The sequence below is a fragment of the Bacillus sp. UNC125MFCrub1.1 genome (assembly GCF_000701305.1).
Taxonomy (GTDB): domain Bacteria; phylum Bacillota; class Bacilli; order Bacillales; family Bacillaceae; genus Bacillus; species Bacillus altitudinis.
Genome location: NZ_JNIG01000014.1, coordinates 1 through 55,556 on the forward strand (window position 1 = coordinate 1; position 55,556 = coordinate 55,556).

General features: G+C 41.6%; 58 protein-coding genes, 2 tRNA genes, 2 rRNA genes and 1 pseudogene. 1 reads left to right on the forward strand and 62 read right to left on the reverse strand.

Annotated features, from left to right (window positions below; translation table 11 throughout):
• The 48 genes and pseudogenes from N521_RS12110 to metG form a co-directional block, all read right to left on the reverse strand.
• Nucleotides 1-194 (reverse strand): 16S ribosomal RNA (locus tag N521_RS12110); the annotation flags it as partial.
• A 344-nt stretch (nucleotides 195-538) separates the two neighbouring features.
• On the reverse strand, nucleotides 539-2,038 hold the full coding sequence (gene lysS / locus N521_RS12115; protein WP_025206611.1) for a lysine--tRNA ligase: 1,500 nt from the start codon (nucleotides 2,036-2,038) through the stop codon (nucleotides 539-541).
• 90 nt (nucleotides 2,039-2,128) lie between these two features.
• Entirely contained in the window at nucleotides 2,129-3,130 is a 1,002-nt protein-coding gene (gene dusB / locus N521_RS12120) for a tRNA dihydrouridine synthase DusB (RefSeq protein ID WP_035391540.1), read from the reverse strand.
• The gene (locus N521_RS12125; RefSeq protein ID WP_008341798.1) at nucleotides 3,123-3,356 is read right to left on the reverse strand and encodes a helix-turn-helix domain-containing protein; all 234 of its coding nucleotides are present in this window, start codon (nucleotides 3,354-3,356) and stop codon (nucleotides 3,123-3,125) included. The genes dusB and N521_RS12125 overlap by 8 nt, the downstream gene beginning before the upstream one ends.
• The gene (folK, locus tag N521_RS12130; RefSeq protein WP_007496156.1) at nucleotides 3,308-3,811 is read right to left on the reverse strand and encodes a 2-amino-4-hydroxy-6-hydroxymethyldihydropteridine diphosphokinase; all 504 of its coding nucleotides are present in this window, start codon (nucleotides 3,809-3,811) and stop codon (nucleotides 3,308-3,310) included. Before folK ends, N521_RS12125 begins: the two co-directional genes overlap by 49 nt.
• The gene (folB, locus tag N521_RS12135; RefSeq protein ID WP_024719372.1) at nucleotides 3,808-4,170 is read right to left on the reverse strand and encodes a dihydroneopterin aldolase; all 363 of its coding nucleotides are present in this window, start codon (nucleotides 4,168-4,170) and stop codon (nucleotides 3,808-3,810) included. The genes folK and folB overlap by 4 nt, the downstream gene beginning before the upstream one ends.
• A complete protein-coding gene (gene folP, locus N521_RS12140; RefSeq protein ID WP_035391541.1) occupies nucleotides 4,163-5,020 on the reverse strand; it encodes a dihydropteroate synthase in 858 nt (285 codons plus the stop codon). The genes folB and folP overlap by 8 nt, the downstream gene beginning before the upstream one ends.
• Nucleotides 5,021-5,029: 9 nt before the next feature.
• Nucleotides 5,030-5,878, reverse strand: coding sequence for an aminodeoxychorismate lyase (pabC, locus tag N521_RS12145; protein WP_017359308.1), 849 nt, complete (start codon nucleotides 5,876-5,878; stop codon nucleotides 5,030-5,032).
• Complete coding sequence (pabA, locus tag N521_RS12150) at nucleotides 5,875-6,468, reverse strand: aminodeoxychorismate/anthranilate synthase component II (protein ID WP_008341810.1); 594 nt, start codon at nucleotides 6,466-6,468, stop codon at nucleotides 5,875-5,877. Before pabA ends, pabC begins: the two co-directional genes overlap by 4 nt.
• Before the next feature lie 13 nt (nucleotides 6,469-6,481).
• Complete coding sequence (locus N521_RS12155; protein ID WP_035391544.1) at nucleotides 6,482-7,900, reverse strand: anthranilate synthase component I family protein; 1,419 nt, start codon at nucleotides 7,898-7,900, stop codon at nucleotides 6,482-6,484.
• Between the two features lie 124 nt (nucleotides 7,901-8,024).
• A complete protein-coding gene (gene cysK / locus N521_RS12160) occupies nucleotides 8,025-8,948 on the reverse strand; it encodes a cysteine synthase A (RefSeq protein WP_008341814.1) in 924 nt (307 codons plus the stop codon).
• A 77-nt stretch (nucleotides 8,949-9,025) separates the two neighbouring features.
• Nucleotides 9,026-9,934 (reverse strand): peptidyl-prolyl cis-trans isomerase, encoded by a 909-nt coding sequence (locus N521_RS12165; protein WP_035391546.1) that lies wholly within the window; start codon nucleotides 9,932-9,934, stop codon nucleotides 9,026-9,028.
• Nucleotides 9,935-9,980: 46 nt separating this feature from the next.
• The gene (gene hslO / locus N521_RS12170) at nucleotides 9,981-10,856 is read right to left on the reverse strand and encodes an Hsp33 family molecular chaperone HslO (RefSeq protein ID WP_035391548.1); all 876 of its coding nucleotides are present in this window, start codon (nucleotides 10,854-10,856) and stop codon (nucleotides 9,981-9,983) included.
• A gap of 15 nt (nucleotides 10,857-10,871) precedes the next feature.
• Nucleotides 10,872-11,648, reverse strand: coding sequence for a type III pantothenate kinase (locus tag N521_RS12175; protein ID WP_008341820.1), 777 nt, complete (start codon nucleotides 11,646-11,648; stop codon nucleotides 10,872-10,874).
• 163 nt (nucleotides 11,649-11,811) lie between these two features.
• On the reverse strand, nucleotides 11,812-13,716 hold the full coding sequence (gene ftsH, locus N521_RS12180) for an ATP-dependent zinc metalloprotease FtsH (RefSeq protein ID WP_007496173.1): 1,905 nt from the start codon (nucleotides 13,714-13,716) through the stop codon (nucleotides 11,812-11,814).
• Nucleotides 13,717-13,811: 95 nt separating this feature from the next.
• Nucleotides 13,812-14,351 (reverse strand): hypoxanthine phosphoribosyltransferase, encoded by a 540-nt coding sequence (gene hpt / locus N521_RS12185; RefSeq protein WP_007496175.1) that lies wholly within the window; start codon nucleotides 14,349-14,351, stop codon nucleotides 13,812-13,814.
• A pseudogene (gene tilS / locus N521_RS12190) lies at nucleotides 14,348-15,770 on the reverse strand (tRNA lysidine(34) synthetase TilS). The gene hpt and the pseudogene tilS overlap by 4 nt, the downstream one beginning before the upstream one ends.
• 96 nt (nucleotides 15,771-15,866) lie before the next feature.
• A complete protein-coding gene (locus tag N521_RS12195; RefSeq protein WP_017359313.1) occupies nucleotides 15,867-16,877 on the reverse strand; it encodes a protein kinase domain-containing protein in 1,011 nt (336 codons plus the stop codon).
• The gene (locus N521_RS12200) at nucleotides 16,861-17,595 is read right to left on the reverse strand and encodes a vWA domain-containing protein (RefSeq protein ID WP_008341829.1); all 735 of its coding nucleotides are present in this window, start codon (nucleotides 17,593-17,595) and stop codon (nucleotides 16,861-16,863) included. The genes N521_RS12195 and N521_RS12200 overlap by 17 nt, the downstream gene beginning before the upstream one ends.
• A gap of 76 nt (nucleotides 17,596-17,671) precedes the next feature.
• A complete protein-coding gene (spoIIE, locus tag N521_RS12205) occupies nucleotides 17,672-20,155 on the reverse strand; it encodes a stage II sporulation protein E (RefSeq protein WP_035391551.1) in 2,484 nt (827 codons plus the stop codon).
• A 203-nt stretch (nucleotides 20,156-20,358) separates the two neighbouring features.
• Nucleotides 20,359-20,430 (reverse strand) — tRNA-Glu (locus N521_RS12210).
• A 25-nt stretch (nucleotides 20,431-20,455) separates the two neighbouring features.
• Nucleotides 20,456-20,529 (reverse strand) — tRNA-Met (locus tag N521_RS12215).
• A gap of 178 nt (nucleotides 20,530-20,707) precedes the next feature.
• Nucleotides 20,708-21,106, reverse strand: coding sequence for a S1 domain-containing RNA-binding protein (locus N521_RS12220; protein WP_003217901.1), 399 nt, complete (start codon nucleotides 21,104-21,106; stop codon nucleotides 20,708-20,710).
• Nucleotides 21,107-21,188: 82 nt separating this feature from the next.
• Nucleotides 21,189-21,563, reverse strand: coding sequence for an FtsB family cell division protein (locus N521_RS12225; RefSeq protein ID WP_007496186.1), 375 nt, complete (start codon nucleotides 21,561-21,563; stop codon nucleotides 21,189-21,191).
• Nucleotides 21,564-21,581: 18 nt separating this feature from the next.
• Complete coding sequence (gene yabQ / locus N521_RS12230; protein WP_007496188.1) at nucleotides 21,582-22,220, reverse strand: spore cortex biosynthesis protein YabQ; 639 nt, start codon at nucleotides 22,218-22,220, stop codon at nucleotides 21,582-21,584.
• On the reverse strand, nucleotides 22,217-22,525 hold the full coding sequence (gene yabP, locus N521_RS12235) for a sporulation protein YabP (RefSeq protein WP_007496190.1): 309 nt from the start codon (nucleotides 22,523-22,525) through the stop codon (nucleotides 22,217-22,219). The genes yabQ and yabP overlap by 4 nt, the downstream gene beginning before the upstream one ends.
• A 74-nt stretch (nucleotides 22,526-22,599) precedes the next feature.
• On the reverse strand, nucleotides 22,600-22,860 hold the full coding sequence (locus N521_RS12240) for an RNA-binding S4 domain-containing protein (protein ID WP_008341839.1): 261 nt from the start codon (nucleotides 22,858-22,860) through the stop codon (nucleotides 22,600-22,602).
• The gene (gene mazG, locus N521_RS12245) at nucleotides 22,857-24,341 is read right to left on the reverse strand and encodes a bifunctional methyltransferase/pyrophosphohydrolase YabN (RefSeq protein ID WP_035391554.1); all 1,485 of its coding nucleotides are present in this window, start codon (nucleotides 24,339-24,341) and stop codon (nucleotides 22,857-22,859) included. Before mazG ends, N521_RS12240 begins: the two co-directional genes overlap by 4 nt.
• On the reverse strand, nucleotides 24,331-25,935 hold the full coding sequence (locus N521_RS12250) for a putative polysaccharide biosynthesis protein (RefSeq protein WP_035391557.1): 1,605 nt from the start codon (nucleotides 25,933-25,935) through the stop codon (nucleotides 24,331-24,333). The genes mazG and N521_RS12250 overlap by 11 nt, the downstream gene beginning before the upstream one ends.
• Before the next feature lie 204 nt (nucleotides 25,936-26,139).
• A complete protein-coding gene (spoVT, locus tag N521_RS12255) occupies nucleotides 26,140-26,676 on the reverse strand; it encodes a stage V sporulation protein T (protein ID WP_007496196.1) in 537 nt (178 codons plus the stop codon).
• A gap of 139 nt (nucleotides 26,677-26,815) precedes the next feature.
• Nucleotides 26,816-30,349 carry a transcription-repair coupling factor gene (gene mfd / locus N521_RS12260; protein ID WP_008341846.1) on the reverse strand — a complete coding sequence of 1,178 codons (3,534 nt, stop codon included), beginning with the start codon at nucleotides 30,347-30,349 and terminating at the stop codon, nucleotides 26,816-26,818.
• A 68-nt stretch (nucleotides 30,350-30,417) separates the two neighbouring features.
• Complete coding sequence (locus tag N521_RS12265; RefSeq protein WP_003217967.1) at nucleotides 30,418-30,648, reverse strand: anti-sigma-F factor Fin; 231 nt, start codon at nucleotides 30,646-30,648, stop codon at nucleotides 30,418-30,420.
• A 55-nt stretch (nucleotides 30,649-30,703) separates the two neighbouring features.
• On the reverse strand, nucleotides 30,704-31,270 hold the full coding sequence (pth, locus tag N521_RS12270) for an aminoacyl-tRNA hydrolase (protein ID WP_007496201.1): 567 nt from the start codon (nucleotides 31,268-31,270) through the stop codon (nucleotides 30,704-30,706).
• Between the two features lie 140 nt (nucleotides 31,271-31,410).
• Nucleotides 31,411-32,037 (reverse strand): 50S ribosomal protein L25/general stress protein Ctc, encoded by a 627-nt coding sequence (locus N521_RS12275; RefSeq protein WP_008341853.1) that lies wholly within the window; start codon nucleotides 32,035-32,037, stop codon nucleotides 31,411-31,413.
• A 138-nt stretch (nucleotides 32,038-32,175) separates the two neighbouring features.
• On the reverse strand, nucleotides 32,176-33,129 hold the full coding sequence (locus tag N521_RS12280) for a ribose-phosphate diphosphokinase (protein WP_003217907.1): 954 nt from the start codon (nucleotides 33,127-33,129) through the stop codon (nucleotides 32,176-32,178).
• A gap of 22 nt (nucleotides 33,130-33,151) precedes the next feature.
• On the reverse strand, nucleotides 33,152-34,522 hold the full coding sequence (gene glmU, locus N521_RS12285) for a bifunctional UDP-N-acetylglucosamine diphosphorylase/glucosamine-1-phosphate N-acetyltransferase GlmU (protein ID WP_025206600.1): 1,371 nt from the start codon (nucleotides 34,520-34,522) through the stop codon (nucleotides 33,152-33,154).
• Nucleotides 34,523-34,720: 198 nt separating this feature from the next.
• Entirely contained in the window at nucleotides 34,721-35,017 is a 297-nt protein-coding gene (gene spoVG / locus N521_RS12290; protein WP_008357439.1) for a septation regulator SpoVG, read from the reverse strand.
• Between the two features lie 223 nt (nucleotides 35,018-35,240).
• A complete protein-coding gene (gene ridA, locus N521_RS12295) occupies nucleotides 35,241-35,618 on the reverse strand; it encodes a 2-iminobutanoate/2-iminopropanoate deaminase (RefSeq protein ID WP_008341860.1) in 378 nt (125 codons plus the stop codon).
• Between the two features lie 38 nt (nucleotides 35,619-35,656).
• Nucleotides 35,657-36,490 carry a pur operon repressor gene (gene purR, locus N521_RS12300; RefSeq protein ID WP_007496210.1) on the reverse strand — a complete coding sequence of 278 codons (834 nt, stop codon included), beginning with the start codon at nucleotides 36,488-36,490 and terminating at the stop codon, nucleotides 35,657-35,659.
• 55 nt (nucleotides 36,491-36,545) lie between these two features.
• Nucleotides 36,546-37,415, reverse strand: coding sequence for a 4-(cytidine 5'-diphospho)-2-C-methyl-D-erythritol kinase (gene ispE / locus N521_RS12305; protein ID WP_017359321.1), 870 nt, complete (start codon nucleotides 37,413-37,415; stop codon nucleotides 36,546-36,548).
• Nucleotides 37,416-37,562: 147 nt separating this feature from the next.
• Nucleotides 37,563-37,748: a small, acid-soluble spore protein, alpha/beta type gene (locus N521_RS12310; protein WP_017366434.1), complete on the reverse strand. Its 186-nt coding sequence runs from the start codon at nucleotides 37,746-37,748 to the stop codon at nucleotides 37,563-37,565.
• Between the two features lie 162 nt (nucleotides 37,749-37,910).
• Nucleotides 37,911-38,168, reverse strand: a complete 258-nt coding sequence (gene veg, locus N521_RS12315; RefSeq protein ID WP_003217979.1) for a biofilm formation stimulator Veg — start codon at nucleotides 38,166-38,168, stop codon at nucleotides 37,911-37,913.
• 213 nt (nucleotides 38,169-38,381) lie between these two features.
• On the reverse strand, nucleotides 38,382-39,266 hold the full coding sequence (gene yabG, locus N521_RS12320) for a sporulation peptidase YabG (protein WP_007496216.1): 885 nt from the start codon (nucleotides 39,264-39,266) through the stop codon (nucleotides 38,382-38,384).
• A 134-nt stretch (nucleotides 39,267-39,400) separates the two neighbouring features.
• Entirely contained in the window at nucleotides 39,401-40,279 is an 879-nt protein-coding gene (rsmA, locus tag N521_RS12325) for a 16S rRNA (adenine(1518)-N(6)/adenine(1519)-N(6))-dimethyltransferase RsmA (RefSeq protein WP_008341873.1), read from the reverse strand.
• On the reverse strand, nucleotides 40,272-40,832 hold the full coding sequence (rnmV, locus tag N521_RS12330; RefSeq protein ID WP_008341876.1) for a ribonuclease M5: 561 nt from the start codon (nucleotides 40,830-40,832) through the stop codon (nucleotides 40,272-40,274). The genes rsmA and rnmV overlap by 8 nt, the downstream gene beginning before the upstream one ends.
• A 160-nt stretch (nucleotides 40,833-40,992) precedes the next feature.
• Entirely contained in the window at nucleotides 40,993-42,195 is a 1,203-nt protein-coding gene (locus N521_RS12335) for a G5 and 3D domain-containing protein (protein WP_017359324.1), read from the reverse strand.
• A 244-nt stretch (nucleotides 42,196-42,439) separates the two neighbouring features.
• Nucleotides 42,440-43,207 (reverse strand): TatD family hydrolase, encoded by a 768-nt coding sequence (locus N521_RS12340; RefSeq protein WP_017359325.1) that lies wholly within the window; start codon nucleotides 43,205-43,207, stop codon nucleotides 42,440-42,442.
• An 81-nt stretch (nucleotides 43,208-43,288) separates the two neighbouring features.
• Entirely contained in the window at nucleotides 43,289-45,289 is a 2,001-nt protein-coding gene (gene metG / locus N521_RS12345) for a methionine--tRNA ligase (RefSeq protein WP_008341884.1), read from the reverse strand.
• A gap of 519 nt (nucleotides 45,290-45,808) precedes the next feature.
• Here metG and N521_RS12350 point away from each other — a divergent pair.
• Nucleotides 45,809-46,099 (forward strand): AbrB/MazE/SpoVT family DNA-binding domain-containing protein, encoded by a 291-nt coding sequence (locus N521_RS12350; protein ID WP_087975202.1) that lies wholly within the window; start codon nucleotides 45,809-45,811, stop codon nucleotides 46,097-46,099.
• 44 nt (nucleotides 46,100-46,143) lie between these two features.
• On the opposite strand, the gene rsmI is transcribed toward N521_RS12350, so the two are convergent.
• The 14 genes from rsmI to rrf all read right to left on the reverse strand — a co-directional run.
• Nucleotides 46,144-47,025, reverse strand: coding sequence for a 16S rRNA (cytidine(1402)-2'-O)-methyltransferase (gene rsmI / locus N521_RS12355; RefSeq protein ID WP_008341890.1), 882 nt, complete (start codon nucleotides 47,023-47,025; stop codon nucleotides 46,144-46,146).
• Nucleotides 47,000-47,299 (reverse strand): GIY-YIG nuclease family protein, encoded by a 300-nt coding sequence (locus N521_RS12360; RefSeq protein ID WP_035391562.1) that lies wholly within the window; start codon nucleotides 47,297-47,299, stop codon nucleotides 47,000-47,002. The genes rsmI and N521_RS12360 overlap by 26 nt, the downstream gene beginning before the upstream one ends.
• Entirely contained in the window at nucleotides 47,286-48,029 is a 744-nt protein-coding gene (locus N521_RS12365; RefSeq protein WP_017359328.1) for a tRNA1(Val) (adenine(37)-N6)-methyltransferase, read from the reverse strand. Before N521_RS12365 ends, N521_RS12360 begins: the two co-directional genes overlap by 14 nt.
• Before the next feature lie 55 nt (nucleotides 48,030-48,084).
• Nucleotides 48,085-48,438 carry a DNA replication initiation control protein YabA gene (gene yabA, locus N521_RS12370; protein ID WP_007496228.1) on the reverse strand — a complete coding sequence of 118 codons (354 nt, stop codon included), beginning with the start codon at nucleotides 48,436-48,438 and terminating at the stop codon, nucleotides 48,085-48,087.
• 14 nt (nucleotides 48,439-48,452) lie between these two features.
• Nucleotides 48,453-49,280: a competence/sporulation regulator complex protein RicT gene (locus tag N521_RS12375; RefSeq protein ID WP_007496230.1), complete on the reverse strand. Its 828-nt coding sequence runs from the start codon at nucleotides 49,278-49,280 to the stop codon at nucleotides 48,453-48,455.
• A gap of 2 nt (nucleotides 49,281-49,282) precedes the next feature.
• Entirely contained in the window at nucleotides 49,283-50,272 is a 990-nt protein-coding gene (gene holB / locus N521_RS12380; protein WP_007496231.1) for a DNA polymerase III subunit delta', read from the reverse strand.
• Nucleotides 50,273-50,283: 11 nt separating this feature from the next.
• On the reverse strand, nucleotides 50,284-50,724 hold the full coding sequence (locus N521_RS12385) for a YaaR family protein (RefSeq protein WP_035391564.1): 441 nt from the start codon (nucleotides 50,722-50,724) through the stop codon (nucleotides 50,284-50,286).
• A 12-nt stretch (nucleotides 50,725-50,736) separates the two neighbouring features.
• Nucleotides 50,737-51,066: a cyclic-di-AMP receptor gene (locus N521_RS12390; RefSeq protein WP_012008640.1), complete on the reverse strand. Its 330-nt coding sequence runs from the start codon at nucleotides 51,064-51,066 to the stop codon at nucleotides 50,737-50,739.
• A gap of 79 nt (nucleotides 51,067-51,145) precedes the next feature.
• Nucleotides 51,146-51,784: a dTMP kinase gene (tmk, locus tag N521_RS12395; RefSeq protein WP_007496237.1), complete on the reverse strand. Its 639-nt coding sequence runs from the start codon at nucleotides 51,782-51,784 to the stop codon at nucleotides 51,146-51,148.
• Nucleotides 51,781-53,187, reverse strand: coding sequence for an aminotransferase class I/II-fold pyridoxal phosphate-dependent enzyme (locus N521_RS12400; RefSeq protein WP_035391566.1), 1,407 nt, complete (start codon nucleotides 53,185-53,187; stop codon nucleotides 51,781-51,783). Before N521_RS12400 ends, tmk begins: the two co-directional genes overlap by 4 nt.
• A 77-nt stretch (nucleotides 53,188-53,264) precedes the next feature.
• The gene (locus N521_RS12405) at nucleotides 53,265-54,326 is read right to left on the reverse strand and encodes a toxic anion resistance protein (protein ID WP_035391569.1); all 1,062 of its coding nucleotides are present in this window, start codon (nucleotides 54,324-54,326) and stop codon (nucleotides 53,265-53,267) included.
• Between the two features lie 21 nt (nucleotides 54,327-54,347).
• Nucleotides 54,348-54,962: a 5-bromo-4-chloroindolyl phosphate hydrolysis family protein gene (locus N521_RS12410; protein ID WP_017359333.1), complete on the reverse strand. Its 615-nt coding sequence runs from the start codon at nucleotides 54,960-54,962 to the stop codon at nucleotides 54,348-54,350.
• A 129-nt stretch (nucleotides 54,963-55,091) separates the two neighbouring features.
• Nucleotides 55,092-55,283 carry a sigma factor G inhibitor Gin gene (locus tag N521_RS12415; RefSeq protein WP_017359334.1) on the reverse strand — a complete coding sequence of 64 codons (192 nt, stop codon included), beginning with the start codon at nucleotides 55,281-55,283 and terminating at the stop codon, nucleotides 55,092-55,094.
• A gap of 170 nt (nucleotides 55,284-55,453) precedes the next feature.
• Nucleotides 55,454-55,556 (reverse strand): 5S ribosomal RNA (gene rrf, locus N521_RS12420); the annotation flags it as partial.

A 55,556-nucleotide genomic window follows, 5' to 3' on the forward strand; every position in this document is an offset into this window, starting at 1 on the left:
ATGCGGTTCAAGGAACTATCCGGTATTAGCTCCGGTTTCCCGGAGTTATCCCAGTCTTACAGGCAGGTTACCCACGTGTTACTCACCCGTCCGCCGCTAACATCCGGGAGCAAGCTCCCTTCTGTCCGCTCGACTTGCATGTATTAGGCACGCCGCCAGCGTTCGTCCTGAGCCAGGATCAAACTCTCCGAAAAAGTACAAAACCGAAGTTTTGTTTTTCGTCAGCGTTTGACTGACTACCTATGATGTATCATAGGATTTTTTTATAAAAACTCGAATTAACAGGTACGTTTTGTCTTGTTTAGTTTTCAAAGATCATTTTCTTTATCGCTCGTAAGCGACTTTAATATCTTAACATTTCGCTTCGGTTGAAGTCAAGAACTTTTTTCATTTTCTTTTTTCAACCTCGTTGCTGTTTTGCGGCAACGAATAATAATATACCATCTGGATTCTTTCCTTGCAATAGTTTTTTTAAAAAAAGTTTCATTTTATGAAAAATAGAAAGCGCCATAAATAAAATGGCGCTTTGGTTGATGTATTAGCGGTTTCTCATTTGTGGGAAAAGCAGTACATCTCTGATTGATGGAGAATTTGTTAAAAGCATGATTAATCGGTCGATTCCGATTCCTAGACCACCTGTTGGAGGCATACCGTATTCTAACGCTTCAACAAAATCGTCATCCATTAGATGTGCTTCGTCGTTTCCTTCTTCACGTTCTTTTAATTGAGCTTCAAAGCGTTCTCTTTGATCGATCGGATCGTTTAGCTCTGTGAATGCATTTGCATGCTCGCGGCGTACGATAAACAGCTCAAAGCGATCAGTAAAGCGCGGGTCTTCAGGATTTTTCTTAGCTAATGGAGAAATCTCCACTGGGTGTCCGTAAATGAATGTAGGCTGAACCAATGTTTCTTCTACTTTTTGCTCGAAGAACTCATTGATAATATGACCTACTGTCATATTTTTCGTGATTTCAACACCATGATCAGCCGCATGCTGTTTTGCTTCTTCAACAGACATCTCTTGCCAGAAGTCTACACCTGTCGCTTCTTTGACTGCTTCAACCATATGGAGTCTCTTCCATTCAGGTTTTAGATCAATTTCATCTTCTCCATATTGAATCGTTGTTGTTCCTAGTACCTCTTGGGCAATATGAGCAATCAAGTTTTCCGTTAGGTTCATGATGTCTTTATAGTCTGCATATGCTTCATACAGCTCAATCATAGTAAATTCCGGGTTATGACGAGTTGAGACTCCTTCATTACGGAATACGCGACCAATCTCGTATACTTTCTCTAGACCACCGACAATTAGACGTTTTAAATGCAGCTCGATCGCAATACGCATATAAAGCGGCATATCAAGTGCATTGTGATGAGTAATGAAAGGACGAGCTGATGCACCACCAGGGATGCTATGCATTGTTGGTGTTTCAACTTCTAGGTATCCTTTTGAATCTAAGTATCTTCTCATTGATTGAATGATTTTGCTTCGCATGATGAACGTCTGCTTACTTTCTGGATTGACAATCAAATCAAGGTAACGCTGACGATAGCGTTGTTCTACATCTTTTAGTCCGTGATATTTATCAGGGAGCGGGCGAAGTGCTTTTGTCAGAACCTCAAAGCTAGTCGCTTTAATTGAAAGTTCTCCTACATTCGTTTTAAATACGGTTCCCGTCACACCGATAATATCGCCTAGGTCCGAGCTTTTGAATAATTCGTAAGCTTCTTCTCCTACACTATCTTTACGTACATAGATTTGAATTTGTCCTTCTAAGTCTTGAATGTGTGCAAAGCCAGCTTTCCCTTTTCCGCGTTTTGTCATCATACGGCCAGCAATTGTTACTTGAGCTGCTTTTTCTTCTAAGTCTTCTTTTGAAAACTCGTCATATTCAGCAATAATTTGTGCAGATTGATGAGAACGGTCATATCGTTCACCGAATGGATCGATACCCTCTTCTCTCATTTTATTCATTTTGTCACGTCTTACTTGGAATTGATCATTTAATTCTTCGTTATTAAGCCCTTCATTACTCATTTATATCACTCCAATAATGTATTTTGCAGAGAAAAGCAGAAAAACTGCCAGTACGTGCACTAGCAGTGAGCTACAAAAAGAAAGATAGTCTTATCCTACTTTTATTCTTTGAAGCTCTTTTGCCTCGGCTTCGATCGTAAAGTCATCTAGAACTTTTACAAGCTCCGCTCTCGTTTCACTTTGATTGATTTGGTTTCTTACATCTGCATTGCCTCGGACACCTTTTAAGTACCATGCTGCATGTTTTCTCATTTCTCTGACAGCCACATGCTCGCCTTTCAGGTCTATGAGTCTGTCTAAGTGAAGTTTGCACACAGACATTTTCTCGCGCACATTAGGCTCTTCTTTTAGTTCACCCGTTTCTAAATAATGAACCGTCCGGTAAATCATCCACGGGTTTCCTAGTGCGGCTCTTCCGATCATGACAGCATCTGCACCCGTTTCATCAAGCATACGTTTTGCATCCTGAGGGGTTTTGACATCTCCATTGCCGATGACTGGAATGGAAACAGATTGTTTGACCTCTTTTATAATATCCCAATTCGCTGTTCCTTCGTACATCTGCACACGTGTCCGTCCGTGAAGCGCAACCGCTTGTCCACCTGCTCGTTCAACAGCACGGGCATTGTCGATAGCGAAGATATGGTCTTCGTCCCAGCCCATTCTCATTTTCACCGTAACAGGTTTATCTACAGCATCTACAACAGCAGAGACCATTTCATAAATTTTGTTTGGATCAAGTAGCCATTTCGCTCCTGCATCACATTTCGTAATCTTCGGCACAGGACAGCCCATGTTGATATCAATAATGTCCGCCGTTGTATTCTGGTCTACAAACTTGGCCGCTTCCACGAGCGTGTCCTTTTCTCCTCCAAATATCTGAAGGCTCAACGGTTTTTCACGTTCATCAATGTACAGCATGCCCATTGTTCTGGCATTATTAATCAAGATCGCTTTGTCACTGACCATTTCAGCGCAGACTAAGCCCGCTCCAAACTCTTTCACAGTGAGTCTGAAAGCAGAGTTACACACACCAGCCATTGGTGCGAGCACTACTTTGTTTTTAATTTCGATATCTCCGATTTTAAACATCATGTCCCCTCCTTTCTTCTTCAAGAATTGGTGAAAGTTCTTCCACCGTTATATTTAAAGCATCTGCTATTTGACCAACCATTTGGTTTGTTGGTAATCGATTGCCTCGCTCAATTTCCCCTAAGACAGAGACAGAGATGCCCAGTCTTTTGGCGAACCCTTCCTGAGTATACCCTTTTAGCTTTCGGTATGCACGAATTCTTCTACCCCACATGTCTTTTTCCATATGCTTACACCTTCTTGGTCTGTTACGGCGTTTATCTGGGCTTCGCCGATTTCTGGGCAAATCTCACTCATCGGAACAAGAACGAATAAACGTTCGTACATTCTAGGATGCGGCACTACAAGTTGTTCTGTTTCAATATTTTCACGATTATAAAGTAAAATGTCAAGGTCAGCTGTCCGTGGACCCCACCTGACTTCTCTTGTTCTGCCTAACTCCTGCTCAATGTTCTGAGTCAGTGATAGAAGTTCTTCAGGACGAAGCGAGGTGGAAATCTTCACAGCCATGTTCAAGAAGTCATCCTGATTCTCGTAGCCTACAGGTGTTGTCTCATATATAGATGAAATGGATTCAACTTGAACACCTGGATGTTCGTGAAGTTTTTTGACAGCTTCTTTTAAGTAGGTTTCCTTTTTTCCTATGTTTGAGCCTAAAGCGATATATGCTGTATTGTTCATGCGCGTGATCTCGTCATTTCAATGGCAACGGACTGATAGTGTCCTGGAATTGGCGGATCTGGTTTGATTACTTTTACTGTACATTCTTGAACTGTCGGAAAGTCCTTTAACACTTGGTTTGCAATTCTTTCTGTCAGCGTTTCAACGAGGTTCACCGGATCCCCTTCTACAATATTTTTGCAGATGTTGTAGAGCTCAGCATAGTTGATGGTCTCATTTAGGTCATCCGTTTGTCCTGCCTTACTTAAATCAAGTGAAGCTGTTAAGTCCACACGAAAGCGCTGGCCTAGTTTATTCTCTTCTGCAAATACACCGTGATAGCCGTAAAATTCCATTCCGTTTACATATACTTTATCGATGATAAGCGCCTCCTTTATTCAGCATGGCATCCATCATTTTTGCCATTCTTGCGATTTCTTTTACATCATGCACTCGGACCATTGCGCTGCCCTTTTGAATCCCAAGACAGACCGTCGCACCCGTTCCTTCAGTACGTTCTTCAGGCGGCAGGTCTAAAACTGCACCGATGAATCGTTTGCGGGATGTTGCTAGCAGCAGCGGATACCCTAGGTGGCAAAAATGTTCAAGTTCATTCATGACCATGAGGTTGTCAGTTTTATTTTTCGCAAATCCTACACCAGGGTCTAAGATGATCATGTCATCACGGACACCCGCTTGTTTCACAATTTGAACACTTTCTTTCAGATCTGCAATCATATCTGAAATCAGATGGGTGTAATTCCGCTCTGGTCGATTGTGCATTAAGATGATTGGCACGTTGTGCTTCGCTGCCACATGCGCCATTTGAGGATCAGCTTTCGCGCCCCATACATCATTAATGATTGAGGCTCCTGCTTTCACTGCCTCATCTGCGACATGGGCTTTATACGTATCAATAGAAATAGGTATGTCTAATTCTTTTGTGATCTTCTCAATGACAGGAATGACCCTTGAAAGCTCCTCTTGCTCTGAGACAAGTGCCGCTCCCGGCCGAGTCGATTCACCGCCAATATCAATAATATGCGCCCCATCTTCTATGAGCTGCGCTGCATGAGCCAGCGCTTTATCCATTTGATTGAATTTTCCTCCATCTGAAAAAGAGTCCGGTGTGACATTTAAAATGCCCATGACCAATGTCTTTTCTTCATAACTAAGGGTATGGTGCTTGGCTTGTATGATTTTAGGCTGTTTTATCAATTGTTGTGTCATTGTGTCCACCTACTCTTTATGTTCTAGACGTGCTTTTGTATATTCTGTTCTCAGCTTGGTCGAAATCGTTCGGTTGTGGTTTTGCAGGACGTTGTCTCCGATATTTTTAAAAGGCACAATTCCCTGAACCGAATTGGTCATCCACGCCTCATCAGCTGAGAGCAAGTGTGAGAGTGGATATCTTCCTTCTATTAGTGGGATCCCCGAAGCTTGCAGCGTTTCGATACAATATCGACGGGTAACCCCGTTTAAAATGCCGGTATCAAGTGAAGGTGTATAGATCACATCTTTTTTTCGCCAAAATAGATTTGACGTAATTCCTTCTGCCACATCGTCTTCTTTTGTTAAAAAGATCCCTTCTACAGTCGGATCGTTCCCTACTTCTCTTTTCGCCAGCAGGTTGTTCATGTAATGATGCGACTTGAGCCGTCTTGGACCTTCCGGTGTGTTTCTTCTTGTATCAAGAATGATTCCCTGTTTTTCATCTACTATTGATTCGGGCCGGAATGGGGAGATCATCACAAAAACAACAGGCTCCTCATAAGGGTCTGCAGAAAATCCATTGCCTCTGCCCGCAGAAACATTGAAGCGGATCCTCGCATGACCGCCCGTTATTTGGTTTTGATTGAATAATGTATGAATGATGTCGAGTACAAATGGTTTCTCTATTGTGGATTCGATGCAAAGGTCACGCAATGATTGATTGAGCCTTTCAAGATGCCAGTCTAACAAGAAGACTTGTCCTGCTAGAGAGGTAAATGTTTCGAATACACCGATGCCATATAGAAAACCATGATCAAAAGGAGAAAGAGTCGCGTCTTTCTCCTCTATATACTGACCGTTCAGGTAAATGATCATGCGTTTACTTCATTCCCCTTTTTACGATAGGTTTCAATGAAATTTCTGAGCATTTCTTTACCAAAGGACGTCATAATCGATTCTGGATGGAATTGAACACTTTCAATCGGAAGTTCTTTATGGCGAATGGCCATGAGTTCGCCTTCCTTTGTGCTCGCTGTTCTGACAAAGCACTCCGGCAGCGTCTCGTCTTTAACAATTAATGAATGATATCTCGTTGCGACGAGCGGATTTTGTAGTCCCGTGAAGACACCTTTGCCGTCATGTTCAATCTCTGATGTTTTCCCATGCATTAACCGCTCCGCACGAATGACATCTCCACCAAATACTTGTGCAATGGATTGATGACCTAAACAGACACCGAAGATCGGAATCTTCCCAGCAAAATGTTTGATCGCTTCCATACTAATTCCTGCTTCATCCGGACTGCAAGGTCCTGGAGAAATCATCAGAAAGTCTGGCTTGAGCTCTTCGATTTCTTGAATAGTGACTTGATCGTTTCGTTTTACAATCAGTTCTTCCCCAAGCTCACCTAAATACTGGACCAAGTTGTACGTAAATGAATCGTAATTATCAATCATTAATATCATACTCTGCTCACCTCTAACTCAAAATAGTCTCTTCTTTGCTCAACTGTAATGCTTTTTTCACTGCATAGGCTTTTTTAATCGATTCTTTGTATTCGTGCTTTGGTACAGAATCGATGACAATGCCTGCACCTGACTGCATGAAGGCTCTGCCCCCTGTACAATAAGCCGTACGAATGACGATATTAAAGTGCATATCTTGATTGAATCCAAACCAGCCTATAGATCCAGTATAAAGCCCACGCCTTGTCGGCTCAAGTTCTTCTATGATTTCCATTGTTCTCACTTTTGGCGCACCTGTAATCGTTCCACCTGGGAATACAGCTCTCATGACATCTACTGCATCACAATCATCACGCAGCTCCCCTTGGACATTTGATACAATGTGCATCACGTGTGAATATTTCTCAATGGCCATAAATTCGTTCACCTTGACTGAGCCATAAGTAGACACTCGTCCAAGATCATTCCGCTCAAGATCAACGAGCATCACATGTTCTGCGCGTTCTTTTTCATCTTCAATGAGTTCTTTTGCTAGCGCTTGATCTTCCGCATCATCCTTGCCTCTTGATCTTGTGCCAGCGATCGGTCTTGTTTCGAGCTGAATGCCTTTTTTCTTAATAAGCAGTTCTGGAGATCCACAGACAATTTGGAAATCTGGCGTGTGCAGATATGACATATATGGAGATGGATTCACGTGACGTAATGTTTTGTATAAATGATATGGGTGGGTATGAAGCTGTTCATCTTGTCTAATGGATAGGTTCACTTGGAACACATCACCGTTCGCGATATATTGTTTAATCGTTTCTACAGCTTCCCCGAAAGCTTCTTCAGTAAAAGGTGCAGCAGGTACACATTCCGAAGAAGACACGTTGACAGGTGAATGTGCTGATTCTTCTGATGTGCTTGTCCAGCTTTGCTTTAATTCTTCGAGTCTTTGATGAACTTCACTGACAGGTTCGTCTCCTTCTGTATGAGTCATCAGCCAGAGGACGTCTTCTTTATGATCAAAGACAGCGACATCATTGAATACGAGGAAATACAAATCAGGCGTCTTCAAATCATCGATGGACAGCATTTTAAAATGCTCGATATATCTTGCGTAATCATAGCTTAAAAATCCAATCGCTCCACCTTGGAAGTCAGGATATTCATCGTTCGTTTCGGTTTGTAGGGTTTGAAACCAATCAGCAAATGCCCTGAAAGGATCTCCCTCTTTGAACAACACCTCACCCTGATAATGGATGGTGGTCATCCCGTCCTTCCCTTTCGCTTTAGCGATTGGATGAATGCCGGCAATACTGTATTCTCCGCCACGTGCACTTTCAAGAAGGACGTGATGTGATTCATGAGCCGTTAATTGTTCGTATCGTTTCAAGAATGCATCTTTCGTAAAAGGAATTTTGATGCCCATCGGCCTACGTTGTGTCATGTAATCATCCTTTTTTATTTTCATTAATCTTATTGTAATGCAATCCATTTTAATTAGAAAATAGTATTTGCTTTCCATCTTCAGAATTCATGAAAAAACCCCAGCAAATGCTGGGGTGTATTGTTTAATCAAATTGATAAAGCGGCGTACTAAGGTAACGTTCACCGTTACTTGGAATAATCGCTAGAACCTTTTTCCCTTTACCAAGCTTCTTCGCTGTTTGAAGCGCTGCATAAATGGCTGCTCCTGAAGATATACCACCAAGGATTCCTTCTTCTTTCGCTGCCTTTCTTGCAAGTTCAAATGCATCTTCGTTTTTCACTTGGATAATGCCGTCATATACTTCTGTGTTCAAGATAGATGGAACAAACCCTGCTCCGATGCCTTGAATTTTATGCGGACCTGGTTTCCCGCCTGATAGTACAGGAGAATCTGTTGGTTCTACCGCATAGAGCTGAATAGATGGGATGGCTTCTTTCAGGACTTCACCAGCACCTGTAATCGTACCGCCAGTACCAACTCCTGCAATAAATGCATCAAGGTCGCCGTCGAATTGTTCAAGAATCTCTTTCCCTGTTGTGCGGCGGTGAATCTCAGCATTGGCTTCATTGCTGAACTGCTGAGGCATGAAGTATCCGTGCTCTTCTGCTAATTCTTCTGCTTTTTTGATGGCACCTTTCATTCCTTCTGCACCCGGTGTTAATACAAGTTCTGCACCGTAAGCCCGTAAAAGGTTGCGGCGCTCCTGACTCATTGTATCCGGCATAACTAAAATCGCATTGATTCCTTTTGCAGCCGCGACCATCGCAAGACCGATTCCTGTGTTTCCGCTTGTTGGCTCAATGAGTGTGTCACCAGCTTTTAATGTACCTTTTGCTTCAGCATCTTCGATCATCGCTAACGCAATACGATCTTTTACACTGCTGCCTGGGTTCATATATTCAAGTTTCAAGTAGACATCCGCACTGTCTTCATCTACTAAACGGTTTAATTTAACGACTGGTGTATTTCCTATTAGTTCAAAAACTGAATTTGCAATACGAGCCATCACTAACACCTCTATCTCCGAGTAATTTTATTGTATTAATATTAAATTATCAATTTCGAAAAATTTTGTCAATGCTTTTAGTCCTGCTCTCCATCGTAAAACCATGTGACTTTTGCTTCTTTCCACAGGGTTTTGACATTCGCCTTTTCACCCAGATCTTCCATGGCGATCTGCCTTTTGATCTGATCTTTGACTTCTTCATAAGAGAAGGAGCGGCCATTTAATTTTTCTTTTAATTGTATGATGGCATAACCGTTTTTGATCTCGATCGGCTCTTTCGTCCATTCATCTGGCTTAAGCTTTTGGGCTTCTTGTATGTATAGGGCTGGAATGCTTTCTTGCTCTTCTGTGACAAATCCAAGATCTCCGCCGTAAGGAGAGGTATATCGATCGGTGGATCGTTCAGCTGCTACAGCTTCGAAACTAGATCCGCCCTTTAAATCTTTTAATACACTTTGTGCCTCGTCTTTTGTTTTCACAACAATGTGGCGAATTCGGTATGAGTCATCATATTGATACAAGTCTTTGTTTTTTTCATAAAAGGATTTGGCTTCTTTTTCAGAAACGACCGCATCTCTCGTTAGAAGCTGTTCTAATAAAATTTGATAACGAATCTGCTCTTTCCATTCCTTTTCACTTGTATGACCGTCTTCGTAGAAATTATTAGATACCGCTTTCAGCATCAGCAGCTCACGATTGATCTCTTTTGAAGATACCTCCAGCTTGTTTTCTTTCGCAAGCTGATTGACTACCTTCTGATTAATCATTTGTTCAAGTGTTGCCTTTCCGTAGCGGTCTTCCATTTTCTTTAACCATTCTTGACGTGTGACTTTCTCTTTCCCAATAGAAGCAATTTCTTCACCGCTCTTCCCATTTGAAGAAGCCTGCGACATTTGTGACTTTGTTAATACATATGCAATGACAACGGCATTAATCATGAGCAGAACGAGGATAAATGTCCATACCACTCTTGCTTTCAGTCTCATCTTTCGTCTCCTTTCCATTCTAAAAAGAAAACCCGCTGCTTAGAGCTTAGCGGGTTATTTCTTCACGTAGCTCTTCTAGCTCTTCTTTTGTAAATACATACGTTTCGTTACAAAAATGGCATTGAGCTTCTGCTTGTCCGTCTTGTTCAATCATATCCTCAATTTCGGCTTCCCCTAGGCTGATAATACCGTTGGCAAACCGTTCTTTTGAGCAGTTACAAGAAAATTCGACAGGTACAGTTTCTAAGATTTGAGGTTTTTCACCGAGCACTTCTTCTAAAATTTCTTCAGGAGTCATCCCTTTTTCAATCAGTTTAGAGATCGGTTCAATGGTTGATAATCTCTTTTCGAGTCTTTCGATGACTGCATCTTCTGTTCCAGGCAGCAATTGAATGATGAAACCGCCTGCTGCAAGGATCGAGTTGTCTGGATTGACAAGAACACCCACACCTACAGAGGATGGCACTTGTTCAGAGGAGACCAGGTAATAAGTAAAGTCATCTCCAATTTCACCTGAGACAATTTCCGTTTGCCCTGTAAAGTGATCTTTCAGTCCGATATCTTTGACAACACTTAACGTTCCAGATGTTCCAACAGCACGTCTAACGTCCAGCTTCCCATGTTCATTTAAATCAAAGTGAACTTGTGGGTTTGAGACATATCCGCGCACCTGACCTTTTGCGTTTCCATCCGCAATGATGGCTCCGATCGGCCCACCGCCTTCAATTTTGACAGTTAATTTATTCTCGCCTTTCAGCATGGCTCCCATCATGACAGTCGCTGTCATGGTTCTGCCGATTGCAGCTGAAGCAGTTGGCCACGTATGGTGTCTTCTCTGCGCTTCGTTGATTGTATCTGTTGTGTTCGCAGCATACGCACGGACTTTCCCGTCATATGCTAACGCTTTAACTAAATAATCCATTTTGATTAAACCCTCCTATAATACACCGACACGATTACGTTCATAAATTAATTGGAGTCCTTTTAATGTGAGGAACGGATCGACAATATCAATACAGTCTGATTCATTTCCAATCAATGTAGACAAACCGCCTGTTGCAATGACTTTCGGTGTTTGTTTGGCTTGCTGCTTCATCCGTTTCACTATTCCCTCGACTTGACCAACATATCCATAAAGGATGCCGGATTGCATCGCACTGATGGTATTTTTTCCAACAATGTGATCTGGACGGACAATTTCAATTCTCGGCAGTTTTGCCGCTCTTGTATATAAAGCCTCTGTTGAGATGGTAATACCCGGTGCAATTGCGCCACCCATGTATTGTTTTTGTTCATTGATATAGCAGTAGGTTGTGGCTGTTCCAAAGTCTACCACAATGAGAGGGGCCCCATACAGGTGAATGGCCGCCACTGCGTTCACAATTCGATCAGCGCCGACTTCCTTTGGATTGTCACACATAATGTTTAATCCAGTCTTCATGCCAGGCCCAACGATTTGAGGAGTAATGTGAAAATACTTTTCGCACATTCTTTCCAGAGCAAACATCATTGGCGGGACAACAGAAGAAATGATAATTCCTTCTATCTGGTCAAACATCAGCCCTACATAGTCAAATAAGGATCGGATTGCCATACCAAATTCATCTTCTGTTTTATGACGGCTTGTTTCAATCCGCCAATGGTAGTTCAAATCGCCATTATGATAAACACCTAAAACGGTATTTGTGTTTCCTACATCTATCACGAGTAACAACTTCATCACCACTTTGAATAGTGTCTCAAAAAGAGCATTTTTCGACTTTCTATCATACCATACACGAATTGAGTTCCATTTGTAAACAATTCGAAACCGATCCATTCATGAATCGAAATAAAAAAAGCTGCCGGTGAGCCCGACAGCTTTTTATAGAAGGAGATTAAATCTCCTCGTCTTCTTCTTTTTTCTTGATGTTCACTTTCACATCATCGTTTTTCTCTTCGTCATCTGCGTATACACGCTCTGGAAGCTTTCCAGTATCGTAAAGAGATTTAATTTGTTCAGCATCTAATGTTTCCACTTCTAGAAGAGCTTGTGCGATGATTTCTAGCTTATCTTTATTCTCAGTGAGAATTTGTTTCGCACGTTCGTAGCTTTCTTTGATGAAGCGCTGAACTTCTTGGTCAATTTCATAAGCGATCGCTTCACTATAATTCGGCTCGTTGTTGAAATCACGGCCAAGGAATACTTGACCTCCTTGTGCTTGACCGAATTGTAGAGGACCAAGTTTATCAGACATACCGAACTCTGTGACCATTCTTCTTGCAATGCCTGTTGCACGCTGGAAGTCGTTGTGAGCGCCTGTACTTACTTCACCAAACGTAATTTCCTCTGCAACACGACCGCCGAGCAAGCCGACGATTTTATCAAGAAGCTCTGGCTTCGTTTGGAAATAACGGTCTTCTCTTGGAAGCATGACCGCATATCCGCCTGCCTGACCACGAGGAACGATCGTTACTTTATGCACCATGTCAGCTTCGTCAAGGACAAGTCCAATGACGGTATGACCTGCTTCGTGGTACGCCACGATATTGCGTTCTTTCTTAGAAATGACACGGCTTTTCTTAGCCGGTCCAGCAATGACACGGTCAGTTGCTTCGTCGATATCACGCATATCAATTTTCTTTTTGTTTTGACGGGCAGCAACAAGTGCTGCTTCGTTTAGTAAGTTCTCAAGATCTGCCCCAGAGAACCCTGGTGTTCTGCTTGCAATGGCTTTCAAGTTGACTGTATCATCAAGCGGTTTGTTTTTCGCATGAACCTTCAGTACTTCTTCACGGCCAATGACATCTGGGCGGTCAACCGTAATTTGACGGTCAAAACGTCCCGGACGCAGCAATGCAGGATCTAGGATATCTGCACGGTTAGTTGCAGCAATGATAATAATCCCTTCGTTGGCACTAAAACCATCCATTTCAACAAGAAGCTGGTTAAGCGTTTGTTCACGCTCATCATGACCACCACCAAGACCTGCTCCACGCTGACGACCCACTGCATCAATCTCATCAATAAAGATTAAGCAAGGTGCATTCTTTTTCGCATTTTCAAACAAATCACGTACACGTGATGCACCGACACCGACGAACATCTCGACGAAGTCAGAACCACTGATGCTGAAGAAAGGAACGCCTGCTTCTCCTGCAGATGCTCTCGCAAGCAATGTTTTACCTGTACCTGGAGGTCCTACTAGTAAAACCCCTTTAGGGATTCTTGCGCCAAGCTCCGCAAATTTACGTGGATCTTTTAAGAATTCAACCACTTCTACGAGCTCTTGTTTTTCTTCATCCGCACCGGCAACATCTTTAAATTTCACACGTTTCTTCTCTTCTGTGTAAAGCTTCGCCTTACTCTTACCAAAGTTCATGACACGGCTTCCACCGCCTTGAGCTTGGTTCAATAAGAAGAAGAACAGGATAAAGATGATGATGAATGGAATGATGGTTGTCAGAACTTGCAGCCATCCATTTGTTTCAGGTGCTGGTTCTACTTTTACATCTGTATTCTTCAGTGCACTGTAAATTTGGTCAACTCCTTGACCGTCTGGAACGTGGGTAATGAAGTATTCATCTTTCTTCGCGCCATCTAATTGACCACGAATTTCATAAACCCCTCTTACAGGCTGGATGGAGATACTCTCCACTTTTCCCGCACTTAAATTTTGCGAAAATTTGCTGTAAGACATGTTCTCAGGCTTTTGATTAGGGGATCCTAACCAACTGACAACCCCTATCACAAGTAATAAAATAAGTATATAAAAAATCGTATTACGAAAAACCCGATTCATTCCTTACCTCCTCCCACAGTAAGCACAACTATGTTCAATAGTATCATAGAAAATCATTCCAACACAACCAATAACCTCATGTAAACGTGTGCTCATTAGCCTTCGTAAACAGATGGTTTTAACACTCCAATATACGGGAGGTTTCGGTAACGTTCGGCAAAATCCAATCCATAGCCAACAACAAATGCATCTGGTACTTCAAACCCAACATAATCTGCTTTGATGTCTGCTTTGCGGCCGCTTGGTTTATCAAGCAATGTCACAATTTTAATGGAGTTTGCTTTACGGTATCGGAAAAGCTCTACCAGATAACTCAAAGTTAACCCACTGTCGATGATATCTTCCATAATTAGAATATCTCTTCCTTCAACAGAAGTATCTAGATCTTTGATGATCTTCACTTCTCCAGAAGATACGGTAGACTTTCCGTAGCTAGATACATCCATAAAATCAAGCTCTAAATATGTATCAATGTGTTTGATCAGGTCTGCCATGAATGGAAGAGCCCCTTTCAAAACACCAATAGCCAGGGGAAATTTACCATCATAATCGCTGGTTAATGTTGCACCCAGTTCCTTCACTTTTAGCTGGATCTCTTCTTCTGAGATCAAAATCTTTTCAATATCTTGTTTCATGCTTTTGCTTGCCCCCTACAAATTTTCGTGCTGTCTATATTGTAATACAATGAGATCGCTGTTTGTCATATCAATTTCTTCAAAAATGGATTTTTTCAGACCTGGGATCCAGATGATTTGATGATCCGAGTCAGTGACGATCGGCCAGCTGTCTCTTTCTGCAAGAGGCACTTTTTTATCAATAAATATATCTTTCACCTTTTTTGATCCATTCATCCCTTTAAGTTTGATTCGATCACCGTTTTTTCGTGAGCGAATGATCAAAGGAAGACGAACATGATCTTTTTGAAGCAAGAAAAAATGGTTTCCGTTCCGTGCATCCTTCGGAACATGATTTGATACCAAGATAGACTGTCCATTCGGGAGAAAAAGTTCCTCGCCAAGCTCACCTTTTAAATGATGAGTATATGACTGATCTATGACAAGCGATCGTTCAAAGGTAAACATACAGTGATCATAAGATTTGACAGCTTGTAAACCTTTTGGCAAATCTAATGATCCAGACGGTTGATCAGTATGAGATAACCAGTCCAAAGTCCCTAGAATATGCTGGTTTGAAAACGCTGATTGAGTGTTTTCATAAAGATAGTTTAATATTAGTTGAATGCCTCTTCTTTGTAAAGGCAAAGGCAGGTCAAGCAAAGGCTTCGTTTTGATCTCAATTTGCTTAGGCGTTTGATTCGTAATGACTTGATGCATTTGATCCTTTGTTAATGCCTGCAAGTACTGCTCATCCTCAGTCAGCATGTCACTTACAAACTGAAAGCTTTCATGCACATGAGGTGCCTCTTCTTTTAACACGGGAAGAACGTGTCTTCTGATCCGGTTTCTCAAGTAGTCATCGGTGTGATTGCTTTGATCAATGACATAAGGAACTTGTTCTTTTTCGCAAGAAGTGAGTACATCATCCTTAGAATATCCAATCAGCGGACGAATCAGCCACCCTTCTTGAAAAGGGCGCTTTGCTTGCATACCTGCGAGTCCTATTCCAACAGTCCCTCTTGTCAGCCTCATCACCATTGTTTCTACTTGATCGTCTCCATGATGTGCAAGCGCTATAAATTGAGCGTTGTACTGTTCCATCAATTGACGAAAGAAAGCATATCTGCACTCTCTTGCAGCTGCCTGTTTGTTTAAGCGGTTTTCTTTTGCATATTGGGTGACCTGTATACGAGCCGATTCAAAAAGGATCTCATGCTCTTTACAGTACGCTTCAACAAATGCCAAATCAGCAAAGGATTCTTCTCCTCTGAACATGTGATCTACATGGGCTGCAATCAGCTGAAAGGAACATTTTCGACGTTTGTTTAGTTCATGCAGCAAGAGCATAGAATCTGGTCCGCCAGAAACCCCGACAATGACTGTCGTATTTTCAAGGAAAACATCATGTTTTTTCAAAAAAGATTCAATTCTATTCACAACTTCCTCCTCACAAAGAGCAGGTAATTTAAAGATATACATATCCTATCACTTTCATTAGCTCCAAGCAAAGAAGAAGCCTGCTTTTTTACAGCTCTATAATAGGAATAAAACCACATAGGCACAGTAAAGAGCGAGCACACTGCATAAGATGAGAATGGTTTCAAAAAGACCGCCTGATTTTTTGCGTACTGATGTTCTTTTCGCAGCAGCAGCTCTTGATCGTGAAGGTACGGTCTGTTGATGTTGAGGAACAGCTGACTTTTGCCTATTTTGCTGTGATGGCTTCTTTTGTCGTGATTTTCTTGAAGCAAGCAATTGTCCTTCTTTCAACATCGCGCTTTTCATGTCTGCCGCTGATTGATATTTGCCTTGGAGAGCCGCTTTTAACACCCTCTCATATCGCTTTAATAAAGGATGTCCTTCAATCGCTCGATAAAGCTGCTTTTCTGGTTCTGCCCCTTTTTTAAATTCTTTTTTATAGGCACAGTTCACCATGACCATACTTAAGGCAAATAGATCATAAGAAGGTTCTGCTTTTCTTGTACCGAAGCCCCAGTAGCCGCGGTCAAAAAACTCGGTGTATTCCTTAATCGCCCTTCCCGCCTTCGTTGTTCCTCCAACATCAATACATCGAATCGTAGCTGGGGGGCCTGAAACGATGAGATTATCAGGCTTCAAGTCACCGAATATCCAGCCTTCCTTATGTAAGTGAGCAAGGTTAGACAACAGTTGAATCATGAGAACGACGATCCATTCATCGCCTTTTTGTTTGACAAATTCAAGTAGCAATGGTCCTCTGACATACTCCATGACATAAAACGACCGTTTCTCTGACATACCAGGATAAAGAGCATCATCCATATCATAAAAAGAAGGCCCCATGGTTTTCACAGGAGCCTTTGAAAAGGATTTTAATACATTGACTTCAGATGCAATGAGCATACTGTCATCACTCACTTTAAGGGCCACTTGCCCCTTTGACGATTCGGCCAGATAAACCACACCGTTCGCCCCTTTTCCCAGCTCTTTTACAATGCGGTAATGTTGATGATGCCACTTTCCTTTTATCATTGTACCTAATGGGATGTTAGAAGCCGAATTCATCATGTTCTTCCTTCGCTTCAAGCAGCCCTTTTCGTGAACGAACTGATTTGAAATGCTGGAGTGCTTCTCGAATTGCTGGTCCAGTCGGTGTAATTCCTCCTGTTGTCAGCTTCGGGAAAATCGATGATAACGAATCGAACCGAGGCGTCCAGTTCAACACAATTTCTGCATCTGAGTTTTTCCCGGGAAATACACACATCCCAAACTGATTTTCACCAATTCTCGAATTTAGACTAATAGAGAGATCGATGAGTGCTTCTTTTACCGTTGGCAGCTTCGGTTTCATACTTGCACTCGTATCCACAAGCACAAGCACTTGAAGATGAACCGTCTCACCGAGCTCGTCCACAACCTCCATCACTTCTCCACGCTTATCTGGGGGAAGTTCTTCAATTTCAGTATCTTTGCCAAGAATTTGCTGCAATTCTTTATTCACAACACCTTGTAACGTTTGCGTCATCGCCTTTTTTGTCACCATTTGTACGGTTTGAGACAATTGCTGAACGTAGACAACCTGATGAATGCCTCCGCCTGCTAGAGCAATCCCCTCTACTTCTTTCATCGCTTCATGATCGTGTCTGTTCTCTTCCATAATGCCAATGACATTGACTGTGATCCCTTGCTCCTTTGCCAATGCGGCAATCGCAAGTGGGTCTTCCCCATGATTTGAGCAGCCATCTGTAATCAGTAAGATTTGGTTTACGTGACCTTTTCGCATCTTCATTCCTCCTGGGATTGTAACTGAATGCTTATATCCCCATCATCGCCAGAAGAAATTCATATTATACGATATTTCAAGAAATCTCTTGTTTCTGAAGGTAGAATGTACCTGTCGGAATGGATGCCCATTTTGGTGTATTGTGGTCGAGCCTAATGACGACAACCGTCATATCGTCATCGATTTGACCTGCTCTTGTGCGAATGACCTCCTCCATTAATAAATCAGCAATCTCTTGCGGATCTTCTGTTTTAAAGCTCTTCATTTTTCGTTTGACCCACAAATCATGATTTTCGATATGCTTTGGTCCTTCAAAGATCCCGTCGCTCATCATGATAAGGAGATCTCCTGCCTTCATCTGTTCACTCACCACTTCTACTTCAAATTCATCAATAATGCCAATAGGCAAGTTGCTGGCCTGTACCTTCATCACTTGATCACCACGTTTAATAAAACTTGGGGTGGAGCCAATCTTGAGGAACTTACAGCTCGCATCCTGTAAATCAATAATGGATAAGTCTAATGTGGAATAGACTTCATCTGTTGTCCGTAAAGATAAAATGCTATTAATCGTTTTAATCGCTACTTTTTCATCAATACCAGACGCCAAGATTTTTTCTAACAGCTTGATCGTTTCATTGCTTTCAAAATGGGCTCTTGCTCCATTTCCCATCCCATCACTAATAGCTGCGGCATATTTACCTGCACCCAGCTCCATCATGCTGTAGCTGTCTCCAGATACTAATCCTCCGCCTTTCGCTGCATGTGCTACACCTGTAGACACTCGATACGATTTTGCAGAACCGAATACAACATGACAATAACCTGTTGGATGCTCCGCACACTGCTCTGCTTTGACTAAAACTTGTTCTTCTAAAATATCCGAGAGCATTGGAGCGATGATTTTTTCGCATTCCCCATGACCTTGGCAATAGGGAATTCTCATCTCTATATCAACATTTCCCTGTTCTAAGCTATAAATTTCAACTTGCTGAATTTCAATTCCAAAGTTCTGAAGTGCTTCTATCATCTGCTCTTCCTGAATAAAATGCTGCTCTCTTTCTCGTTTTATTTCCCGGGAAAAATCCTCCATGACTTGTGAGACACCCATAAGTTGTTCGGCCACAAGGCGCCTGCTGTCTTGGACCTTTTTCTTTAAGGTCTGATTTGCTTTATAGTAAGCTATCTCCTCTTCAATCAATTCTTCTACATGCTTTGATTTTGAGCAGTGCTGACTGAATTTCTTTTTCAACTTCCGGTTATGCTCGTACGTTTTTTCATCAGATTCATGCATAACTTGTTTCATGAGTTCATAGGTTGTATCAAAGTTCTGCACCCAGCATTTATTTTTCTTATAGCACGTTTGACAGGAACGTTCTGTGATCGTACTTAAAAAAAGATCTACATCCTCTTCCTGCTTCTTCTCCTCAGGAATGGATTCGTAAAATGTCGCAAAACTCTCAGACAGCGCATGAAATACATTAGAGAATTGATCTACCTTTTTTGCTGTCACGTCTCGTACTTTTCTGGCATATTGCTGCTGTTCCTGTACATGCTCTACCGTACCAGGAATATATTTTGCCACCTTGGACGTTACTGACTGTGGCGTGAGCAAAAACAGTGCAACTGCGATGAGTGATTCATATAGCGTGGTCATTAGCCCTGCTGACCCTTCACCGTAGAGGGAGATTAGTAAAGAACCCACAATCAAGCCGATGGCGGCTCCTGCTTTTTTCCCCTCTTTTAGTAATCCGCCTAATAAGCCCGAAAAGGCAAGCAGACTCATCTGATAAAGGTTGCCGATGTTGGCGAGACCAAGAATTAATCCAGTTACAACACCCACTGTACAACCAATACTCGCTCCTCCAATAAAGGCAAAGCTCAGCACTACATATCGTGACAAAATATGCTCTGCCTGCATTCCTTGAAATGTGATCCCAGCCAGACCTGTTAAAACTGAAGCGATTAATATCATAAAGCAAATAATTTCTTCAACCTTTAAGGAGTGTTTGATTTTCCTGACTGTAAAAATCGGCAAACTTTGAAGAAAAATCAGTGTCAAAATGAAGGCAAGTCCAGCTTCAACCCCTGCCATCACATAGTCATAGCTTTGAACCGCACCCTGCTCGAGGTATACAAAAGCTCCCCTGGTTATCAGCATTGAGAGCACAATTACAACCGGTAATGTTTTCACCGGGTCTTTGATGATGAATGAAACGACCTTTGACATGAGAAGGAACACGATCAATGACGCAAACACGAATAATGCATTTTGAGGTGATATCGTCATCGCCCCAGCGAGTAAAGCAAGACAAGCAAGCATCGCTTTATCCCTTTTAATGAGCAGCATGGACCCAAAGAAAGGCAATGCAAACGGCATAATTTCAGATAAGATAAAGGCTCGTCCCAATAAAAAGCCCAGAACAACATAAATAAACCCTTTATAGAAAAAAAGAGAATGCGTATGATGAAGAAACAGGTTTTTCATCTTTTTTAACCCTGCACTGATTCTTTCAAACCCGGCTCCCGTTAAATCAGTTCTTCTTTCTAGTTTTTCCATCTTTTCATCCCCCACCTGATATTCGTTGCTTGTCATTATAGCGAAGGTGAAAAAGAAATTTTGTCAAAAGAAGTTGTCGTTTCCATAAAACGTTCGACGCTTTATTTGCCAAAAAGGCATACTTTCTTGAAAGTCGATGTCTTTCATCAGAATTTTACGAAAGCACAAAAAAACAGCTTTCCTATAGAAAGCTGTTTTGAAGATGACCCGTACGGGATTCGAACCCGTGTTACCGCCGTGAAAGGGCGGTGTCTTAACCGCTTGACCAACGGGCCTTGCTTATCGTTCTTTTTAAAAGGATAGCGGCGGAGGGGATCGAACCCCCGACCTCACGGGTATGAACCGTACGCTCTAGCCAGCTGAGCTACACCGCCATAATGTAAAATGCGCTAAGAAGCACAAGAACTATAATACAAAGGATTCGCTTGTCCGTCAATAGAAAGTTTTAAATTAAATGGCGAAATCACAAAAAGCGTTGAATTTGTATTAAAAAAAGCACCCGCTAAACAGCAGATGCTTTGTTGTGAAAAATATATAGAAAGCAGCAACAAGTTAACCTCTTCTTGCTCCGCGCCCCCCACGTTTTGATTCCGTGTTACGTTTTAAAGATGTTAAGCGATCTTCGCTATCTTTTAAGAATTTGTTCATTTTTTGCTCAAACGATTCCTTCGGACGGAAATCATTTCTGCTCGGTCTTGATTGTTGTTGTTGAGGACGATCTTTTGCTTTTTTAATGGACAAGCCGATTTTACCGTCTTTTTCAACGTTAATCACTTTCACTTCAACTTGTTCACCGACTTTTAAATGCTCATTAATATCTTTTACATAGTTATCGGCTACCTCACTGATATGAACGAGACCAGTTGAACCGCCTGGCAACTCCACAAAAGCTCCAAAATTTGTAATGCCCGTAACTTTCCCTTGTAACTTGCTGCCAACTTCAATCGACATAAAAAAAGTGCTCCTCCTTAGACTTATAAAAAAATCTCATTTGTTCAATTATACATAAACTGAATTTTAAGTGTCAACAAGGCTAATCGCTCTTATTGCCCACATCAAAGATTTTTTCGCCTTTTTTAGACATATAATAGTCCCGTCGTGCCAGTTCGAGTACGTATTCTTTGCTTTTCAGCTTTTTGATTTCATCAGAAATATCTTCCTGCTTTGTTTGTAATTGCTTCAATTCTTTTTCAAGCGCAACCTTCTTCTCTTCTTTTTCTTTCAATGCAGACGATTGCGACCAGAGGGCACTTGTTACCAAAACAGCAAACATGAGCACAATGACTCCAAACACGGTAAGCCTTCTAAGGAGTCCCCGGCGTTTGCGTTTTAGGCGCTGCGCTTGCTGTTCCATTTGTTTTTGATAATCATTTTGAATTTGTGCGATATTTCTTTTTCTCTCGTTCAAGGATGAAGGCCTCCTCTCTTACTTTGTCCAGAATTGTTTCCATTTCGTTTTCATGGTACGAGATAATTTCTTGATCCCTTGTAAAATTCCTGCTCCTTTTGAGAAAAACAACCTCATTGATGTTCGCCATTTTTCGGGAATTCGATGAATAATGGTCACATTGAGTAACCAAATAAGCGGATAACAAACAATATACAGCACCTTCCACACGAGTCGAAACGCAAAACGAACAAGGCGTAAGAGCGAGTGGAACAAGAACAGAAGAGCACTTATGATCAAACCGACGATCCAGCGAATGGGCTGGAAAACCATCGACATGATCAGCCTTTTCAGGAAGAGAACAGTCTGATAAATACACCTCATCACAAACTTGAGGATGTTCATATACAGCTGTTTCATCAATGCCTGGTACATCGAGAAACCTAGAGCAACAGCTAGAAAAATATAAAGCCTGAATTCTCCCTCATTGGTCAGCAGCAGGACATAAAAGAATAAGAGACCCTGCACCACCCAAAAAAGGAGGTCGTGAATGACCAGCAGCCATTTTGCTGTTTTTTCCCGGTTCACAAACAGCTTGTACGTATCCAGCGATGCGCCCAGCCAGATGCCCATCGCCGCCATCGAAAGCATCGTATAAAACTGGACCGTCAGTGTCATTTAAACAGCTTGCTAAAAAATCCTTTAGCTTTCTCCCCGTGCTGCTCATCTACATAGATTAAGTCAAAGACACGCCCTTTAATGGACACAACGCCCTTTTCTACATCTAAGTTTTTCATTTGCAGATTTTCTCCGCGAATGGCGAGGACTCCCATGACAGTCTCAAGCAGAAATTCTTCATTATCAAAGCTCTCGACCTGTTTGACCCCGGTAATATCTAAATGCTTTCTGTTGCGCATTGTGACATGATGCTCGGCTTCTGATGACAACTTCGTGCCTTGAGGTTGATTATAATATTGATTCATTTATACATCCCCCATATCTCATACTTGCATTGTTACTGCATTGTATGTGACAGGCGGGACATTTAGAACAAGCCCTATTCTGCTGTTTTTTCTTCTTTTAGCACGGTATACATGCCAGCAGCTTCTTCTTTTTTCGTTGTGTCTTTTAACTCGTTGACTTGAACAGTCACAAGCTTTTGGCCAAAGCGAATTTGAAGCTCGTCCCCTTCTTTCACGTCAGAGCTGGCTTTCGCCTGCGTGCCATTAATGGAAATTCTCCCTTGATCAGCTACTTCTTTTGCCAATGTTCTTCTTTTGATTAAACGAGACACTTTTAAGAATTTATCTAGTCTCATGTATGTTCACCTCTTTCTATACGTTTGGCATCGTTCCACAGATCGTCCATTTCTTCTAAGGTCAAGTCCTCTAGTGAACGCCCTATGTCCTTTGCTTTTTGTTCAATATGCTGAAAGCGCCGCATGAATTTTGTGTTTGCAGAAGAGAGGGCGGTTTCAGGCTCTAGATGATAAAATCTTCCAATGTTGACGAGAACAAACAAAAGATCCCCAAATTCATCCTTCATTTGCTTTGTTGCACCTTCACCCGTCTTATCTGCCACTTCCACAAGGAATTCCTGCTTTTCTTCTTCGTATTTGTTCCAAATATCCTCTACTTCTGTCCAGTCGAAGCCCACTTTTGCTGCTTTCTTTTGGAGCTTATAGGCTTTTGTTAAAGCTGGAAGAGTCGTTGGAATGGATTGCAAAATAGAAGCTGCACGCTCCGGTTTTTCCTGCTGCTTGATTTTTTCCCAGTTGGCGACGACATCTGATGCTTCAGACACATCCGTATCACCAAACACATGCGGATGTCGTCGAATCATTTTTTCTGTGACATGCTGGATGACGTCATCCATTGAGAAGTAACCATCATCTTCACCAATTTGGGCATGGAGTAAAACTTGCAGCAGTACATCTCCGAGTTCTTCAACCATATGATCTGGATCGTCTTCATCTATGGCTTCCAGCAGCTCATAACATTCTTCAATTAAATATGGTTTGAGCGACTCATTCGTTTGTTTTTGATCCCAAGGACAGCCGCCAGGACCTCTTAATGTACGAATGACTTCACGGAAAGTGTCAAATTGTTGATAGAGTAGCTTTTCATCTTGGATTGGAGGCACATAAACACTCGTTAAGTTATTTATCGACACATCTCGATCAAGTTCAAATAAAGGAACACCTGTAATCTGTTCCTGACTGCTTCCAGCTGCCGTTACGATAAAGACTTCATAATCGTCAGGTAGCTTTTCCATGAGGGTCAGCTTCACATTCGAGGCTGTCATCTGATCATATACCTGACAGATCAGCACATGCTGGGTCAACTTCAGATCATCCGCTCTCATATCCCCTGCGTCAACGAATTGCAGCCCTTCAATTGGGTCAATCTGTAAGGAATTAAACGTCGCATCCAAAAAGCTTTGTCCACCAGCGACGTACACCTCAACCCCGCGCTCCTTCTGTTGTGAAACAAGAAGCTGCACTGTCTTTTCCGCCACAAACGGGTGACCTGGTACTGCATACACAATATCTTTCCCCTCAGCCTCTTGGAAGAGAATGTCTGTGATTTCCTCATACACTGCATCAAACTGATCATGCTTTTCATATATCTCATCAAAAAAGGTCAGAGACGGGACCTCCTGCATCAATTCTGCGGTGAGTGGATGATCCTGCGTTCTCATGTATACTTCTTTCGCCTGCTTCAGCTGCTTATATACACCGAGCGTCAGCTGATCCATGTCGCCTGCCCCAAGACCAACGACTGTAATCTTACCTGCCATTTCGATTCCCTCTCATCTGTTTAAAATATAAAATCTTTTCTCCTAATGGAATGAGTCTCCATTCCTCTTCCGTAAATACGTCTAGCTTAAGAATACTATATAAAAAGGCGAAACCACCAATAAAAACTGAAGTCAGGCTCTCTAAAACAGAAAACGGACGTTTCTCAAAGGGAATGACCCAAGAAAACAATGCCTGATATCCAATTAAAACGACAGCCATGAATGCTGCTGATAAAAGAATTTTCACTGGGAATAGCTCTCTTATTGAAATCCACCCTTTATGCTTCAAATACACCGCATTGAGCGCAGCGGCAACGAGAAACGCACAAACAGTCGACCATGCGGCTCCATAAATGCCGAATAACGGGACAAGAGCCAGCGTCAGCCCCCATTTCACCAGTACACTGATCAGGACCACAACAGCTGGGTACACGGTATGTCCCAGACCCTGAAGTAAAGCGGTTTGCGTAATCGCCATTGATGTAAAGGCAATGGATATGCAAAATATTTGCAGCGCATCTGCCCCTAAGTCATTACGAAAAAGCATAATGTTCACAGACGATAAAATACATATAAGACCGACAGCTGAACCAATCCCCAGCACCGATGTTGCCTTAAACGATGTACGTACTTTTTCACGAATTGCTTCATGCTGCCCTTTTCTTAAGGCCGACGACAAAAACGGAACAAGAGACGTCCCAATACTAATTGCAAACACCGTCCCGAGCTGCAGGAACGGCTGACCTCGGTCATATACGCCTTTTGCCGCCTTTGCAGCTGCTTCACTCAGTCCCTCACTGCGCAGTAGCGCATACAGGTGAAAAGCATCGATCATTTGCATCCATAGGATCAGCAATCCACTCACACAAATCGTCAATGTATACAGCACCAAACTCTTCAGCACATTTTTTTTCCGCAGTGTAGCCTGTTTTAATGTCTTGCTCGCTGACGACCGCTTCCGATAGGTCAGCCAAAGGAAAAGAAGCAAAATGAGTGAAGCCGCACTTCCAGCTATAGAAGAGAACACCGCACCCGCTCCTGTTTCATAAAGCGAATAGCCATGTTTCACAAAATAGAAAGATAAAACAAGCAGGACGCCTACTCTGATGAGTTGCTCAGCCAATTGAGAGACCGCAGTGGGGAGCATCAGCCCATCACTCTGAAAAACACCCCTCAGCATCACGGTAAGCGGCAGAAATAAAAACACATACGAACTCATCTGGATGAGCAACATTAATTGACTGTCCGCCATGAGATTCGCAATTGTGCCTGCTCCTATGTATAAACAAAGAAATAAGGCCAAGCTCAGCAAAGTGATATACACCAAAGATACCTTTGTAATGATTCGGCGATTCTCCTCACCATGCTCGCTCAGGAGCTTGGACACCATCACAGGAAAACCAGTGGTGCCGAGCATGATCGCAATGCCAAGAAAGGGATAGACCTGCTGATAAATATAAAAACCTGTGTCTCCTACGATATTTTGAAAAGGGACACGATATACGGCACTCAGTACCTTTGATAACAAGCCTGCGATGGTTAAAATCACCGCACCTTGGAAAAGCCAATGCGGCTGATTTACAGCATTTTTCATGGATGACTCCTTTATGTTCAATCAAAAAATATACCTGCATTTAAACGCACTCATTATATCATACGTGACTGGCAAGCCGTTTCTTTCTAAGGAGTAGACGATACATTCATTGTTTTGTTTCATCCCATATAAAAAACGCCGACAAAATCAGATGATTTCATCGGCATTCTTTGGTTTTATCAAAATGATATAGATTTATTAGACCTAATGTTCCATTTGACGGGCTAAGAAGCCAGCTGCCGTTTCTGCCGCTTTATGCTCCACTTCTCCCATTGAACGCTCTTTAGAAAATAAGACGACGGCGCCAATTGGATCTCCGTTTGCAACAATAGGTGCAATGGTATAAGCTGATACATCATCATCAATACCATCCACAAGCTGAATTTCTTTCTTGCTGTCCTCTAATACAGAATTACGCTGATCCATTGTTCGTTCAAGTAAATCACTAATGGATTTGTTTAAGTACTCTTTTTTTGAACTGCCGGATACAGCAATATACGTATCACGATCACAGATGAGGATAGAATGACCCAAACTGTCGAATAATGCATCAGCATATTCCTTCGCAAAGTCTCCTAGCTCACTAATCGGTGAATACTTCTTCAAAATGACTTCTCCATCGCGGTCGACAAAAATCTCAAGTGGATCTCCTTCCCGGATGCGCAATGTTCTGCGAATCTCCTTCGGTATAACCACTCTACCTAGATCATCGATGCGGCGTACAATTCCAGTTGCTTTCATTCACTGCTGCCTCTCTTTCGTTTGATGATGTGTTGGGTGAATGGAACAAAAGCGTCCACTTTATGCAACATTCACCACTTGACCCTGAGATTAGTATCCGTCACATCAAACGTAATATACACGAGAGACCAACAAAATTTTATGAAGATGGAATGGTTTCTTTTTTCACATCTTGAAGACCTCGAAGCATACGAAGAATGACTTCAAGCCACTCCTCCGTTTTCTTGCCTTTTGTTTGGACAGAAATAATCAGCTTGCTGCCTTCCATGCCAAGACCGATATCACGTCCATATTGACTGCCAAGCTCAAATAATTTTTGACCATCGATGTCGCTGCTTGCTTTTTCATCGAGAGTGAGTCTGACAATGCCTTTCTCCATCTTGATCAACTCGACACGTTCCTGCACAGCGTACACCTTCATCGTCGCAATCGTGAACAAATCAGCCACTTCTTGCGGATATTCTCCGAATCGGTCAATCATTTCATCTTGAAGCTCTTTCCGCTCTTCTATTGATCCAATCGCTCTAAACTGTTTATACATCTCGATCTTTTGTTTGCCATCAGAAATATAGCTATCTGGAATGTAGGCATCAATTTGGAGATCAATTTCCGGCTCGAATTTTTCTTGAGCAGTCGTATCGCCTCTTCTTTCTTCAATGGCTTCTTTCAGCATTTGAGAGTAAAGGTCGAATCCAACTGAATCAATAAATCCATGCTGCTGTGCACCAAGTAAGTTCCCTGCTCCTCGAATCGTTAAGTCACGCATCGCAATCTTAAAGCCTGATCCGAGCTCAGTGAATTCTTTAATGGCTTGAAGCCTTTTCTCTGCAACTTCAGAAAGCACTTTATCTTTTCGATAAGTGAAATAAGCATAGGCCACACGATTCGAGCGCCCAACTCGTCCTCTTAACTGGTACAGCTGCGAAAGCCCCATTTTATCAGCATCGTGAACAATGAGCGTGTTCACATTTGGAATGTCTACGCCCGTTTCGATAATGGTTGTACTGACGAGTACATCCGATTCACCTTCTAGGAAATTAATCATCACGGATTCCAGCTCGTTCTCACTCATTTTCCCGTGTGCGTAGCTTACTTTTGCGTCTGGAACAAGCATCGAGATTTCATCTGCTTTTCGTTCAATATCCTCCACTCGGTTATAAAGGAAGTACACTTGACCGCCTCTTGCCAGTTCTCGCTCAATGGCTTCTCTAACTAACGCACCATTGTACTCGACAACATAGGTTTGAACTGGGAAACGGTTCTCAGGTGGCGTTTCAATAACAGATAAGTCACGTACGCCAAGCATCGACATATGAAGCGTACGAGGAATTGGCGTTGCCGTTAACGTCAGCACATCAATATTGGCTTTCATTTGCTTAATTTTCTCTTTATGCGTCACACCAAAGCGCTGCTCTTCATCGATAATTAACAGTCCTAAATCCTTGTACACAATGTCTTTTGAAAGAAGACGATGCGTTCCAATGACCATATCAATCGTTCCATTTTTCAGCCCTTTTAAGGTTTCTGTTGTTTCTTTTCGTGTACGGAAGCGGCTAAGCTGAGCGATTTTAACAGGATAGTCTTGGAATCTGTCCATAATCGTGTCAAAATGCTGCTGCGCTAAGATCGTTGTTGGTACAAGCAGTGCCACCTGCTTCCCGTCAGCAATGGCTTTGAAGGCCGCTCGAATCGCCACCTCTGTTTTTCCATAGCCCACATCTCCACAAAGCAGACGATCCATCGGGCGCTCCCGCTCCATGTCTTGCTTGATTTCATGAATCGAGCGAATTTGATCATCTGTTTCTTGGTAAGGGAATGCAGATTCAAACTGGCGCTGCATCTCATGGTCAGGCGAGAAGGCATACCCTTTGCTTGCTTCACGTTCTGCGTACAGCTTAATCAGATCATCTGCAATGTCCTGCACAGATGATTCTACTTTTTTCTTCACGCGTTTCCAGTCGCTGCCGCCTAATTTGTATAGCTTTGGTTCTTTTCCTTCTGACCCTACATACTTCTGCACCTGATCAATTTGTTCAACAGGGACATAAAGCTTATCGCTTCCTTGATAATGAATATTTAAATAATCTTTATGAATGCCGCCAATTTCAAGCGTTTCAATTCCTAAATACTTACCGATCCCGTGGTTAATGTGCACCACATAATCGCCCACTTGCAGCTCTGAATAGCTTTTGATTCGCTCTGCGTTCGTCAGCTTTTGCTTACGTGCCTGCTTCTTCACACGTTTCTTGAAAAGTTCACCCTCTGTAATGACTGCAATTTTGGATAAAGGTAGTTCAAAACCGGTTTGCAGCTCACCTTGTAAAATATATACTTGCCCGCTGACAAGCTCAGCATCAGGTTTAGCAAGAGCTGCTTCAATGTCATAATCATGCAAGACAGATGACAACTTCTCTGTCCGCTCTTCATCTGCACCTAAAAAGACAACCGTATAATTCTGCTTTTTGTAGCGTTCAATTTCACTTGCAAGCACATTCATCTGCCCGTGGAAATTCTGCATTTGCTTACTAGATACATTGACGATATTTTGCGGATTGGTCTGCTGAACATGTCTCAAAAATAAGGAATAGTACAGAATCGATCTCGATTGCTGATTGAACAGCTCTTGAAATGGGAAGGAAAGGGCTAGATCATGCAGGATATTCCCTTCTTCCAGCAGACTAATTGTCCAATCTGCTTCTTCCTGTTCAAGCTGTTCTTCCATCTCCTGAATTCTGCTGATTTCATCTAGAATGATAATCGTATCCTGCGATGTATAATCTAGCAAACTAGCAGGCTTTTCATAGAAATAGGACAGATACTTCGTCATTTCTTGTGTCACAATACCTTCTAGCAGCTTCTCACGATCAGCAGAAATATTCTGATGGAGCAGTTCTTTTTGTTTATCCGAGTTGAATTTCTTTAAGCTGCTGGCAAGACCTTCGTCAAGCTGTTCAATCGCTCTCACTCGTTCAGGCCCTCTTACAATCAGCTCTTTCGCCGGGCCAATCTTGATTTCTTGAAGTGTTTCCAATGAACGTTGCGTGTCAGAGTGGAAGGACCGAATAGAGTCCACTTCTGTATCAAACAGCTCAATACGGATCGGGTGGTCTTCCGTTAACGCATAAATGTCGATGATTCCTCCGCGCACACTAAAGTCTCCGGGCGCAGCGACCATGGACGTCCGGTCATAACCGATTTGCACGAGTTGTTTTGAAAACGCCTCCAAATCAATTTCTTCACCAACCTTTAAATGGATCTGGCTCTCCTTCCAGAGCTCAACAGGCGGAAGCATTCTACGCACTGCAGCTGCTGGAGTCACGACAATCGGATTTTCTCCATTCGCGAGACGATTCAATACATCAAGACGCTGTGCTCTAAGCTCAGGGCTTGCTACAGCAATCTCAGATGCAATGAGTTCATTGACAGGATAAAGAAGGACCGAGCGATCTGGCATCACACTTGCTAGATCATCTGTGACCTTCTGCGCTTGATATAAGTTGTGTGTCACAATAAACATCGGACGCTTTAATTCGTCTGATATGGCGGCTGTAAATAAAGATCTGACGGAGCCTGATAGTCCGGCGAGCAGCTGTTCTTTTAACCCTTCTTTTAGTCCGTTAAAAATGGACTGAAAATCATCACTTTGTTTGATAAATGATTGTATGTTTTTCATTTGGCTCCTCCTCCCTGCTTGTTTAAAACAGAAAAACGCTTTGGTCTAATATCTACACCAAAGCTTTTTTATTGAATAAAAGTATGATACTGATGGTAATCAGGATTTCTTTCGAGCGCCTCTTGGCAATCCTCACAAATGGTTTGTACATGTAAATCACCATTTTCCCTATAAGAAATCATATCGTTTCTTTCCTCATTTGTTAAGTGATGAAATCCAAGTGCTTCACTTTGGACAGCGGATTCATCTAGACTGCCAACCTTTACACCACAGTGCCGGCAGTAATAGTGCAAAGCCATACGTGATCCTCCCATGCTGAGATTTTATGATCAGTATGTGCTTTGCTTATCATTCTTATACCTTCTTGTTAAAATCATTCATCACTTCTAAAAATGGCTTTGTTAAAGCCGCTTCACAAGCTTCAACAGATGCTTGAATAGCAGATGAGATATCAGGCTGTTCTTCCTCTGAGAAGCGTCCTAGTACGTAATCGACGACCTTCATGCCGTTTTGTGGACGGCCAATGCCGATACGAAATCGGTCAAACTCTGGTGAACCTAAATGCTGAATCAACGATTTGATTCCGTTATGTCCGCCTGCACTTCCTTTAGTACGCAAACGAATCCGGCCCGTTGGCAAATCAAGATCATCATAGATGACCTTCAAATGTTCAAGGGGAATATCATAGTAATCCATCAGCGGACGCACACATTCCCCTGATAAGTTCATATATGTAAGAGGCTTCACAAGTAGAACCTTTTGCCCCGAAACAAACCCAGTTCCATATTGTCCATGGAATTTTGATTGATTTAATGGGATGTCCCATTTTTTTGATAGTTCATCTATTGTCATAAACCCGACGTTATGTCTTGTTTTTTCATATTCTTTTCCTGGATTACCCAATCCAACGAACGCAATCATGAAACCAATAACCTCCTTTGTCGCACATGCACACGCCTAAAAAATGAGCCAATGTGATTGCCTCATGCAAAACGTATGAATTCTTTTCATTCTAGCACAAAAGACGTAACCGCGGGAGGGTTACGTCTCTAATTGACCAGTTATTCTTCGCTATCATCTTTTTCTTTAATGGCCTCAGGCTCTTGCGTTTCCTCTTCACTATCTGGCTCTGGAACCTCTGATTGCTGAGGCGGTAAGATCGAAGCAACAACTTCTTCTGGATCATTATTAATTTGATACGTAGACTGAACAGACAGATCACCAACTGTTAGTACGTCATTTACTTCTAAGTTTGTAATATCAGCTTCAATATTTTGCGGGATATCCTTTGGTTTCGCTGTAATGGATAGCTCAAATAGTGGCTGCTGAAGCACACCGCCATCCTTTACACCTTTGGATTCGCCAATGAGTTGTACAGGTACATCTGCGTCAATTTCTCGCTGTAAGTCGACCACTTGGAAATCAGCGTGGACAAGCTCATTTTTCAACGGATCTGTTTGCAGTTCTGTTACCATCACAGATTTTGTTTCACCGCCAACGTCTAATGTGATGATTGTGTTTTTTCCTTCATCACGTAATGTCTTTAATAAATCAATACTGTCTAATGAAACAGCAAGGTTGTCTGTATTTTTTCCGTATATGACACCAGGAACGTGTCCTGAATGACGGATTTTTTGCAGTGTGGAACGTTTGAAATCAGTTCTTTTATTTGCTTTTAAAGTTGCCATATTCAGCACCATCCTATTTCTTTTTTGTCACTACTTTCATAAATACCCATAACTGAATCATTTTAAACATGTTTGGCTTTCATTTATCACAGCAAAAAGACCCCAAGCTGATGCCTAGGGCCTTTTTCAATCAGAAAATTAGCTGAAAAGGTAGCTCACAGATTCTTCTTCATGTACACGAATGATGGCTTCTGCAAGCAAAGGCCCAACTGAAAGCGGAATGAATTTTCCAACTTTCTTGTCATCTGTTAAGTGAATACTGTTTGTCACAACTAATTCTTTAATTTTAGAGTTTGTAATACGTTCTACTGCTGGTCCAGACAATACTGGGTGAGTACAACAAGCATAGACTTCAGCCGCTCCATTTTCCACAAGTGCATTTGCAGCAAGTGTAATCGTACCAGCTGTATCAATGATATCATCGATGAGAATCGCCGTTTTTCCTTCAATGTTCCCAATGATGTTCATCACTTCAGCCACGTTCGGCTTCGGACGACGTTTGTCGATAATGGCGATTGGTGCTTTCAGGCGGTCCGCCATTTTGCGCGCACGCGTAACACCACCGTGGTCAGGAGACACAACAACGATATCATTCAAGTTTTTCTGTTCGAAATAGTTTGTTAAGATTGGCACAGCCATTAAGTTATCGATTGGAATATCAAAGAAACCTTGGATTTGCGGCGCATGAAGATCAAGTGCAATGACACGTGTAGCACCTGCTGTTTCAAGTAAGTTCGCAAAAAGCTTCGCTGTGATTGGCTCACGAGGTTTCGCCTTACGATCTTGACGTGCATATCCGTAATAAGGGATGACAATATTGACCGTTTTCGCAGAAGCGCGTTTTAGTGCATCTACCATAATGAGTAGCTCCATAATGTGCTCATTGACTGGCGCACTAGTAGATTGAATAACATAACAATCACAGCCGCGGATACTTTCTTCAATATTGATTTGGACTTCACCGTCACTAAAACGTTTAACAGAGCTCTTTCCTACATCAACTCCGATACGATCGGCAATTTCTTTGGCAAGTTCAGGGTTTGAATTCAAAGAGAATATCTTTAAATTCGCATCAGCATAACGATTAGACATGGTAAACCTCCGGGTATTTGGATTATTTTTTATGAATATTTTTCACATAATCTTCTTTATTGACTTGTCTTGCTCTAGCAATAGACAATGCATCCTGCGGTACATCTTCTGTAACCGTTGAACCGGCTGCAACATATGCCCCTTTTCCGACAGTGACTGGTGCAACGAGATTTGAATTGCAGCCAATAAATGCGCCATCTTCAATCTTCGTTAAGAATTTGTTCTTCCCATCATAATTAACTGTAATAGATCCACAACCAAGGTTTACATCCGTTCCGACCTCTGCATCTCCAATATAGCTTAGATGAGACGCTTTGCTTCGGTCACCGAAAACTGTTTTCTTGATTTCGACAAAATTCCCGATCTTCACTTCATCGCCAATTTTCGACAACGGGCGAATATGAGCAAACGGTCCAATTGTCACATCTACCCCAACTTCACTATCGCAGACAACAGACTGCTTAATGACTGTCCGATCTCCAATTACGCTATCAACAATTTCAGTGTTCGGACCGATTGTGGCATCTGCACCAATCTTTACATTCCCTTTGATGACCGTCCCAGGATAAATCATTGTATCTTCACCGATGACTGCATCTGGCGAGATATACGTGTTCTCAGGATCAATCAAGGTTACACCATTCTTCATATGCTGATGATTAATACGTCGCTTCATGAATTGCTCTGCTTGTGATAGAGCGATACGATCATTGACTCCAAGTGTTTCTTCAAAATGCGGTGTTTGATACGCTGCAACTGGCTGTCCTTCATTCTTTAGAATTTCAATGACATCCGGCAAATAGTATTCACCTTGTGCATTTTCATTTGACACTTGCTCAATCACACGGAAGAGATCTTCATTTGAAAAGCAATAGGTCCCAGTATTAATTTCATTCACTTGACGTTCAGCATCATTTGCATCTTTATGCTCGACGATTTTTACTACAGCACCTGTTTCATCACGAAGAATACGTCCATAACCTGTTGGATCATCCGCGTGTGCTGTCAAAATCGTCACTTTCGCTTGTTGTTTTTGATGCTCGCTTAACATGGCTTCCATTGTTTCCGCTGTCAATAATGGTGTATCTCCACAAATGACAATGGTTGTTCCCTTTTCCTGCGCGAGGAACGATTTAGCTTGTTTGACGGCATGTGCTGTTCCCAGCTGTTCTTCTTGAAGTGCATATTCACTTCTGTCCCCAAGTTGCTTCTTGACGTCCTCTGCTCCATGGCCGACAATCGTCACAAGCTTGGCTAAAGATAGCTTTAACGCTTGATCTGCCACATGCTCGACCATTGGCTTTCCGCAAACTGGATGAAGTACTTTGTATAACTTTGACTTCATTCTTGTTCCTTTTCCCGCTGCTAAAATCACTGCGAACCGCTTATCCATTGATTGGCCTCCAATATCCCTATTATCCATAGAAAAATATATCCTAAATAAGGACTGATTTCAAGGATACAAGAGGAAGTACATTAATTTTCTAATGGTTGAAACCTAGAAGAATCATGAGGAAAAACGCAAAAAAGACAGCATTTAAAAGAAAACATTCATTTTCTCTTAAAGCTGTCTTTTTAGGTTCACATATCTTTAAGAAGCTCCAGCTTCTTCATATTCAATTGTCTCTTCCTCTTCGCCTAAGCGATGATACTCATTTAAAACAGCATCTTGGATTTTACCCCGAGTGCTTGAATTAATTGGATGTGCAATGTCGCGAAACTCTCCATCAGGCGTACGTTTGCTAGGCATTGCAACAAACAAGCCATTGTTTCCATCAATCACACGAATATCATGAACAACAAATTCGTGGTCCAGCGTGATGGATGCAATCGCCCTCATGCGACCATCGGTATTCACGCGGCGTAATCTTACGTCAGTAACTTCCACAGTAGTTCACCACCTTTTCCCAATATAAAAGCATTAATTAGGTATTCAACGATTGTGGTGATTCTCCTGCTCTTTTTTTAAACTTTTTTGAAATATCGGGATATTTATACATTTTTTGTCATTTTGATGACGACGCTTACATCGGTTGCGTAAAAAAAGACATCATGACGATGCCTTTTCATACATATAATGAAACCAAACGGCCTCCAAAGAGATGGCCTGTTTATTTCACTAATGCCACAACTTCAATTTCTACTAGTGCATCTTTTGGAAGTCTGGCTACTTCTACACACGAACGAGCTGGCTTATGTGTATGGAAGTATTCACCGTACACTTCATTCACTTCAGCGAATTGTTCCATATCTTTAATGAAAACCGTTGCTTTCACGACTGTTTCAAAGGAAGCACCCGCTGCTTCAAGGACGGCTTTAAGATTATGAAACACTTGATGTGTTTGTTCTTTAATATCTCCATTCACAAAATCTCCAGCTGGCGTTAATGGAATCTGCCCTGAGCTGTAAAACATGTTATTGACGATAATCCCTTGAGAGTAAGGTCCAATGGCTGCTGGCGCGTTTTTGGTTTGAACAACTTTTGTCATATCAATCTCTCCCATTCAAATACATGTTTGATCAAAGCTTAAGCTTTCGAATGAAAAAACTCGTGGAAATTACCTTCATTGATCTCAATGATTTTCTGCTTCATATCAATGGTTGAAAGCTTTAAAAGCGATACATATTCATCGACAAGACGTTCATCTACGCCTTCATCTTCTAATAAAACACCGATCCCTGCAACATTTGCATTAAATTCCTCTAGAAGATTCATCATGCCATTAATGGTTCCGCCTGCTTTCATAAAGTCATCAATAATCAACACATTGGATCCTTTATCTAAGCTCCGCTTTGCAAGTGACATGGTTTGAATTCGGTTAGAAGAACCTGATGCATAATTAATACTCACAGTTGATCCTTCAGTTACCTTATTATCTTTTCTAACGATCACAACAGGCACATTTAAATAACCTGCAACAGAATAGGCAATCGGAATACCTTTCGTCGCAACAGTCATGACAACATCAATCGGTCGATCCGAAAAAATGGTCGCAAAAAGCTTACCGATTTTCGCAAGAATCGATGGATTGCCTAAAACATCAGTTAAATATAAATAACCGCCAGGAAGCACACGTTCAGGAGTTGATAATGCCTCTCCGATATCGTTTACGACTTCGTCTGCTTCTTTTAAATGAATCTTTGGAATATATTTCACTCCGCCAGCAGCGCCAGGTACAGTAAGTAAAGTCCCTATTCCCTGCTGTTCGAAGGTCTGTTTGATAATCGTTAAGTCTTCACTAATAGAGGACTTTGCAGATTGATATCGCTCTGCAAAAAAAGTTAAAGGTACTAGTACGTGCGGGTGGGTTAACAAATAATTTGTTAAGTCCACCAATCTGCCGCTTCGACGAAACTTCATGAACTTACCCCCAGAACCCGAATAATTTATGAATAATATAACTTAATATACGGATTTAATCAAGGGTATTTTGTTCGCCGATCATGCGGACAGCGTAAACCTGATCACAAAATCCTCTCAGTCCGTTATATATTCTTTGTACCTTCGATTCATATTGAATCAAGCCAAATACAGTTGGCCCGCTGCCGCTCATTAATACAGCATCTGCTCCGAAACGCTTCATCTGTCTCTTAATCATATCGACTTCCGGATACATCTTTAATGTCACAGATTCCAACACGTTACCGAGTGAGCCGCACATCTCTTTATAATCTTTCGCTTCAATTGCTTCAATCATACGCTGTACATTTGGGTGTTCTACTTTGCTTGCGTCATATTGTCTGTAGACCTCAGCTGTAGATACCCCTATCACCGGCTTCGCTAAAATCACCCAGCAATGCGGCGGTGTCGCAATATGCTTTAGTTTCTCTCCACGTCCTGTCGCTAGCGCCGTCCCTCCGTGTACACAAAAAGAGACATCTGAGCCGATCTCCGCTCCAAGCTCAGCTAGTTCATCTAACGTGAGATTTAACTTCCACAAACGGTTTAAGCCGCGAAGCGCTGCTGCGGCATCACTGCTGCCTCCAGCTAAACCTGCTGCGACGGGAATTGCTTTTGTGATGACAATCGATACGCCTTTTTGAATACCGAATCTTGTTTTTAATAATTTAGCTGCCTGATAAGCCAAATTCCGTTGATCATCTGGCACAAAACGATTATGAGATGATACACGGATTTCGTCTTTGTCCAGCTCCGTCAGCTCTAGTCGATCTGCAAGATCTATTGTTGTCATCACCATCTCCACTTCGTGGTATCCATCCGGTCTTTTTCCATGAACATCAAGTGAGAGATTAATTTTTGCCGGTGCTTTTTCTAAAATACGCAAACATTTCACCTACTTCTCCATCTAAACATAAGTATCAATATTGTATCACATTTGATGGATCTGATGAATATTGGCTTTTGCCCCCAGCACACTCACTTTTTCAAGCAAAAAAGACCAGAGACACCCGAGGTATCCCTGATCATTTCTTTATCGTTGATTCTCTTCTTGAGCCATGTGCTGTTGAGCTAATTCAATGGCACGTTTGACCATATTTCCTGCGTCACGCGCACGAATCTCTCCCCAGCCTCCATTTTTGACGGTATCATAAAATCCAAGATCCTTCGCCAGCTCGTATTTGAACTCATCTGACATAATGCCTCGGCGTCTACCCAAACGAAACAGCCCCTTTGGTCGAGAATTCGAATCATCGCCACTCCTTTGTGGCTTTCTTATTTTGCATCGATTCCCGCCTTTTACCCCTTTCAAATAATGGACAGCCTCCCATACAGAAAAAAAGGCAAAACAAAAAGCAGTAAACAAAAAGTTCACTGCCCATTAATAGGCGACTGAGCTAGCGGTATCATCGAACGTTAATTCGACCGTCTCAGTCAGTATATCTGCATAACTGTAAGAAACTCTTTCAAACGAATTCTCATCTTGATCTAATTGAATCACAAAAACAGAAGGGTACGTTTCAGCTAAAATGCCCGAACGCTCAATTGTTTTTCGGCGGCCTCCGTTAGCCTTTAACGTCAAACGTTTACCTAAGTTACCATCAAGCGATCTTTTGATGTCGGACAAAGTCTTCGCCATTGCATCCACCTCACTGAGATAATTATACAACAACGGCCCATTTTTGTCAAATAAAAATTAAATTATATCAACCAACACGAGCCATTGTCAACAAAATAATTTTGACAAACTTCTACCTTTTCTCCTCCCTATTTTTCTCAAATTCCGGTGAATTATGTATTCATATGAAATTTCTTTTTGAGCATAAAAAAAACCAGACTGAAATCAGTCGGGTTATGTCGATTCATGGTCTCTTTTATATGGCATACCTACCCTTAAAACACCCCTTGTTTCAATCCCTCCGAGACCTTTTTCTCTCGTCAGTGTATTTCGGAGCACATCCCACACGTTGATTCGATCTACAAATGGAGTGAAGCTGATCTTGGCAACAATATAGACGGGGTCAAGTGCATGAATGTTGACACGTGAGGGTGAGCTTGCAAAATTAGCACCTGCTTGAATTAATGATTCAAAATGAGATTGGCAGGCACCTGCAAAGATCACGAGCTGATCTAAATGCGGAACCTTCCTTCTTGCCTTTTGAACCGTTTCAACGAAATGACGAGAATGACGATATGCACCGATATCGTGTACACCGCCCTTTTGTTTAGAATACGCATCATGTCCTGTGATGACCAAAATATCAGGCCGGTATTGATCAATTAATGAATCAATCATGCTTGGCATTTTCTTCTCGTGGCAATGCACACCATACACAGGTACACCAATTCTTTCATATACATCTAAGCATTTCTTTAAGTATGAAGCATCTCCATCTAAATGCAGAACCTTTCCGGGCATATGAAAATACTGCTCCTGATGCTGATATTGTCCAGACGTATAATACTCTTGTTTTTCACGAAGCAGCTGATAATCTTGCCTGAGTAAGTCGAGCGATTCGTTAATTTTCCGTTCATCGTCTTTCTCTCTTGTCAGTTGCTCCTCTTTTTGAATCAAGACCAAATCTGACATCTTCGCATCGGCGATCAGCCTCACTTCATTCCCATGCAAAATGGCGGTGGCTTCGTGCTGGTCTGTCTCATCAATTCGAATGATACGAAACATAATATCCATCTGATAGGATGCCCTCGTCACCATATCTCCTATTTGAAATTGCATGCTTTTCACTCCACAATCAGGCTCTTATCCTGTTGGTATCGTCTTACGCTACACTTGTTCTTCTTTCAGGTGTGTTGTTCTTTCTAGCCTATGCCTGAACAGATGAAGTGGTGAAAACCAAAAGAAAAAAGCCCTTATGAAAGGGCTTTGTGTAAAACATTGGACAAACGGGCAAATTCATCGATTGATAATGATTCACCACGGCGTTTCCCATCAACCTCAGCTGTTACAAGGGCTTCTTCAATGATCGCTTTATGTTTCTTGCCATCTGGCAGATTGTTCATCAAATTATTCATCAATGTCTTCCGGCGCTGGCCAAAACTCGCACGAATCAGTTGAAAGAAAAACGTATCATTGTCTACTGAGACCGCAGGCGTTTCACGAACAGTTAGTTTGATTACCGCTGAATCCACATTTGGTTGTGGGACGAAAACCGTTTTCGGCACAACCATGACCGTCTTCGCTTCTGTATAAAATTGCACTGCAATCGACAAAGAGTTGTATTCTTTTGATGAAGGAACAGCAGCCATGCGATCTGCTACTTCTTTTTGCAGCATGACAACGATTCCTTTCAATGGAAGGTTTTCTTCAAGCAATTTCATAATAATTGGTGTCGTCACATAGTAAGGAAGGTTTGCTACGACCATTACTTCTTTACAGTCAGCAAACTGTTCTTCAATCACCTTTCTTACATCTGCCTTCAATACGTCTTGATGTATAATGGTGACATTATCGTATGGAGAAAGCGTATCGTTTAAAATCGGCAATAGGCGCTGGTCGATTTCAAAAGCCGTGACTTTCTTTGCCCGTTTAGCGAGCTGTTCAGTCAACGCACCGATACCAGGGCCAATTTCAATCACACCTGTCTCATCCGTAATCTCTGCATGATCGACAATGCGATCTAAAATATTCGTATCAATTAAAAAGTTTTGCCCTAAGCTCTTTTTAAAAGAGAAACCGTACTTCTTCAGTATTTCCTTCGTTCTGATGGGCGTCGCAATATCTTTATTCATCGGCTTCCTCCTGCATGACGGTCTTTAAGGCCGCAATAAAATCCTCTTTCGTTATTTGGAACATGTGAAGACGCTTTTGCAGCTGCTTCGCATTTGTATATCCTATATTTAAAAGCACACCTAATCGTTCGCGGCGGCGTTTTGATGCTTCGCCTCCGATAAGGCCTGCGTCAAATAAATCGTCTAACGTAATCTCGCTTTCTGATTCTTCCATTTCCTCATGGACATGAGCAAGGCATTCTCGAATACTATCCAAGGAAGCATGCTCAACACCAATTCCTTTGTCCCGCTTCGCTTTCGCAAGGTGTTTTGGTAAAAAGGCGTGCTTACAGCCAGGGACAGCCTCTGCGATGGTTTTACGGATCTTTTCCCCAGGGAAATCAGGATCAGTTAAAATGATAACCCCCCTCGTCTCCTGAGCAAGACGCACTTGTTGAATGACTGTATCGCCAATGGCAGATCCATTCGTTTCAATCGTATCTGCATCAACTGCCATCTTTACTCTAGCAGTGTCGTCACGACCCTCCACCACAATGATTTCTTTGATTTTCATGTATTCCTCCGCTTGCAAAAACAATCTACATTTTTTTGTCAAAAAATGAAACCTTCCATGCTGCTTTTGCGTCTAATTAATTAGAAAACAGTGCTTCTATTATAACCAAAAAAACAGAGGGTGCGCAAAGCCCTCTGTTCATATAAATGATTTGATGTGTTTATTTGAGCACTCTAATTTTCACTCGTTTATTTCCCCATTGATAAGCTGCCGACTTACTTGGGACGAACACATCAATTTTATTCCCTTTTATAGCAGATCCAGTGTCTGATGCAACGGCATACCCATAGCCTTCCACATACACTTTAGAGCCCAGCGGAATGACACTCGGATCTACTGCTATGACCTTTGCACCTGGATTTGCTTTTAAATTAAAGCCTGTAGACGTTCTGCCCGTACATCCAGCACAGCTCGCTGTATAGGCTGTAGACGTCACATAGAACTCTTTTCCTGAAGATTCATTACTTCTTGAAACCGCAGGTGACGCTTTAGGTTCCTTCTTGGACACTTGTGTACCAACGGCCACTAAACGATCCTTACTGTCTTTTGCAGTAACCTCTTTAATTAATTCTTTAGACACCACTTTGCCGTTTTCTTTCACAATGGCATAGTGCTTCTTTAATTTACCTTCTTCACCTTTTTCAAGCACCTTCTCTTTTCCTTTTTCAAGAGATCGATCCTTTTTATGTTTGGTATCAAAAGCAATTTTCTCTTCCACTACATCGGTGACTTTTTCCACCCGAGTGATCTTCACATCTGCGCTTTTTTTAGAAAGGTGACTATGTAACGCAGGTTTGATCTTATCGTGCTTCTTGAGCTTCAGCTCTTGTTGCTTTAAAAAGTCAGCGACCGTAGTCGAAGTGGTCCACACTTTCTTATCCTTTCCTCCATCGTTTAAGCTGACCTGGAATGCCTGCTGAACCACAAGATCCATATTCTTTTTAATCTTGTCATTCTTTCCTGGAGTTACTTGATCGTGCTTCCCAATATCTATCTTCTCATTCTTCAATAATGCTCCAACCGTCTGATCTGTTGTCCATATCGTTTTCTCTTTCCCATCTAGGGTGAGATGAACCGGTATAGCCGCATCATACACAATGTTCATGTTGTCTTGAATCTTTGTATTTAGACTTGGAGAGATATGATCCTCCGCCCTGGTCCTTATTCCAAGGTCTGAAAGCAGCTGTGCTACTGTCTCTTCATGTGTACGAATTGTCTTCTCTTTGCCATTGATTGAAATGGTAATAGACTGCTTGGTGAGCTCATGCGCACCGTAAGCCGTCCCAGTTCCAGCTAAAAGCAAGCAAGCGACTAGAAATAAAACCTTGCCTTTTCCTAGCTTGACAGAAAACAGATTTTTCATTTTTTGTACGATGAAAAACGCCTCCTTCTCCTCGGAGAGATTATATAGAGTATCTCAAAACCTGTCAACCCTTCCACCCACTGTACAAAAATGCTCGATTGTAAACCTATTATGGGAGATTTTTGGAAGGAAGGGAAGAAAGACTTATCGACAACTTATCCTATGAAGAGGCGCAAACGTGTAGAACTTTTTCGTTATGTTTCATAATTGGACAAGCTTAAACAAGGATTGACATCATATACTGTCAGTTTATACGGAAAACTTTTTTCGCATTTTCTGTTGTCAATGCAGCAAGCTCTTCAAAGCTTATTTCTCGCAATTCAGCAATTTGTTCTGCGATATATTTCACATAGCTCGGCTCATTTCGTTTCCCTCTAAATGGCGCTGGAGTTAAATACGGGCAGTCTGTCTCAATCAGAAGACGATCACTTGGAATATCCTTTACAACTTCTTTCGGTTTTTTCGCATTTTTAAATGTCACAGGTCCACCGAATGAGATATAAAAGTTCATTTCCATACACGCTTTTGCAATTTCGAGGCTGCCAGTAAAGCAGTGCATAATTCCTCCGACTTCTGCCGCTCCTTCTTCTTTTAAGATCGTCACTACATCTTCCGTAGCGTCACGGTTATGAATGATAATTGGCAGATTCACTTCTTTTGCAAGAGCAATTTGACGTCTAAAGACTTCTTTTTGCACATCTTTTGGCGACTTGTCCCAATAGTAATCTAGACCCATTTCTCCAATGGCAACAACCTTTTCATGCTGAGATAATTCTTTGATCCAAGCCAAATCTTCATCTGTCATATCAATGGCATCAACAGGATGCCAGCCGATGGCTGCATACATAAAATCATATGCTTCAATTAGCTCCATCGCTCTCGTAATGGTTGGACGATCAAACCCGACCACTACAATCTTCTCTACTTTTTCACTTTTGGCTCTTTCAATCACCTGCTCTAAGTCTTCATTATATTGTTCAGCATTTAAGTGGGCATGTGTATCAAATAACATGGTTGATTGCTCCTTTCGACAATTCTTCTGAAAAACAAAAGGTGTTCGACGAAATGTTACACGTGGAACACCTTTGTTAAATTATAAAATTTTCGTTCCATTTGCTAGAGATTGATCTACTTCAAGAACCTGCAATTTACCACCAGTTTCTCCAGTTAAAATCATTCCCTGGGAAATTTCCCCTCTTAGTTTAACTGGTGTGAGATTCGCTACGCAGACGAGCTTCTTCCCTACCAATTCTTCTGGTTGATAATGCTTGGCAATCCCTGAGACAATTTGTCTCTTTTCAAATCCAAAATCAAGCTGAAGCTTTAAGAGACGGTCAGCCTTTTTCACTGGTGCTGCTTCCAATACTTGTGCTACACGAAGGTCAACTTTCGAAAAATCATCGAAGGCGATTTCGGCACCCAGCTCAGGTAATTCAGTTTCTTCTATTTCAACTGTCTCTTCTTCTACCTTAGGCGCACTTCCCTGCATCTTCTCTTTAATGTATGCCACTTCTTCTTCAACCTCTAAACGAGGGAACAATGGCTCACCTTTTTGTACCGTCGCTTTTTGGATCGCACCGAAAGAAAGAATACTTTCCCAGCTTTTGAGTTTCTCTTCTTCAATTCCAAGCTGGAAGAAGATTTTCTCAGGTGTTTTTGTTAAGAATGGTGTTAACAATACAGCTGTGATTCGAAGTGATTCTGCTAAATGGTACATCACAGAATGCAGTTCTTTTCGTTTTGTTTCATCCTTTGCTAACACCCAAGGAGCTGTTTGATCAATATATTTATTCGTTCTGCTGATTAATGTCCAAACATTTGAAAGAGCCACCGAGAATTCGAGGTTTTCCATCGCTTCTTCATAGGCTTTCACCGTTTGTTCAGCTACAGCTTTTAGTTCCTCATCAAACTCATTGACTGGTCCCTTATAGCTGCTTAATGTACCGTCGAAGTATTTTTGCACCATCGCCACTGTACGATTAAGCAAGTTTCCTAAATCATTGGCAAGGTCATAGTTTACACGTTCCACGAATCCTTCTGGTGTAAACACACCGTCTGCACCAAATGGTACTTCGCGTAGCAGGTAATAACGAAGAGCATCAAGACCATAGCGATCAATTAACGTAACAGGATCTACTACGTTCCCTTTTGATTTAGACATTTTGCCATCTTTCATGAGTAGCCAGCCATGTGCAAAAATTTGTTTTGGCAACGGCAGATCAAGTGCCATCAGCATAATTGGCCAGTAAATTGTATGGAATCGTACAATTTCTTTCCCAACTAGATGTACGTTGGCAGGCCAATATTTTTTATATTTTTCATCTTGATCGGTTCCGTAGCCAATCGCTGTTAAGTAGTTGAATAACGCATCAATCCATACATAGATGACGTGCTTCGGATTATTAGGTACTTTAATGCCCCAATCAAAGGTTGTTCTTGATACAGCTAAATCCTCTAACCCCGGTTTAATGAAGTTATTAATCATTTCATTCTTTCTTGATTCAGGCTGAATGAACGACGGGTTCTTTTCGTAATAGTCTAGTAAGCGATCTGCATACTTACTCATACGGAAGAAATATGATTCCTCTTTAATCAATTCAACAGGGTGTCCACTGTCTGGGCTTTTCCCTCCAATGACTTCCCCTTTCTCATTTCGCTCAACATCAACAAGCTGTGTTTCCGTATAGAATGTTTCATCAGGAATACTGTACCAGCCCTCATATTGATCTAAATAAATATCTCCTTGATCAAGCAGCTTTTGGAAGACTTGTTCAATGATTTTCGTATGTCTTTTTTCCGTTGTACGAATGAAATCATCGTTGGAAATGTCGAGTTTCTTCCATAATGATTTAATGTCAGCAACGACCGGATCTAAATACTCAATCGGTGTAATATTTTGTTCTTCAGCTTTTTGCTGAATTTTTTGTCCGTGCTCATCAGTACCCGTTAAATACATCACATCATAGCCTTGCAGACGTTTATATCGAGCCATGGCATCCCCTGCCACTGTCGTATAAGCATGTCCAATATGTAATTTTCCGCTCGGATAGTAAATTGGTGTAGTCAGATAAAACGTTTTTTTCTTTTCCGGCATGTCGGAACCTCCTGCTTGTGTGTAAATGTCAAAAACTCCCGCCCAATGGACGAGAGCGGTCATCATACTTCATTAAAATGTGTCAGATCATTTCATTATGTTTTGCACTTGTGCTTTCTCTATGATACCATCTTAGCCTTTAAGATCAAGCATATATACATAGAACAGATTGAAATGAACGAAAAAGATGAGTTTTTCGAAAAAAACGACAAACCGCTCGACATTTTGTCGAATATTGTCGTATGAAATCTATTTCCAGATTTACAATTGGCTAAATTAGGGCAAAAGTCTTGTTAATCTGTTATCGTCATTTTTCATATTTTTATAGATAAATTCTGAAAAATCCTTATACACCGGTAGTTTCAAGGTCCTTTGACTTTAAGAGTCATATTTTACAAACAATAGTAAACAAAATGATTGACGATTTATGGAAACCTTGTTATGCTAGGAATGTAAGGAATTTGTCGAATAATGACGAAGATAATATTATATTAAGAATAAGAACTTTTTGGGAGGAGAATGAAGATGAAATCTACAGGTATTGTACGTAAAGTTGACGAATTAGGACGCGTGGTGATTCCAATCGAGCTTCGCCGTACGTTAGGAATCGCAGAAAAAGACGCTTTGGAAATTTATGTTGATGATGAAAAAATTATCCTAAAAAAATATAAACCAAACATGACTTGCCAAGTAACAGGTGAAGTATCAGACGATAACCTTAAACTTGCTAATGGTAAATTAGTTCTTAGCCGTGAAGGTGCAGAGCAAATCATTAACGAAATCCAAAACCAACTTCAATCACAAAAATAAGTTTTATATAAAAAGGTTCTTGCACCGTTTGCAAGAACCTTTCTTTATTGTTCAATATGATACGCATCATAGATCGTCCGCTTTGGCACACCACGTTCGACCGCAGTACGTTTAATGGCCTCTTTTGACGTTAACCCTTCCTCTATGTAATGGATCACGTGCTCTTTTTCAGATAAAGAATTCCACCAAGCTTCTTCATTCAGTTCTTCTTCATCCTGATCATTTCCTTGTACGACGAGACAGAACTCACCACGGATTTGTTGTTCTGTCACCCAAGTCAGCGCGTATTCTAAATCTCCACGAATAAACTCTTCAAATTTCTTTGTCAGTTCTCTCGTAATGGCAATATTCCGGTTCCCCCACACCTCTTTCATCACAGTCAGCGTTTCTTTTAACCGATGGGGCGCTTCATAGAAAATAATTGTTTCTTGGCGTTTCTTCAATGCTTCCAGCTGTTTTTTCTTTTCCTTTTTTTGACGATCAAGAAAACCGTAAAAGAAAAATGGCTGTGGTGCGATTCCTGACGCAATGAGCGCCGTAAGTGCTGCGTTTGCACCAGGTAACGGAATGACATAGCCTCCGATGTTCGTAAAGTCTCGAACCACTTCGGCTCCTGGATCAGAGATCGTCGGTAAACCGGCATCGCTCACGAGTGCAATGTTCTTTCCTTCTTTTAACCATTCGATTAACTTGTGACCACTGCTATCTTTGTTATGTTCATGATAACTCGTTAATGGGGTATCAATTTCATAGACATGACAAAGCTTTTTCGTTTGTCTCGTATCTTCTGCGGCAATATAGTCTACATCTTTTAACGTTTGTATCGCTCGAAATGTCATATCTTCTAAGTTTCCAATCGGGGTTGGTACGAGATAAAGAATACCCATTTCTGATTGACCATCAAAGCTTTTTTGTGTCTTTTTCATGTGCCGCCTCCTTTTTGATTCGCTTTTCTTCTATATACATGTCCTTTTTTCGACGTGTCCACGTTTTGAAACGATATTCCTGTTGCATGGCTTCTCTTTTGGTTAAAAAGCATTCGTGGTAATAGAGTTCCACCGGCCGTCTAGCTCTCGTATACTTTGCACCCTTCCCACTATTATGGGCAGTCAGCCTTTTTTGTAAGTTATTTGTATACCCAGCGTACAAACTGCCATCTGCACATTTCAATACATAGAAATAATGACTATGCTTCTCCATACAGTATCGTCCTGATTTCTTTTGTATACTCTTGGTCTTCTCCATAAACAAAAAGCGGCGGGAGGATTTTCAAATCCGGTTTTCCATCTTTCATCCCTTCCACTAAAATGGTATTCGCTTCTTTTCCCTGTTTCGGATATACAAATTGAATTCGTTTTGGCTCAATTCGATATTTCTTCATCATTTCAACAATCTCAAGCAGCCGTCCAGGGCGATGAACCATTGCCAGTTTGCCTCCTTGCTTTAGCAAAGTGGAAGAAACACGAATGACATCTTCTAATGTACAATGAATCTCATGACGTGCAATCGCCAAATACTCATTTTCATTGATTTCATCCTTAGAAGGAGTCTTAAAATATGGCGGATTACAAGTAATCACGTCTACTTTGTGGTTTCCGTACCGTTTAGGCATATCATTTAAATCACCATGGATCAACTCAATCTGCTGCTCCAGTTGATTATGCGCCACACTTCTCTTTGCCATATCAAACAGACGTTCTTGAATTTCAACCCCTGTAATAGAGGCTTTAGATCTCGTCGAAAGCAGCAATGGAACGATGCCATTTCCCGTACAAAGATCAATAATCTCCCCTTTTTGAATCGGCACATACGCAAATTTTGCTAATAACACTGCATCCAATGAAAAGGCGAACACCGTTTTACTTTGAATAATTTTCATATCTTCTGCAAGCAAGTAGTCTAAACGTTCATCTTCTCTTAACGAAACCATGATGTATCCTTTCTTTTCCTGTGAAAAAGGCTCCCGATTCAGCGGAAGCCTTTTCTCATTTTTTATTTAAAAATGACAGACAGAACAAACAGTCTCCCTCTTTCCGAATGCTCCCATAATGTACATTACAAATATGGAAGCCCTCCTGATATAAACGAGCTAGGTTATCATGACCTTCTCCTATATCAGAATGACTTGGCTTCTGGGCAGAATCATGCTCTGCCTCAGACGATTTATCTCGATCGGATTGATCCAGACGTTCACGCAAGTGCTGATTCTCCATCTGCAGCTGATGATTTTCTTCAATCACTTCACCGATATGATTTTTCAAATCACCTAGCTGGCGATAAAGAGAACCGATTTGTTCTTCTAAATTAATCACCGTATCAAATAGTTCCTTTTTATCCAAGGTGGCACACCTCGTTACTCAGTTGTTTGTGCAGATACAACGCCTTCTTGTAATAATTCTTCCCAAGTATATTCTATCACTTTTTCTTGCCCGGTTAATTCAACTTGCAAAATTCGTTCTAAAATATTAAGCCCTACTACCTTTGCAGAGCCATTAGACGTCTGAATCGTTTCACCGATGTCCGGTAATTGTTCTTTTGCTGTTTCGTACTCATCATTCTCATATTTCAAGCAGCACATTAAACGGCCGCAAAGCCCTGAAATTTTGGTAGGGTTTAACGAGAGGTTTTGATCTTTTGCCATTTTAATGGACACAGGTTCAAAATCTCCTAAGAAAGTTGAACAGCAAAGCATACGTCCACACGGACCAATGCCGCCTAGCATTTTTGCCTCGTCTCTTACACCGATTTGACGAAGTTCAATTCTCGTCTTAAAAATAGATGCAAGATCCTTGACCAGCTCACGGAAATCTACTCTGCCATCCGCTGTAAAATAGAAGATGACCTTGTTGCGGTCGAATGTAAATTCGACATCCACCAGCTTCATTTCCAGGCCATGTTCACTTACTTTCTGAAGACATGTGTCAAAGGCTGCCATCGCTGCTTCTTTGTTCTCCTCAACGATGAGCCGGTCTCGTTCGTCTGCGACGCGAATCACCTTACGCAAAGGGAGAACCACATCGTGTTCATCTACTTTTTTATTGGCGATGACCACTTGCCCGTACTCAACACCTCTAACCGTTTCTACAATGACACAACTATCATTTTCTATATGAAATCCATTAGGATCGAAATAATAGATTTTGCCCGCTTTTTTAAAGCGAACACCAATTACGTTGTACAAGCTTATCCCTCCTGCAACATCAACACCAATTGCTCCATTAGCCCTTGGGCATTCACGTTGGATTGAAGTCTCTTTTTCGCTTCTAATACAGCAAGGATCTGATTCGTCACCATCTGCTGTGTGGAATGCAGCGCGTGCTGCTTCATTGTCTGGAATAAGTCTTGATAAATGACTTTATCTTCATTTCCTATTTGAATCGACAATACATCACGATATATAAATAAAAGCATATCAAGACCAGTTTCTTGAAGGTCTTTCTCTTTGAAAAAAGGCATCCATTGATCTTGTATATAAAAAAATGCATGTTCTTTTCGCTGGTGTAAGACTTCATACAATTTTATCACTTTCGCTCTAGACTCTGCAAACTGATCATTTCGACTTAATTCGAGTGCTTCTGCTAAATTATTGGTTAAATTCGACAAAAGCCTTGCGAGGTCCTGAGACACGCCTTCTTGTAAAAGCTGCTGCTCCAAAGATTGCGGCTGCAGCGGCTGAAAGCTAAGCATCTGACATCTTGAAATAATCGTATCCAGCATTTTATGCGATTGTTCAGTGATTAAAACTGCCATCGTTTCCCGGTTGGGCTCCTCTAGGAACTTTAATAAACTGTTCGCAGCATTGACCGTCATTTTGTCCGCATGGAGAATGATATACATTTTCCGATGCGATTCTACGCCTGCTTTTGTAAATTCCTCCTGCAAAGCCTGCACTTGTGCCTTCTTAATTGATTGACCGTCAGGCTGCACTAGATGTAAATCTGGATGGTTGCCAGACTGAATTCTTTTGCAGTTTTGACAGGACTCACATGGTTTCACTCCTGCTTCCAAACAAAAAAAGCTCTTCGCTAAAAGCATCGCAGCATCTAGCTTTCCTGTCCCTTTTTTTCCTTCGAATAAGTAAGCATGAGCCAGTCGGTCTTTATCAATACTATTAAAAATCAGCCGCATGACGCGCGGCTGCAACTCATTCATGTCATCCCAGCTAATTGCCATGTTATCACTCTCTATGTGTAAAGGTTAATCAATAAACCTTTTATTTCTCCAATACGTTCAAGCAAATCAATCGAGGGTTTCTCCTGATTCATCATATCCTCTGTTAACTCAATCAGCTTTTCATCTAATGCTTTGACTAAAGCGAGTGTTCGCGTGTTGCCATAAATGTCAAAGCTCCTTGATGTCTCTATATTTAATCCATTATCGACTGTTTCTTTTACAAAGCGTTTCACAAGTCCTTTAAACCTAGCCAAATCTTTAAGGTTTCGTGACTTTGTCAGTTTCTTGCCGAAGACTTCGATATCGCTCAGCATGACTGTCAGCTGCTCTAAACGCAGTTTACCGCTTTGTGTCTCCATCGATGATTTAAACGATGCTGAAGTTTGGCTTCCTTTCATCGCTTGAAGTTCACGCTTTTCTAAAAGCAGCCGCATATCTTGATTAATTTTCACAGCAACCCATCCTTAAAATTGATGAAATTGTTCAACTGGCAGAATAAAAACGGTAGCTCCACCAACTTCAACCTCAACAGGGTATGGTACATATGAATCTGCATTTCCACCCATTGGTGATACAGGCGCGATCATTTGATCACGTTTGCGGCAATTTTCCTTGATTAGCTGTAACGCTTTATCCACTCGGACATCATCGCAACCAATGATAAAAGTCGTATTCCCAGACTTTAGAAATCCACCAGTCGAAGCTAATTTTGTCACGCCGAATTGATGTTCGGTCAATATTTTCAATAACTTGCTGCTATCTTGATCCTGTACAACGGCAACAATTAATTTCATTTGAATGGCCTCCTTCATTTTAGGCACAGGTGACATGCCGATGTCTTCCTCTATATTATAACAACGATTGGGAATGAGGTCATATTTGATTTTTCTTTAATGTGTCCTGAATCAGTTGAAACACTTCATTAAAGACATCCTGAACAGGCTGAGACGCATCTACTACACGGAATCGTTCTGGTGATTGCGCAATCAGAAGCTCATATCCTTCTCTGACCATTTGATGAAAATTCAGTGTTTCCATGTCTAATCGATTTTTTTCTCTTCCTTGATTGGCATCAATTCGCTTTAGACCTTCCTCTGGTGTAATGGAAAAGTAAATGGTCATTTGTGGCATCGTGCCATCAATGGCGAAATCATTAATGGATTTGACTTCTTCAATCCCAAGCCCTCTCGCATAGCCCTGATAAGCAAGGGAGCTGTCGACAAAACGATCACATAAAACAGTTTCCCCCCGCTTCAATGCCGGTTCTACTTTTTCAGCCAAATGCTGCCTTCTAGCTGCTGCATAAAGCAGTGCCTCTGTTTTTGCGTCCATTTTTGTATTTTTTTCATTTAAAATCACTTCACGAATTTGCTCTGCAATGTCAATGCCTCCGGGCTCACGTGTCGCCATCACTGCATAGCCTTGACGTTCCATTTCTTCGTACACTTTTCGAATCACTGTCGTTTTTCCAGCACCCTCAGGCCCTTCAAACGTAATAAACATACCGCTCATAGTGTCTCCTCTTCTATATAAACATATAATTTTCTCTGGTGAATCACCTGACTTGCTTGCACATGAACTTGATGCCCAAGCAAACGGCTTAACGTCGCAATTTGATCTGATTCAATCGGTTCTCCTTTAATCATCAAAGGAATGCCAGGCGGATAGGGAATGACCGATTCTGCACTAATCCGGCCAGCTGCTTTTTCGAATGGAACAGCTTCTACATCTCGCTTCTGCTGATCGTGCTCTAAGAAGAGCGTTCCCGTTTGAGGCTCTTTTTTTACAAGCAATGAATCACTTTGCTGAAGAGCCTGCTCTATAGCTGTAAAAGGAACGTCCTTTTTCTGTCCTAGACCAAAAACGAGTAAGACTTGATGTTCATCCGCAAGTTCTGGGTGAACCTCCACCGACTCAAGCACCTTTTTGAGTTCATAGCCTGTCAGCCCTTTTGTTGAACGAATGACACATTTTAATGGATCCATAGGTAAAGAGTCAGACTCAACCACTTCGAGATTGGAGATCATATTGAACTGTGCTTTCAGATTTGCCAAGTCTCTCATGATTTCGTCCATTAACCCTTTTCCCTTCAACTCCTCCACATAAGCTCTCGCCACATCTAACGAAGCCATAATTGGATAGGAAGGTGAACTGCTTTGAAGCATCGTTAATAACGTCTTTATCCGCTTCACATCCATTCGGTCTCCTTGAAGATGGAGATAAGACCCCATCGTCATTGCCGGAAGGGTTTTATGTGCTGATTGTACCACCACGTCTGCTCCATAGGAAAGGGCAGAAGGAGGAAAGGCACCGCCTAATACAAAATGAGCACCATGTGCCTCATCAACTAATACAATGATGCCAGCTTCATGACACATTTGAATGAGTCCTGATAAATCAGCTGCATGTCCGTAGTAGTTCGGATATGTCAAAACGATTGCCCGGCAGTTAGGATGTGTCGCCATAGCTTGTTTGACTGTTTCCTCCGTCACATGAGTTGGGACGTGCAAGTGCGGATCACTCTCGGTTTCTAGCATAATAGGCGTCGCTCCCGCAAGCTCAATCGCATGGAACACAGACTTATGACAATTTCGCTGAACGAAAATGCCCTCCCCAGCCTGACACGCAGACATCACCATCGCCAAATTGCCAACGGTTGTGCCATTTACAAGGAAATAACTTTGTTTAGCTCCATATAGCTTTGCCAATAAACCCTCTGCCTCTTGAATCACCCCAGTCGGATGGTGAAGATCATCTAGACCTTCAAGTTCTGTTACATCCAGCTGAAGAATGGATGCATAATAGGACCGTGCCTCATCAAAAAAGACATCTCCATTGTGATGTCCCGGAACGTGAAAAGAATAGGGCTTCTTTTCCGCATGTTGTGATAATGCTGTATATAAAGGTGTTTTCAAACAAATCGACCCTTTTCACTTAAACGATATCTTATATCTATTATAACGTTCAAACAAGTGAACTGAAAGATGGATTCTCATTCCTTTATTGGTTTATGATTCACCAGCTTCTGCTCTGCCTCATGCATGCTACTTTTTAATTGAGCTCGTTCTTGGCTCCCATGTTCTTTTACCTGCAACGTTTCCCGCAATGTTTCGGCCAATTGGCGCTGAACTTTTTTCAACGTATCTATAGGCGTTAAGGATGCATCTTCAAGCAGCTGTCCTTGCTGCTTCGATACCTGTTCATATGTTTGCTGGATACGCTGCTCAAGCGCTGAATTGGCTCGCTGCTGAATATGATTGAACGCAATCGACATTTGGTTGATCCATAAAGGAATTGATGCGGAAACAGTTGATTGAATATGATTGGCTAAAGTATGGTTTGTATGCTGAATCATTCGAATTTGGGCATTACATTGCAGTGCGATTTGACGGCTCAACAACAAATCATACTTCCGTTCTTTTAATCTCTCCATATATTCTTCTTCATCGACTTCCCGACTCATCAATTGTTCCTCTAATCTCCGATCATGTGAATGTGATTCTGTTAGGGCATGTTGCTCTAACAGAATCAATTTTGCTTCAACTGCTGCAACCTGTAACGTCATCTCTTGAAAGTATGATTGATTTTCTTCAAATAAACGCTCTAATAACTTATGGTCCGAAATTAGCACGCCTCTTGCGTAACGAAGCCTTGCTGACAATCTTTCTATCTGTGCTTCCGCTTGTTTAAAACGAGATATGATCTCCTGAGTCGAACGCTTTTCTCGCTGAAACAACCTTGAAAAAAAGCCTCGCTTCTTTGGCAATAAATCCTCTGGCTCCACTAAATGCAGTTGCTGTAAAAAGGACTCGAGAACATCTCCGATTTGCTCAATATCTTTTTTCTCCACATATTGCATCATTTGTTTTGATTGTTCTAACAATCGTTCCTGCACACGTGTGCCATAGAAAAGCAGTTTTTGTGGATGGTCAGGGATCTTCTCAGCTCGCTGTAGCGCCTCCTGCTTTTCCTCATCAGATAAGGTATCAAACACCCGAAACGGAAGATCTGTAGTAGATGGGGCTGGTGGTATGACTGGATCTTCTGGTTTCATCGAGTTTGACTCCTTTCATATCTATTTTTTAATCATTTTATCGGCCACTTCAAGTTCAATATGAAGTGCTTCTATATCTCTTCCTAAAACTTGCTGTAAATCATTCGTTAATTGCTTTTGCAGTTCAGTCAGCGTGACTCGAGTTTGGCTTAATGTCATTTCAAGCTCATGGCTACGATTCGGCTGATTATACAGCAGTGCATATTTCTCAGTTAATTCAACAACAGAATCCAAACTCTCAAAATAAAACCGCTGTGCATCATAAAACCGGTTCGGTTCCTTTTTTGTTATCGTATAGATGCGTCGTGCAAGCCGAAGAATTTCATAATTATGCTTGATCGTCTGTACGTTCTTCACAGCAAATAAAGCTTTCTTCAAACGAACCAGCTTTTGCCCAGCTTCTTTTAAGTGCTGTTTAATATATACATAATCACTGCGAGACAGTCCGTGTTTCTTCAAAAACAACTGGAAGGCAGCCCATCGGCTTCCTGCAAACATCACACCCCACCCAATCATCGCATACAGTATCGACAATCCAACATGATGATGGAAAACACCAATACTGACAGTTAAAATCACCAGCGAAAAAAGAGTAGAGAGAACGGCCCATACAAATGTGTAAAAAATTGATTTCATGTTCATCGACTCCTATGAATAATCAGGCTCTCTGTTTATCTTATTATTTATTACGGTTGATGTCCAAACTAAGTTCCAAAAAACAGGCCCAATCACCGATTGCCCATAAAAAAAAGACCATCTAATGGTCTATGAATACAAAGGCGGCGTATGAAGATTTTTAAGCTTTCTTACATAATCAGCATAACTAGGATCCGAGGTTGATGTCGAAATTAACTTCCGTTCACAATCTCGGCATAAAAACTGATGATATAAATAAATTCCCTTTGTTTTTTTCTCTTCACAAATCAAACAAATTGCTTCTCGCTCTTTTTTGCTCATTGTGACACCTCCACTTATAGCTTCAGTATGCCCTAGCGCTTTCAATTGTATACAAAATTAAGAATGTTTTAGATGATAGTTTAGTATATGTATCCATGCCAGATCGAGTGTTTGTTCCTTTTTTAAAACACAAAAAAGACCAGTTCCGATTGGAACTGATCCTTTGAAAAGCTTGGCGGCGTCCTACTCTCACAGGGGGAAACCCCCAACTACCATCGGCGCTGAAGAGCTTAACTTCCGTGTTCGGTATGGGAACGGGTGTGACCTCTTCGC

Coding starts and splice junctions, on each gene's coding strand:
- lysS (WP_025206611.1), bottom strand. CDS start 2,038: ATGAGTAATGAAGGGCTTAATAACGAAGAATTAAATGATCAATTCCAA.
- dusB (WP_035391540.1), bottom strand. CDS start 3,130: ATGTTTAAAATCGGAGATATCGAAATTAAAAACAAAGTAGTGCTCGCA.
- N521_RS12125 (WP_008341798.1), bottom strand. CDS start 3,356: ATGGAAAAAGACATGTGGGGTAGAAGAATTCGTGCATACCGAAAGCTA.
- folK (WP_007496156.1), bottom strand. CDS start 3,811: ATGAACAATACAGCATATATCGCTTTAGGCTCAAACATAGGAAAAAAG.
- folP (WP_035391541.1), bottom strand. CDS start 5,020: ATGACACAACAATTGATAAAACAGCCTAAAATCATACAAGCCAAGCAC.
- pabC (WP_017359308.1), bottom strand. CDS start 5,878: ATGATCATTTACCTGAACGGTCAGTATATAGAGGAGAAAGACGCGACT.
- pabA (WP_008341810.1), bottom strand. CDS start 6,468: ATGATATTAATGATTGATAATTACGATTCATTTACGTACAACTTGGTC.
- N521_RS12155 (WP_035391544.1), bottom strand. CDS start 7,900: ATGACACAACGTAGGCCGATGGGCATCAAAATTCCTTTTACGAAAGAT.
- cysK (WP_008341814.1), bottom strand. CDS start 8,948: ATGGCTCGTATTGCAAATTCAGTTTTTGAACTAATAGGAAATACACCA.
- N521_RS12165 (WP_035391546.1), bottom strand. CDS start 9,934: ATGAGACTGAAAGCAAGAGTGGTATGGACATTTATCCTCGTTCTGCTC.
- hslO (WP_035391548.1), bottom strand. CDS start 10,856: ATGGATTATTTAGTTAAAGCGTTAGCATATGACGGGAAAGTCCGTGCG.
- ftsH (WP_007496173.1), bottom strand. CDS start 13,716: ATGAATCGGGTTTTTCGTAATACGATTTTTTATATACTTATTTTATTA.
- hpt (WP_007496175.1), bottom strand. CDS start 14,351: ATGAAACAAGATATTGAAAAGATTTTGATCTCAGAAGAAGAGATCCAG.
- N521_RS12195 (WP_017359313.1), bottom strand. CDS start 16,877: ATGAATTCGGCTTCTAACATCCCATTAGGTACAATGATAAAAGGAAAG.
- N521_RS12200 (WP_008341829.1), bottom strand. CDS start 17,595: ATGCGAAAAGGTCACGTAAACCAAATCTTACTGATTACAGATGGCTGC.
- spoIIE (WP_035391551.1), bottom strand. CDS start 20,155: ATGGAAAAACTAGAAAGAAGAACTGATTTAACGGGAGCCGGGTTTGAA.
- N521_RS12220 (WP_003217901.1), bottom strand. CDS start 21,106: ATGTCGATTGAAGTTGGCAGCAAGTTACAAGGGAAAGTTACGGGCATT.
- yabQ (WP_007496188.1), bottom strand. CDS start 22,220: ATGACACTGACGGTCCAGTTTTATACGATGCTTTCGATGGCGGCGATG.
- yabP (WP_007496190.1), bottom strand. CDS start 22,525: ATGAATCAATATTATAATCAACCTCAAGGCACGAAGTTGTCATCAGAA.
- N521_RS12240 (WP_008341839.1), bottom strand. CDS start 22,860: ATGAGACTAGATAAATTCTTAAAAGTGTCTCGTTTAATCAAAAGAAGA.
- mazG (WP_035391554.1), bottom strand. CDS start 24,341: ATGGCAGGTAAGATTACAGTCGTTGGTCTTGGGGCAGGCGACATGGAT.
- N521_RS12250 (WP_035391557.1), bottom strand. CDS start 25,935: ATGAAAAATGCTGTAAATCAGCCGCATTGGCTTTTCCAAGGTGCGGTG.
- spoVT (WP_007496196.1), bottom strand. CDS start 26,676: ATGAAAGCAACTGGAATTGTACGCCGCATCGATGATCTAGGTAGAGTG.
- mfd (WP_008341846.1), bottom strand. CDS start 30,349: ATGAAAAACATACAATCATTTATCAAACAAAGTGATGATTTTCAGTCC.
- N521_RS12265 (WP_003217967.1), bottom strand. CDS start 30,648: ATGGCTTTGCACTATTACTGCCGGCACTGTGGTGTAAAGGTTGGCAGT.
- pth (WP_007496201.1), bottom strand. CDS start 31,270: ATGATTGCGTTCGTTGGATTGGGTAATCCAGGAAAAGAATATGAAAAA.
- N521_RS12275 (WP_008341853.1), bottom strand. CDS start 32,037: ATGGCAACTTTAAAAGCAAATAAAAGAACTGATTTCAAACGTTCCACA.
- N521_RS12280 (WP_003217907.1), bottom strand. CDS start 33,129: ATGTCTAATCGTTATGCTGATGCGAATTTAAAGATATTCTCTTTGAAT.
- glmU (WP_025206600.1), bottom strand. CDS start 34,522: ATGGATAAGCGGTTCGCAGTGATTTTAGCAGCGGGAAAAGGAACAAGA.
- ridA (WP_008341860.1), bottom strand. CDS start 35,618: ATGACAAAAGTTGTTCAAACCAAAAACGCGCCAGCAGCCATTGGACCT.
- purR (WP_007496210.1), bottom strand. CDS start 36,490: ATGAAGTTTCGTCGAAGCGGCAGATTGGTGGACTTAACAAATTATTTG.
- veg (WP_003217979.1), bottom strand. CDS start 38,168: ATGGCGAAGACTTTGTCCGACATCAAAAGATCGCTTGATGGTAACTTA.
- yabG (WP_007496216.1), bottom strand. CDS start 39,266: ATGCAATTTCAAATAGGAGATATGGTGACGAGGGCATCCTATCAGATG.
- rsmA (WP_008341873.1), bottom strand. CDS start 40,279: ATGAATAAAGATATTGCGACGCCCATCAGAACGAAGGAAATACTGAAG.
- rnmV (WP_008341876.1), bottom strand. CDS start 40,832: ATGAAAATCAAAGAAATCATTGTGGTGGAGGGTCGTGACGACACTGCT.
- N521_RS12335 (WP_017359324.1), bottom strand. CDS start 42,195: ATGAAAAATCTGTTTTCTGTCAAGCTAGGAAAAGGCAAGGTTTTATTT.
- N521_RS12340 (WP_017359325.1), bottom strand. CDS start 43,207: ATGTTATTTGATACACATGCCCACTTAAATGCTGAACAATATAATGAA.
- metG (WP_008341884.1), bottom strand. CDS start 45,289: ATGCCGGAAAAGAAAAAAACGTTTTATCTGACTACACCAATTTACTAT.
- N521_RS12350 (WP_087975202.1), top strand. CDS start 45,809: ATGAAGATGAAATCTACAGGTATTGTACGTAAAGTTGACGAATTAGGA.
- rsmI (WP_008341890.1), bottom strand. CDS start 47,025: ATGAAAAAGACACAAAAAAGCTTTGATGGTCAATCAGAAATGGGTATT.
- N521_RS12360 (WP_035391562.1), bottom strand. CDS start 47,299: ATGGAGAAGCATAGTCATTATTTCTATGTATTGAAATGTGCAGATGGC.
- N521_RS12365 (WP_017359328.1), bottom strand. CDS start 48,029: ATGGTTTCGTTAAGAGAAGATGAACGTTTAGACTACTTGCTTGCAGAA.
- holB (WP_007496231.1), bottom strand. CDS start 50,272: ATGGCAATTAGCTGGGATGACATGAATGAGTTGCAGCCGCGCGTCATG.
- N521_RS12390 (WP_012008640.1), bottom strand. CDS start 51,066: ATGAAATTAATTGTTGCCGTTGTACAGGATCAAGATAGCAGCAAGTTA.
- tmk (WP_007496237.1), bottom strand. CDS start 51,784: ATGAGCGGTATGTTTATTACGTTTGAAGGGCCTGAGGGTGCTGGAAAA.
- N521_RS12405 (WP_035391569.1), bottom strand. CDS start 54,326: ATGAAACCAGAAGATCCAGTCATACCACCAGCCCCATCTACTACAGAT.
- N521_RS12410 (WP_017359333.1), bottom strand. CDS start 54,962: ATGAAATCAATTTTTTACACATTTGTATGGGCCGTTCTCTCTACTCTT.
- N521_RS12415 (WP_017359334.1), bottom strand. CDS start 55,283: ATGAGCAAAAAAGAGCGAGAAGCAATTTGTTTGATTTGTGAAGAGAAA.